Origin of the sequence: Clavibacter sp. A6099, assembly GCF_021919125.1 — a bacterium.
In the GTDB taxonomy this organism is placed as follows: domain Bacteria; phylum Actinomycetota; class Actinomycetes; order Actinomycetales; family Microbacteriaceae; genus Clavibacter; species Clavibacter seminis.
In genome coordinates, this window is sequence record NZ_CP083439.1 from 2,828,446 (window position 1) to 2,882,969 (window position 54,524).

The 54,524-nt window shown below is 70.6% G+C and carries 65 protein-coding genes (2 of these 65 only partly in view); 7 read left to right on the plus strand and 58 right to left on the minus strand.

What is annotated here, in order from left to right; all coding sequences use genetic code 11:
- Positions 1–967, minus strand: partial view of an IMP dehydrogenase gene (gene guaB, locus KYT88_RS13320; protein ID WP_043584288.1) — the 5' portion only. The gene continues 536 nt to the left of window position 1, outside the view; 967 of the gene's 1,503 nt are visible here — the first part of the coding sequence; it begins with the start codon at positions 965–967; its stop codon lies off the left edge, out of view.
- A gap of 298 nt (positions 968–1,265) precedes the next feature.
- On the opposite strand from guaB, the gene KYT88_RS13325 reads away from it, so the two are divergent.
- From KYT88_RS13325 to KYT88_RS13340, 4 genes are read left to right on the plus strand one after another with little or no spacing between them, the layout of a single operon-like run.
- Positions 1,266–2,666, plus strand: coding sequence for a branched-chain amino acid ABC transporter permease (locus tag KYT88_RS13325; protein ID WP_043584290.1), 1,401 nt, complete (start codon positions 1,266–1,268; stop codon positions 2,664–2,666).
- Positions 2,667–2,672: 6 nt separating this feature from the next.
- A complete protein-coding gene (locus KYT88_RS13330) occupies positions 2,673–3,644 on the plus strand; it encodes a branched-chain amino acid ABC transporter permease (protein WP_043584291.1) in 972 nt (323 codons plus the stop codon).
- Positions 3,637–4,560: an ABC transporter ATP-binding protein gene (locus tag KYT88_RS13335; protein ID WP_043584294.1), complete on the plus strand. Its 924-nt coding sequence runs from the start codon at positions 3,637–3,639 to the stop codon at positions 4,558–4,560. Before KYT88_RS13330 ends, KYT88_RS13335 begins: the two co-directional genes overlap by 8 nt.
- A complete protein-coding gene (locus KYT88_RS13340; protein ID WP_012039254.1) occupies positions 4,557–5,315 on the plus strand; it encodes an ABC transporter ATP-binding protein in 759 nt (252 codons plus the stop codon). The genes KYT88_RS13335 and KYT88_RS13340 overlap by 4 nt, the downstream gene beginning before the upstream one ends.
- Before the next feature lie 323 nt (positions 5,316–5,638).
- Here KYT88_RS13340 and KYT88_RS13345 read toward each other — a convergent pair whose 3' ends face one another.
- The 3 genes from KYT88_RS13345 to groES all read right to left on the minus strand — a co-directional run bounded on the left by KYT88_RS13345 (position 5,639) and on the right by groES (position 8,518).
- Positions 5,639–6,931, minus strand: a complete 1,293-nt coding sequence (locus KYT88_RS13345) for an ABC transporter substrate-binding protein (protein ID WP_043584295.1) — start codon at positions 6,929–6,931, stop codon at positions 5,639–5,641.
- 178 nt (positions 6,932–7,109) lie between these two features.
- Positions 7,110–8,063 (minus strand): EamA family transporter RarD, encoded by a 954-nt coding sequence (rarD, locus tag KYT88_RS13350; protein WP_043584296.1) that lies wholly within the window; start codon positions 8,061–8,063, stop codon positions 7,110–7,112.
- Between the two features lie 158 nt (positions 8,064–8,221).
- Complete coding sequence (gene groES, locus KYT88_RS13355; RefSeq protein WP_012039257.1) at positions 8,222–8,518, minus strand: co-chaperone GroES; 297 nt, start codon at positions 8,516–8,518, stop codon at positions 8,222–8,224.
- 144 nt (positions 8,519–8,662) lie between these two features.
- Here groES and KYT88_RS13360 point away from each other — a divergent pair, with 144 nt between their 5' ends.
- Complete coding sequence (locus tag KYT88_RS13360; RefSeq protein WP_043584297.1) at positions 8,663–9,865, plus strand: class I SAM-dependent methyltransferase; 1,203 nt, start codon at positions 8,663–8,665, stop codon at positions 9,863–9,865.
- Between the two features lie 84 nt (positions 9,866–9,949).
- Here the strand turns inward: KYT88_RS13360 and KYT88_RS13365 are convergent, their stop codons facing one another.
- The 7 genes from KYT88_RS13365 to glmS form a co-directional block, all read right to left on the minus strand.
- Positions 9,950–10,369 carry a hypothetical protein gene (locus KYT88_RS13365; protein ID WP_043584298.1) on the minus strand — a complete coding sequence of 140 codons (420 nt, stop codon included), beginning with the start codon at positions 10,367–10,369 and terminating at the stop codon, positions 9,950–9,952.
- A gap of 104 nt (positions 10,370–10,473) precedes the next feature.
- On the minus strand, positions 10,474–12,093 hold the full coding sequence (tsaD, locus tag KYT88_RS13370; RefSeq protein ID WP_043584299.1) for a tRNA (adenosine(37)-N6)-threonylcarbamoyltransferase complex transferase subunit TsaD: 1,620 nt from the start codon (positions 12,091–12,093) through the stop codon (positions 10,474–10,476).
- On the minus strand, positions 12,090–12,707 hold the full coding sequence (tsaB, locus tag KYT88_RS13375; protein ID WP_043584300.1) for a tRNA (adenosine(37)-N6)-threonylcarbamoyltransferase complex dimerization subunit type 1 TsaB: 618 nt from the start codon (positions 12,705–12,707) through the stop codon (positions 12,090–12,092). The genes tsaD and tsaB overlap by 4 nt, the downstream gene beginning before the upstream one ends.
- 9 nt (positions 12,708–12,716) lie before the next feature.
- Positions 12,717–14,444 (minus strand): bifunctional alanine racemase/tRNA (adenosine(37)-N6)-threonylcarbamoyltransferase complex ATPase subunit type 1 TsaE, encoded by a 1,728-nt coding sequence (locus KYT88_RS13380; protein ID WP_051629247.1) that lies wholly within the window; start codon positions 14,442–14,444, stop codon positions 12,717–12,719.
- A complete protein-coding gene (alr, locus tag KYT88_RS13385; RefSeq protein WP_051629248.1) occupies positions 14,441–15,598 on the minus strand; it encodes an alanine racemase in 1,158 nt (385 codons plus the stop codon). Before alr ends, KYT88_RS13380 begins: the two co-directional genes overlap by 4 nt.
- Entirely contained in the window at positions 15,595–15,954 is a 360-nt protein-coding gene (locus KYT88_RS13390; protein ID WP_043584301.1) for a holo-ACP synthase, read from the minus strand. The genes alr and KYT88_RS13390 overlap by 4 nt, the downstream gene beginning before the upstream one ends.
- A 10-nt stretch (positions 15,955–15,964) precedes the next feature.
- Positions 15,965–17,815 (minus strand): glutamine--fructose-6-phosphate transaminase (isomerizing), encoded by a 1,851-nt coding sequence (glmS, locus tag KYT88_RS13395; RefSeq protein WP_012039265.1) that lies wholly within the window; start codon positions 17,813–17,815, stop codon positions 15,965–15,967.
- A gap of 149 nt (positions 17,816–17,964) precedes the next feature.
- On the opposite strand from glmS, the gene coaA reads away from it, so the two are divergent.
- A complete protein-coding gene (coaA, locus tag KYT88_RS13400; RefSeq protein ID WP_043584302.1) occupies positions 17,965–18,924 on the plus strand; it encodes a type I pantothenate kinase in 960 nt (319 codons plus the stop codon).
- A 32-nt stretch (positions 18,925–18,956) separates the two neighbouring features.
- Here the strand turns inward: coaA and glmM are convergent, their stop codons facing one another.
- The 17 genes from glmM to KYT88_RS13485 all read right to left on the minus strand — a co-directional run bounded on the left by glmM (position 18,957) and on the right by KYT88_RS13485 (position 32,797).
- Positions 18,957–20,306 carry a phosphoglucosamine mutase gene (gene glmM / locus KYT88_RS13405; protein ID WP_119374111.1) on the minus strand — a complete coding sequence of 450 codons (1,350 nt, stop codon included), beginning with the start codon at positions 20,304–20,306 and terminating at the stop codon, positions 18,957–18,959.
- 23 nt (positions 20,307–20,329) lie between these two features.
- Positions 20,330–20,815, minus strand: a complete 486-nt coding sequence (rpsI, locus tag KYT88_RS13410; RefSeq protein WP_012039268.1) for a 30S ribosomal protein S9 — start codon at positions 20,813–20,815, stop codon at positions 20,330–20,332.
- 50 nt (positions 20,816–20,865) lie between these two features.
- Positions 20,866–21,312 (minus strand): 50S ribosomal protein L13, encoded by a 447-nt coding sequence (gene rplM, locus KYT88_RS13415; protein ID WP_012039269.1) that lies wholly within the window; start codon positions 21,310–21,312, stop codon positions 20,866–20,868.
- Between the two features lie 151 nt (positions 21,313–21,463).
- On the minus strand, positions 21,464–22,468 hold the full coding sequence (truA, locus tag KYT88_RS13420) for a tRNA pseudouridine(38-40) synthase TruA (protein WP_043584303.1): 1,005 nt from the start codon (positions 22,466–22,468) through the stop codon (positions 21,464–21,466).
- Positions 22,465–23,556 carry a GNAT family N-acetyltransferase gene (locus KYT88_RS13425; RefSeq protein ID WP_237583681.1) on the minus strand — a complete coding sequence of 364 codons (1,092 nt, stop codon included), beginning with the start codon at positions 23,554–23,556 and terminating at the stop codon, positions 22,465–22,467. The genes truA and KYT88_RS13425 overlap by 4 nt, the downstream gene beginning before the upstream one ends.
- Positions 23,557–23,660: 104 nt before the next feature.
- Positions 23,661–24,224: a 50S ribosomal protein L17 gene (rplQ, locus tag KYT88_RS13430; protein WP_043584305.1), complete on the minus strand. Its 564-nt coding sequence runs from the start codon at positions 24,222–24,224 to the stop codon at positions 23,661–23,663.
- 52 nt (positions 24,225–24,276) lie between these two features.
- The gene (locus tag KYT88_RS13435; RefSeq protein WP_012039273.1) at positions 24,277–25,272 is read right to left on the minus strand and encodes a DNA-directed RNA polymerase subunit alpha; all 996 of its coding nucleotides are present in this window, start codon (positions 25,270–25,272) and stop codon (positions 24,277–24,279) included.
- 161 nt (positions 25,273–25,433) lie between these two features.
- A complete protein-coding gene (gene rpsK, locus KYT88_RS13440; RefSeq protein ID WP_012039274.1) occupies positions 25,434–25,832 on the minus strand; it encodes a 30S ribosomal protein S11 in 399 nt (132 codons plus the stop codon).
- Between the two features lie 44 nt (positions 25,833–25,876).
- Positions 25,877–26,251, minus strand: a complete 375-nt coding sequence (gene rpsM / locus KYT88_RS13445) for a 30S ribosomal protein S13 (RefSeq protein ID WP_015491172.1) — start codon at positions 26,249–26,251, stop codon at positions 25,877–25,879.
- A 153-nt stretch (positions 26,252–26,404) separates the two neighbouring features.
- Complete coding sequence (rpmJ, locus tag KYT88_RS13450; RefSeq protein ID WP_012039276.1) at positions 26,405–26,518, minus strand: 50S ribosomal protein L36; 114 nt, start codon at positions 26,516–26,518, stop codon at positions 26,405–26,407.
- A 72-nt stretch (positions 26,519–26,590) separates the two neighbouring features.
- The gene (infA, locus tag KYT88_RS13455; protein ID WP_012039277.1) at positions 26,591–26,812 is read right to left on the minus strand and encodes a translation initiation factor IF-1; all 222 of its coding nucleotides are present in this window, start codon (positions 26,810–26,812) and stop codon (positions 26,591–26,593) included.
- Between the two features lie 241 nt (positions 26,813–27,053).
- Complete coding sequence (locus KYT88_RS13460; RefSeq protein ID WP_043584307.1) at positions 27,054–28,223, minus strand: mannitol-1-phosphate 5-dehydrogenase; 1,170 nt, start codon at positions 28,221–28,223, stop codon at positions 27,054–27,056.
- Positions 28,220–28,657, minus strand: a complete 438-nt coding sequence (locus tag KYT88_RS13465) for a PTS mannitol transporter subunit IIA (protein ID WP_043584308.1) — start codon at positions 28,655–28,657, stop codon at positions 28,220–28,222. Before KYT88_RS13465 ends, KYT88_RS13460 begins: the two co-directional genes overlap by 4 nt.
- 108 nt (positions 28,658–28,765) lie before the next feature.
- On the minus strand, positions 28,766–30,289 hold the full coding sequence (locus tag KYT88_RS13470) for a PTS mannitol transporter subunit IIBC (RefSeq protein ID WP_043584309.1): 1,524 nt from the start codon (positions 30,287–30,289) through the stop codon (positions 28,766–28,768).
- A gap of 94 nt (positions 30,290–30,383) precedes the next feature.
- Entirely contained in the window at positions 30,384–32,054 is a 1,671-nt protein-coding gene (gene ptsP / locus KYT88_RS13475; RefSeq protein WP_237583682.1) for a phosphoenolpyruvate--protein phosphotransferase, read from the minus strand.
- Positions 32,051–32,317: an HPr family phosphocarrier protein gene (locus KYT88_RS13480; RefSeq protein WP_012039282.1), complete on the minus strand. Its 267-nt coding sequence runs from the start codon at positions 32,315–32,317 to the stop codon at positions 32,051–32,053. The genes ptsP and KYT88_RS13480 overlap by 4 nt, the downstream gene beginning before the upstream one ends.
- A gap of 99 nt (positions 32,318–32,416) precedes the next feature.
- The gene (locus KYT88_RS13485) at positions 32,417–32,797 is read right to left on the minus strand and encodes a PTS sugar transporter subunit IIB (RefSeq protein ID WP_119374128.1); all 381 of its coding nucleotides are present in this window, start codon (positions 32,795–32,797) and stop codon (positions 32,417–32,419) included.
- A gap of 212 nt (positions 32,798–33,009) precedes the next feature.
- Here KYT88_RS13485 and KYT88_RS13490 point away from each other — a divergent pair, with 212 nt between their 5' ends.
- Entirely contained in the window at positions 33,010–34,998 is a 1,989-nt protein-coding gene (locus KYT88_RS13490) for a BglG family transcription antiterminator (RefSeq protein ID WP_043584310.1), read from the plus strand.
- A gap of 53 nt (positions 34,999–35,051) precedes the next feature.
- Here the strand turns inward: KYT88_RS13490 and map are convergent, their stop codons facing one another.
- From map to KYT88_RS13640, 30 genes are all read right to left on the minus strand, one after another.
- A complete protein-coding gene (gene map / locus KYT88_RS13495; protein ID WP_043584311.1) occupies positions 35,052–35,888 on the minus strand; it encodes a type I methionyl aminopeptidase in 837 nt (278 codons plus the stop codon).
- Between the two features lie 4 nt (positions 35,889–35,892).
- Entirely contained in the window at positions 35,893–36,495 is a 603-nt protein-coding gene (locus KYT88_RS13500; protein WP_043584312.1) for an adenylate kinase, read from the minus strand.
- Positions 36,492–37,814, minus strand: a complete 1,323-nt coding sequence (secY, locus tag KYT88_RS13505) for a preprotein translocase subunit SecY (protein WP_043584314.1) — start codon at positions 37,812–37,814, stop codon at positions 36,492–36,494. Before secY ends, KYT88_RS13500 begins: the two co-directional genes overlap by 4 nt.
- A gap of 125 nt (positions 37,815–37,939) precedes the next feature.
- A complete protein-coding gene (gene rplO, locus KYT88_RS13510) occupies positions 37,940–38,518 on the minus strand; it encodes a 50S ribosomal protein L15 (protein ID WP_012039288.1) in 579 nt (192 codons plus the stop codon).
- Positions 38,518–38,700, minus strand: coding sequence for a 50S ribosomal protein L30 (rpmD, locus tag KYT88_RS13515; RefSeq protein WP_012039289.1), 183 nt, complete (start codon positions 38,698–38,700; stop codon positions 38,518–38,520). Before rpmD ends, rplO begins: the two co-directional genes overlap by 1 nt.
- On the minus strand, positions 38,700–39,365 hold the full coding sequence (gene rpsE, locus KYT88_RS13520) for a 30S ribosomal protein S5 (RefSeq protein WP_012039290.1): 666 nt from the start codon (positions 39,363–39,365) through the stop codon (positions 38,700–38,702). The genes rpmD and rpsE overlap by 1 nt, the downstream gene beginning before the upstream one ends.
- A gap of 35 nt (positions 39,366–39,400) precedes the next feature.
- Positions 39,401–39,772 carry a 50S ribosomal protein L18 gene (rplR, locus tag KYT88_RS13525; protein ID WP_012039291.1) on the minus strand — a complete coding sequence of 124 codons (372 nt, stop codon included), beginning with the start codon at positions 39,770–39,772 and terminating at the stop codon, positions 39,401–39,403.
- A gap of 2 nt (positions 39,773–39,774) precedes the next feature.
- A complete protein-coding gene (gene rplF, locus KYT88_RS13530; RefSeq protein ID WP_043584315.1) occupies positions 39,775–40,311 on the minus strand; it encodes a 50S ribosomal protein L6 in 537 nt (178 codons plus the stop codon).
- 4 nt (positions 40,312–40,315) lie between these two features.
- Positions 40,316–40,714, minus strand: coding sequence for a 30S ribosomal protein S8 (rpsH, locus tag KYT88_RS13535; RefSeq protein WP_012039293.1), 399 nt, complete (start codon positions 40,712–40,714; stop codon positions 40,316–40,318).
- A gap of 158 nt (positions 40,715–40,872) precedes the next feature.
- Positions 40,873–41,469, minus strand: a complete 597-nt coding sequence (gene rplE, locus KYT88_RS13540) for a 50S ribosomal protein L5 (protein WP_043584316.1) — start codon at positions 41,467–41,469, stop codon at positions 40,873–40,875.
- Positions 41,470–41,471: 2 nt separating this feature from the next.
- On the minus strand, positions 41,472–41,831 hold the full coding sequence (gene rplX / locus KYT88_RS13545; RefSeq protein WP_043584317.1) for a 50S ribosomal protein L24: 360 nt from the start codon (positions 41,829–41,831) through the stop codon (positions 41,472–41,474).
- 2 nt (positions 41,832–41,833) lie between these two features.
- Positions 41,834–42,202 (minus strand): 50S ribosomal protein L14, encoded by a 369-nt coding sequence (rplN, locus tag KYT88_RS13550; protein WP_012039296.1) that lies wholly within the window; start codon positions 42,200–42,202, stop codon positions 41,834–41,836.
- 27 nt (positions 42,203–42,229) lie between these two features.
- On the minus strand, positions 42,230–42,526 hold the full coding sequence (rpsQ, locus tag KYT88_RS13555; protein WP_043584318.1) for a 30S ribosomal protein S17: 297 nt from the start codon (positions 42,524–42,526) through the stop codon (positions 42,230–42,232).
- Positions 42,527–42,528: 2 nt separating this feature from the next.
- A complete protein-coding gene (rpmC, locus tag KYT88_RS13560; protein WP_043584319.1) occupies positions 42,529–42,855 on the minus strand; it encodes a 50S ribosomal protein L29 in 327 nt (108 codons plus the stop codon).
- Positions 42,855–43,274, minus strand: coding sequence for a 50S ribosomal protein L16 (rplP, locus tag KYT88_RS13565; protein ID WP_043584321.1), 420 nt, complete (start codon positions 43,272–43,274; stop codon positions 42,855–42,857). The genes rpmC and rplP overlap by 1 nt, the downstream gene beginning before the upstream one ends.
- Before the next feature lie 2 nt (positions 43,275–43,276).
- The gene (rpsC, locus tag KYT88_RS13570) at positions 43,277–44,074 is read right to left on the minus strand and encodes a 30S ribosomal protein S3 (protein ID WP_012039300.1); all 798 of its coding nucleotides are present in this window, start codon (positions 44,072–44,074) and stop codon (positions 43,277–43,279) included.
- A complete protein-coding gene (rplV, locus tag KYT88_RS13575) occupies positions 44,074–44,466 on the minus strand; it encodes a 50S ribosomal protein L22 (RefSeq protein WP_012039301.1) in 393 nt (130 codons plus the stop codon). Before rplV ends, rpsC begins: the two co-directional genes overlap by 1 nt.
- 25 nt (positions 44,467–44,491) lie before the next feature.
- Positions 44,492–44,773 (minus strand): 30S ribosomal protein S19, encoded by a 282-nt coding sequence (gene rpsS / locus KYT88_RS13580; protein WP_012039302.1) that lies wholly within the window; start codon positions 44,771–44,773, stop codon positions 44,492–44,494.
- A 12-nt stretch (positions 44,774–44,785) separates the two neighbouring features.
- On the minus strand, positions 44,786–45,625 hold the full coding sequence (gene rplB, locus KYT88_RS13585; RefSeq protein ID WP_012297756.1) for a 50S ribosomal protein L2: 840 nt from the start codon (positions 45,623–45,625) through the stop codon (positions 44,786–44,788).
- Positions 45,626–45,647: 22 nt separating this feature from the next.
- A complete protein-coding gene (gene rplW, locus KYT88_RS13590) occupies positions 45,648–45,947 on the minus strand; it encodes a 50S ribosomal protein L23 (protein ID WP_012039304.1) in 300 nt (99 codons plus the stop codon).
- Positions 45,944–46,600, minus strand: coding sequence for a 50S ribosomal protein L4 (rplD, locus tag KYT88_RS13595; RefSeq protein WP_043584322.1), 657 nt, complete (start codon positions 46,598–46,600; stop codon positions 45,944–45,946). The genes rplW and rplD overlap by 4 nt, the downstream gene beginning before the upstream one ends.
- A gap of 2 nt (positions 46,601–46,602) precedes the next feature.
- Positions 46,603–47,256 (minus strand): 50S ribosomal protein L3, encoded by a 654-nt coding sequence (rplC, locus tag KYT88_RS13600; protein ID WP_015491191.1) that lies wholly within the window; start codon positions 47,254–47,256, stop codon positions 46,603–46,605.
- Between the two features lie 8 nt (positions 47,257–47,264).
- A complete protein-coding gene (rpsJ, locus tag KYT88_RS13605) occupies positions 47,265–47,573 on the minus strand; it encodes a 30S ribosomal protein S10 (RefSeq protein ID WP_012039307.1) in 309 nt (102 codons plus the stop codon).
- Between the two features lie 440 nt (positions 47,574–48,013).
- Positions 48,014–48,982, minus strand: coding sequence for a DNA topoisomerase IB (locus tag KYT88_RS13610; protein WP_043584324.1), 969 nt, complete (start codon positions 48,980–48,982; stop codon positions 48,014–48,016).
- A gap of 149 nt (positions 48,983–49,131) precedes the next feature.
- Positions 49,132–50,325 carry an elongation factor Tu gene (tuf, locus tag KYT88_RS13615; protein WP_043584326.1) on the minus strand — a complete coding sequence of 398 codons (1,194 nt, stop codon included), beginning with the start codon at positions 50,323–50,325 and terminating at the stop codon, positions 49,132–49,134.
- A 113-nt stretch (positions 50,326–50,438) separates the two neighbouring features.
- Positions 50,439–52,553 (minus strand): elongation factor G, encoded by a 2,115-nt coding sequence (fusA, locus tag KYT88_RS13620; protein ID WP_043584328.1) that lies wholly within the window; start codon positions 52,551–52,553, stop codon positions 50,439–50,441.
- Positions 52,554–52,600: 47 nt separating this feature from the next.
- A complete protein-coding gene (rpsG, locus tag KYT88_RS13625; protein ID WP_012039311.1) occupies positions 52,601–53,071 on the minus strand; it encodes a 30S ribosomal protein S7 in 471 nt (156 codons plus the stop codon).
- Complete coding sequence (gene rpsL, locus KYT88_RS13630; protein ID WP_012039312.1) at positions 53,071–53,445, minus strand: 30S ribosomal protein S12; 375 nt, start codon at positions 53,443–53,445, stop codon at positions 53,071–53,073. Before rpsL ends, rpsG begins: the two co-directional genes overlap by 1 nt.
- 264 nt (positions 53,446–53,709) lie before the next feature.
- A complete protein-coding gene (locus KYT88_RS13635) occupies positions 53,710–54,135 on the minus strand; it encodes a DUF6121 family protein (protein ID WP_237583683.1) in 426 nt (141 codons plus the stop codon).
- Positions 54,136–54,154: 19 nt separating this feature from the next.
- Positions 54,155–54,524, minus strand: the 3' end of a protein-coding gene (locus tag KYT88_RS13640) for a hypothetical protein (protein ID WP_043584330.1). It continues 629 nt past the right edge of the window; only the last 370 of its 999 coding nucleotides appear in the window; its start codon lies beyond the right edge, outside the window; the stop codon is at positions 54,155–54,157.

Genomic DNA, 54,524 nt, shown 5'->3' on the forward strand with positions numbered 1-54,524 from the left:
GCACGCCCACGCCCGCGACGACGCGCGTGGTGCAGATGGACCCGGGGCCCACGCCCACCTTGATCGCGTCCGCCCCCGCCTCGATGAGCGCCTGCGCGCCCGAGCGGGTGGCGACGTTGCCGCCGATCACGTCGACATGCGAGGTGGCCGGGTCGGACTTGAGACGGCGGATGATGTCGAGCACGCCCTTGCTGTCGCCGTTGGCGGTGTCGACGACGAGCACGTCCACGCCGGCCTCGACGAGCGCGAGGGCGCGCTGCCAGGCGTCCCCGAAGAAGCCGATGGCCGCGCCGACGCGGAGGCGCCCCTCGGCGTCCTTCGTCGCGTCCGGGTACTGCTCCGACTTGTCGAAGTCCTTGACGGTGATGAGGCCGCGCAGCTTCCCCTGGTCGTCCACCAGCGGCAGCTTCTCGATCTTGTGCTCCGCGAAGATCGCGATCGCGTGGTCCGGGTCGATGCCGACCTGACCCGTGATGAGCGGCGTGCGGGTCATGACGTCGCGCACGAGCGTGGTCGCGGCCTGGACGGGCGAGACGAAGCGCATGTCGCGATTCGTGATGATGCCGACGAGGGTGCCGTCCGACTCGACGACCGGGAGGCCGGAGACGCGGAACTGGCCGCACAGCGCGTCGACCTCGGCGACCGTCGCGTCGGGGCGCGTGGTGACGGGGTTGGTGATCATGCCCGACTCGCTGCGCTTCACCTTGTCGACGAACGCGGCCTGGTCCTCGATGGAGAGGTTGCGGTGGATCACGCCGAGCCCGCCCTGGCGCGCCATCGCGATGGCCATGCGCGCCTCGGTGACGGTGTCCATCGCCGAGGAGAGGAGAGGAGCGGCGACGCTGATGTTGCGGGTCAGGCGGGATGTGGTGTCCGCCTCGCTGGGGATGACGTCGGTGTGCCCCGGCAGGAGCATGACGTCGTCGTAGGTGAGGCCGATGACGCCGAACGGGTCGGACTGGTCCAAGTTCCCTCCAGGGGGGATGAGAGGCGGATGAGATACCCGGGGGACCGCGTCGGCAACCGGTGTCTCAATGTTAACGGGACGCGCCGACCGGCATTCCCGACATATCACGCCTCCACGCCGTACGCGCCCGAAACATCCAGGACATAATCAGCACGTACTGTCAACCAACGTCGTCCTGACGGTAGTCGCGGTGCCTGTGCGGATGTACCCGTCGCACGGCTCCCCCTATGGAGGTCTAGTGATAGCCACTGGTTCGGCCGGAGCACGCGCGCAGCGCGTCTGGGCCCTGATTCTCGCGGTGGCGTTCGCCTGCACCGCACTTCTCCTCTCGGCCCCATCGGCTGCCCACGCGGATCCACGCGCGGCGCCCCAGGCGGTCGACCCGGCGTCCGCCGAGCAGTCGCTGCTCGTCTGGGTCCGGGCGGACGCCGACAAGACCGGCATCGCCGGGGTCACCGTGAAGGTCTCGGGCGGTGGCGTCGAGGCCACCGGCACGACCGGCGCGGACGGCAAGGCCGAGGTCGGCCTGAGCGCGCCGGGCTCCTTCACTGTCGAGGTCGACGAGTCCACCATCCCCGAGGGCGCCGGCGTCCCCCGTTCGGGCTCCAGCCCCCGCGAGGTCGACGTGGCCGCGGGCAACAAGAACGTCCCCGCCTTCTTCTTCATCTCGCCCGACGGATCCGCCGCCGGAGCTGCGGGAGCGACGCCGGCACCGAGCGCGGGCACCGACACGGGCACATCCACCGGCGGCGAGACCGCAGCGCCTGACACCGAGACCGGCGCGGTCTCCGGCACCGCGGAGCCCGTGACCCAGAACAACTTCTGGAAGATCTTCTGGCCCAAGGTGGTGACGGGCCTCATCTTCGGCCTGCTGCTCGCCCTCGCGGCCATCGGCCTCTCCCTCATCTACGGCACCACGGGCCTCAACAACTTCGCGCACGGCGAGCTGGTGACCTTCGGGGCGCTCATGGCCTACCTCTTCAGCAACGTGCTCGGCCTCAACCCGGTGCTCGCCATCGTCATCACGGTCGTCCTCGGCGGGGCGTTCGGGTTCGCGCAGGACGCGGCGATCTGGAAGCCCCTGCGGAAGCGGCGCCTCGGACTGGTGCCGCTCATGATCGTCACCATCGGCCTGTCGCTCGCCCTGCGGTACACCTTCCAGTTCATCTTCGGCGCCGACCGGCTGACGCTGCCGAACAGCTCGGCGCCGTTCCTGGTCGTCGGGCCGGTGAGCCTCAAGTTCACGGACGTGGTCGGCGCGATCGTCTCCGTCGTGCTGCTCGTCGCCGTCGCGTACGTCCTGCTCTACACGAAGATCGGCAAGGCCACCCGCGCCGTCTCCGACAACCGCTCGCTCGCCGCGGCGTCGGGCATCGACGTGGAGGGCGTGATCCGCGTGGTCTGGATCGGCGGCGCCGCGCTGGCCGCCCTGTCCGGCGTCTTCATCGCCTACTACCAGTCGCTGCGCTGGGACACGGGCGCGTCCATCCTGCTGCTCGTCTTCTCGGCCGTCGTCCTCGGCGGCCTGGGCACGGCGTTCGGCGCGCTCATCGGCTCGATCATCATCGGCGTGTTCATCAACGTCAGCACGATGGTCCTGCCCGAGAACATGAAGTACGTGGCCGCTCTCGTGGTCATGATCGTCATCCTGCTCGTCAGGCCCCAGGGCATCCTGGGTCGGAAAGATCGGATCGGTTAGCCGCGCATGAACTCCAACTTCATCTTCCTGGCGATCGGCGAGATCTTCTCGCCCACCACCGCGGCGTACGCGCTCGCCACCGTCGGCCTCGTGATCCACTTCGGATTCACGGGCCTGCTCAACTTCGGCCAGGCCGGCTTCATGGCCATCGGCGGATACGCGTTCGCCATCACGGCGGTCATGTACGAGTGGCCGGTGTGGGCGTCGCTGCTCGCGGCGATAGTCGCCTCGACGGTCTTCGCGCTCATCCTCGGCATCCCGACGCTGCGGCTGAGGGCGGACTACCTGAGCATCGTGACCATCGCCGCGGCCGAGATCATCCGGCTGAGCGTCAAGACACCCGAGTTCTCGTCGGTCACCGGCGGCTCGGAGGGCATCAACGGCGCGGCGAACGGCTTCAACGAGCTGAACCCGCTGCCCGAGGGTCGCTTCGGCGCCGGCGTGCTCACGTACTCCTCCGACCAGTGGTGGATCCGCATCGTCGGCTGGGGCCTCGTGGGCATCGCCTGCCTGCTGGTCTTCCTGCTCATGCGCAGCCCCTGGGGCCGCGTGCTGAAGGGCGTGCGCGAGGACGAGGACGCGGTCCGCGCGCTCGGCAAGAACGTGTACTCCTACAAGATGCAGGCGCTCGTGCTCGGCGGCGTGTTCGGCGGGCTCGCGGGCGTGGTCTTCATCCTCCCGAGGTCGCTGCAGCCCGACAACTACGGCACGCAGCTCACGTTCTTCCTCTACACGATCATGCTGCTGGGCGGTGCGGCCACGATCTTCGGTCCGGTCATCGGCTCGATCATCTTCTGGGTCACGCTGTCGCTCTCCGACGGGCTGCTCAGCCTCGCCGTGACCAACGAGTGGCTGCCCATCTCGAGCACCCAGCAGGGCCCCATCCGCTTCATCATCGTGGGCGTCGCGCTCATGCTGCTCGTGATCTTCCGACCACAGGGCATCTTCGGGAAGAAGAAGGAGACGCACTTTGCCTGACAAGACCCCGGTCTCGGCCATCCTCGACGGCGACGCCGCTCCGGGCTGCGCCAAGAAGGACCCCATCATCGTCGCGCACGGCGTCAGCCGGCAGTTCGGCGGCCTGAAGGCGGTCGACGTCGACCACCTCGAGATCCCCCGCGGCTCCATCACGGCCCTCATCGGCCCGAACGGCGCCGGCAAGACCACGTTCTTCAACCTGCTGACCGGCTTCGACAAGCCGAACACCGGCACCTGGGAGTTCTCGGGCAAGGACCTCGCCGGGATGAGCGCGTTCCGCGTCGCCCGCCTCGGCATGGTGCGCACTTTCCAGCTCACCAAGGCCCTCGGCGGCATGACCGTCCTGGAGAACATGCGCCTCGGCGCCACCGGCCAGGGCGGCGAGAACTTCTTCTCCGCGCTGATCCGCCCCCTCTGGCGCAAGAAGGAGGACGAGATCACGGAGCGCGCCCGCGGGCTCCTGAAGAAGTTCAAGCTCGACGCCAAGGAGGAGGACTACGCGGACAGCCTCTCCGGCGGTCAGCGCAAGCTCCTCGAGATGGCGCGCGCGCTCATGACGAGGCCGGATCTCGTGATGCTCGACGAGCCCATGGCGGGCGTCAACCCGGCGCTGACGCAGTCGCTGCTCCACCACATCCTCGACCTCAAGACCGAGGGCATGAGCGTGCTGTTCGTCGAGCACGACATGCACATGGTCAACGAGATCGCCGACTGGGTGGTCGTGATGGCGGAGGGCCGCATCGTCGCCGAGGGCCCGCCCTCGACCGTGATGAGCGACCCGGCCGTCATCGACGCCTACCTCGGCGCTCACCACGACACCGACCTCGGCACCCTCACGGGCCAGCGCGAGGTGGCGAAGGACATGGACTCCGACCTCGTGAAGAGCGAGATCGAGAAGGAAGCGGCAGACAAGTGACGGCAGAGCGGGTCCTCCAGACCACCGACCTCCACGCGGGCTACCTGCCCGGGGTCAACATCCTCAACGGGTGCAACGTGCACGTCGACAAGGGCGAGCTCGTGGGCATCATCGGCCCGAACGGCGCAGGCAAGTCCACGCTGCTGAAGGCGATCTTCGGCCAGGTCAACGTGCGCGGCGGCAGCATCGAGCTGAACGGCCAGGACATCACGGGCCTCAAGGCCGACAAGCTCGTCTCGCGCGGCGTGGGCATGGTGCCGCAGAACAACAACGTCTTCCCCACGCTCACGATCGACGAGAACCTGCAGATGGGCGCGTACCAGAAGCCCAAGATGTACAAGGAGCGGCTGGCGTTCGTCACCGACCTGTTCCCGGAGCTCGGCAAGCGGCTGAAGCAGCGCGCCGGATCCCTCTCGGGCGGCGAGCGCCAGATGGTCGCCATGTCGCGCGCGCTCATGATGGACCCGACGGTGCTGCTCCTCGACGAGCCGTCGGCCGGGCTCTCCCCCGTCCGGCAGGACGAGACGTTCATCAACGTCGCGCAGATCAACCGCGCGGGCGTCTCCGTGATGATCGTGGAGCAGAACGCCCGGCGCGCGCTGCAGATCTGCGACCGCGGCTACGTGCTCGACCAGGGCAAGGACGCGTACGAGGGTCGTGGGCGCGAGCTGATGAACGACCCGAAGGTCATCGAGCTGTACCTCGGCACGCTCGCCGCCGACCAGGAGAAGGCGAAGGCGGCGCCCCAGCCCTGATCGTTCCCCGCACGACGCGACGCGGCATCCCCTCGGGGGTGCCGCGTCGTCGTGTGCGGGCCGTGCGCGCGTCGCGGTGCGCTCACGAGGATGCGGCCGGCGACGGCGCGCGCCCGATCGCGTCGCGCTGCGGTGGCGGTAGAGGTAGCGGTAGAGGTCGCCGCCTCTCGGACGATGACGACCCGCTGGATCCACGTGTCGGCTCCCGGATCCAGGAGCCGGCGCCACCGCGAGGCGGGAGCGCGAGGCGCGAGCCAGCACCCGCGCGCGCCGAAGGGCCCGGTCCATGCGGACCGGGCCCTCAGCCGTGCGTGGTGCGGGTGCTAGTCGAGCTTGCCGTAGACCTGCTCGGAGAAGGTCGCCTTGTTGCCCGTGCCGTACTTGTAGACGGAGACGTACGCCTCGGTCGGGTCGCCGTTCTCATCGAAGGTGATCGGCCCGGAGATGCCGTCGTAGTCGATGTCGGTGCCGGCCTCGATCAGCTTCGCGCAGTCCGCGAAGGTCGTGCACTTGGTGCCGCCCTCCGAGACCGACTGGAGGTTGTCCTTCAGCGTCGGGCCATCGGTCGCCTTGCCCTGGAGCGCGGCGAGCGCGAGGAGCACGGTGCCGTCGTACGACTCGGCGGCGTAGCTGAAGACCGTGAGAGCGGGGTCGCCGTCGGCCTTCACCATGTCCTGCAGGCCGGCCTGGAAGTCCTCCTTGGCCTCGACGCCGGGGTTCGTGAACTGCGCGCCCGCGATGTCGACGTTCGTGTCGGTCTCCTTGATGACGCCGTAGTTGCCGTCCGTGCCGTAGAAGCTCGCGAAGTCGAAGCCCTTCGACGCCAGCTGGTCGGCGATGGTCTTGATCTCGTCGAAGGAGATGACGACCAGCGCGTCCGGGTTCGGCGCGAGCACCGACGTGATGGCGCTGTTGAAGTCCGTGCTCGACGGCTCGAAGGTCGCCTCAGCGGCGATGGACGCGCCACCGGCCTCGAGGGTCTTCTTGATGTTCTCGCGGAGGCCCTTCCCGTACGCGTCGTTCATGTAGAGGATCGAGACGTTGGTCTTGCCGTCCTGCAGGATCTTGTTGCCGAGGATGCGGCCCTGGAGCACATCCGACGGCGCGGTGCGCCAGTAGTAGCCGTTGTCCTTGTACGTGCTGAACTCCGGAGCCGTGTTCGCCGGCGAGAGCTGGACGACGTTCGCCGAGACGACCTGGTCGATGAAGGTCTTCGAGACCCCCGAGGAGGCGGCGCCGATGATGGCACTGTTGCCGTCCGCGATGAGGGACGTGGCCGACTGGCTGGCGATGTCGGTCGTCGCGTCGCCCGAGTCCTTGTCGGTGACGGTCATCGTGATGCCGGCCTTGGCGTCGTTGATGTCCTGCTCCGCCTTGTGCACGCCCGCGAACTCGGGCGGGCCGAGCACCGCGAGGGAACCCGTCTGCGGCAGGATCGTGCCGATCTTCAGGTTCAGGCCGCCGTCGGCCGTGGTGCCCCCCTCGCCTCCGCCGCCGCCGGAGCAGCCGGCGAGGACGAGGGCGCCGGCCACCGCGATGGTGAGGGCGCTGAGCGCGGTGCGGGCGGTGCGGGCGGATCGTGAGCGGGAGGCCGAAGCCCTGCCGAATGCGCTCATGGTGCTCCTTATGGATGTGTGTGGTGATGCTCGGGAATGTGTTGCATGAGGCACGCGAATGCGCGCCTCGCCTGGTGCGACCCTATGGCGCGGATGAGACGGACACAATGCATCGGCATTTCCGTCGTGTAACGCGACCGGATCGTTACCATTCGCGGAATGCGCGACGGGATCCGAATCAGATGCCGTCGACGACCGCCGGAACCGTCTGCGCGGGCGCCGCGACGGAAATCGGACGGCGGGACGCGCGGATCATGTCGATCGTGAGCAGCGCGAGCGCCGCCCACACGATCGCGAATCCGGCCCACCGCTCGGGCGGCATGGCCTCGTGCATCACGAAGACGCCGAACGCGAATTGCAGCAGCGGCGCCAGGTACTGCGTGAGCCCGATCACCGAGAGCGGCAGGCGCCCGGCGGCGAATCCGAAGAGGAGGAGCGGGCCCGCGGTCACGACGCCCGTGCTGACCAGCAGCAGGGTGTGCCCGAGCGACACCGTACCGATGGTGAGGCCAGCGCCCGCGCCCGTGATCACGAGCATCGTCGTGGCGGCGGGCACCAGCCAGGCCGTCTCGAGCGCGAGGCCGGAGAGGGCGTCGGCTCCCCCGCTCACGCGCTTCTTCACCAGCCCGTAGAGCCCGAACGACCCGGCGAGCGCGAGCGACACCCACGGCAGCTGCCCGTAGCCGACGGCGATGACGGCCACCGCGACGGCGGACAGGCCCACGGCGGTCCACTGCAGCGGGCGCAGGCGCTCGCGCAGGAGGATCACGCCGAGCAGCACCGTGACGATCGGGTTGATGAAGTAGCCGAGCGCCGTCTCGACGACGTGGCCCGAGAGCGTGCCGTAGACGTACACGGTCCAGTTGACGAGGATCAGGTGGCCAGCCAGGCCGAGCCCGAGGAGGATCCGCGGGCGACGCACGATGGCGACCACGCGCGACCAGCGGCGCGCGGCCGTGATGACGACGGCGCAGACGACGAGCGAGAAGAGGATCCGCCAGCCGACGATCTCGAACGCCCCCGCCGGCACGAGCAGCAGGAAGAAGACGGGGAGGACGCCCCACAGGCCGTACGCGCCGACGGCGGCGAGGAGCCCGGTGCGGGTCGAGGACTCCGAGGCGGTGCGCGTCACCTCCCGAGGCTAGCGCCGCGGACGCCGGATGCCGCCCGCGGCGACGGGACGGCCGTCACGCGAGGGAACGCCCGGACGCACGAGAGCCCGGCCGAACGTGTCGGCCGGGCTCCCGGGTGAAGCGGTGGTGCGTGGTGCGGTGTCGCTGAGGCGGAGCGTCAGCGCTCGATGACGGCGAGCACGTCGCGCGCGGAGAGGACGAGGAGGTCCTGGCCGTCGTACTTGACCTCGGTTCCGCCGTACTTGGAGTAGATGACCTTGTCGCCCACGGCGACGTCGAGCGGGACGCGGTTGCCGTTGTCGTCGATGCGGCCGGGGCCCACGGCCACGACCTCGCCCTCCTGGGGCTTCTCCTTGGCGGTGTCGGGGATGACCAGACCAGACGCGGTGGTCTGCTCGGCTTCGACCTGCTGGATGACGATGCGATCCTCGAGCGGCTTGATGGAGACCGACACGGTTGACCTCTTCCTTCGTGACTAAGGGACAAGACTGATTGGCAATCTCCCGGGGAGAGTGCCAGGTGAGATTCTACGGGCCGCGCTTGCACTCGCGCAACGCGAGTGCCAATCGGTGCAGAGGCGCCCCGGTACGGTGGGCGGATGGATCAGACCGACCTCCGCGAGGTGCTCTCGCTCGAGGGGCTCCGCCTGCTCGACTCCCTTCCCGCGCCCGCGCCGGGGGACGACATGGTGCGGATGGTGAGCGCGTTGCGCGGCGAGGGGCACTCCCCGGCGCTCGTGTCCGCCGTCCTCACCCAGTCACGGCTGCGCGCGAAGGCCAGGGGCAAGTTCGGCGAGTTCGCCGCGCGCATGCTCTTCACGGAGGCCGGGCTCGAGCAGGCCACGCGGCTGCCCGTCGCCGCGCAGCACGCGGGGCGCTTCCAGCAGGCCGGCGTCGCGCACGTGGCCGACCTCGGCTGCGGGATCGGCGGGGACGCGATGGCGATGGCGGCCATCGGGATCCGCGTCACGGCCGTCGAGCGGGACGAGGTGACGGCGGCGGTCGCGGGCTGGAACCTCGCGCCGTTCCCCGAGGCCGAGGTCGTGCAGGGCACGGCCGAGGCGTTCGACGCCGGCCGCGTCGACGGCGTCTACCTCGATCCCGCACGGCGCACGGACGGGCACTCGTCGACCCGCCGCATCTCGGATCCGGACGCGTACTCCCCCACGCTCTCCGCCGCGTTCGAGCTCGCCGCGGGTCGCGCCGCGGGCATCAAGCTCGGACCGGGCCTCGACCGCGACCTCATCCCCGCGGAGGCGGAGGCGCAGTGGGTCTCCGTCGACGGGCAGGCCGTGGAGATGGGCCTCTGGTTCGGGCCGACGCGGCGCGACGGGATCCGGCGGGCGGCCCTCGTGATCAGCGGCGGATCCCAGGCGGAGCTGACCTCGGCGGCCGACAGCGAGGACGCCGAGCTCGGCGAGCTGGGAACGCACCTGTACGAGCCGGACGGCGCCGTGATCCGGGCCCGCCTCATCGGCGACCTGGCGCGCTCGCTCGACGGGCGCATGGTCGGCGAGGGCATCGCGTGGATCACGTCGGAGCGCGAGCAGGCGACGCCGTTCGCGCGCGGGTTCCGGGTGCGCGAGGTGCTGCCGCTCGACGAGCAGCGGCTGAAGCGGGAGCTGCGGGCGCGCGGCATCGGGACGCTGGAGATCAAGAAGCGCGGGGTCGACGTGGATCCGGCGCGGCTGCGCACGCGCCTGCAGCTGAAGGGCGACGGCTCGGCGACGCTCATCGCGACGCGGGTCGGCGGCCGGCGGGTGGCGATCCTGGCGGACCGGCACGGGGTCGACGCGGGCTGAGGCCCGACCGGCCGAGCCCACCTGGACGCGACGACGCGGCCGCCCCCTAGGGGACGGCCGCGTCGTGGTGGTGCGGGTGGCGCGTTACGGCGCCGTGGGCAGCGGCGTGCCGTTGATCTCGCCGTTCTGGACGACGGTGTTGACGAACGCGATGGCGATGACCACGAGGATGATGCTGAGGATGATGCCGATCACGCCCGTGATGATGCCCGTGAGCCAGAAGCCCTTGGCACCGGCGTTCCGCTTGCGGCCGAGGATGCCGGTCACGAGCGCGGCGATGCCCAGGGGCACCGAGAGGAACCAGAAGAGGACCGTCACGACGGACACGATGCCGAGGACCATGGACGTGATGCTGAGCCCCTTCGAGGCCGGCGCACCGCCCTGGCCGGGCTGGTAGGGCGCCGCGTAAGGCGAGCCGGCGGCGGGAGCGGCCGGGTAGGCGGGCTGGCTCGGCGCGGGCGGGAAGCCGTCGTTGGAGCGGTCCGGGTTCTGCGGATCGGTCATTGTCGTTCCTTTCGTCCCTGGGAACATACCGTGATGCATGCCCCGGGATTCTCCCGTTCGGGAAATAGCCGCGAAAGGTCCCCGTAATGGGGGCGTCAGGAAGGTCAGCCGACCTGGACGACGGTGACCGGCAGCGTCGAGTCGGCACCGAACGCGAGCCCGGACGGGGCGCGGCCGGACTCGATCAGGCGCGCGCCGAGCGCGGCGATCATGGCGCCGTTGTCGGTGCAGAGCGACAGGGGCGGGATCCGCAGCTCGATGCCCGCGGCCCGGCACCGCTCCGCCGCCAGCTCCCGCACGCGCGCGTTCGCGACCACGCCTCCGCCCAGCAGCAGGCGCGGGATCCCGTGGTCGACGCACGCGGCGACGGCCTTGGTGAGCAGCACGTCGACGACGGCCTCGCGGAAGCTCGCGGCGACGTCCGCGACGGGCACCGGCTCGCCGGCGTCCTGCCGCTTCTCGACCCAGCGGGCGACCGCGGTCTTGAGGCCCGAGAACGAGAAGTCGTAGCGGTGGCGCTCCATGTCCTTGGGCAGGGAGAGGCCGCGGGGGAAGCGGATCGCCCGCGGGTCGCCGTCGGCCGCGACCCGGTCGATGTGCGGGCCGCCGGGGTAGGGCAGGCCGAGCACGCGGGCGACCTTGTCGAAGGCCTCGCCCGCGGCGTCGTCGATGGTCTCGCCGAGGAGCTCGACGTCATCCACCAGGTCGCGCACGAGGAGGAGCGAGGTGTGGCCGCCGGAGACCAGCAGCGCGATGCTCGGGGTCTCGAGCGGGACGCCTGGCCCGCCGTCGGTGCTGAGGAGATCCGCGCCGACGTGTCCTACGAGGTGGTTGACGCCGTGCAGCGGGATGTCGAGGGCCACGGCGAGCGCCTTCGCCGCGCCGACGCCGACCATGAGCGCGCCGGAGAGGCCGGGACCCGCGGTGACGGCGATCGCGTCGAGCTCGCGGAGGGTGACGCCCGCCTCGGCGAGGGCCGCGTCGATGGCGGGGGTGAGCGCCTCGAGGTGCGCGCGGGCGGCGACCTCGGGCACGACGCCTCCGTACCGCGCGTGCTCGTCCATGGAGCTGGAGATGACGTTGGCGAGGAGCGTCTGGCCGCGGACGATGCCGATGCCCGTCTCGTCGCAGGAGGTCTCGATGCCGAGGACGAGGGGGCCGGCGTCGTCGGCCGCGGTCTCGTCGGCGTGCGCATCGGCGTCCGGGGCGGCGGATGCGGGGCGCTCGGCGGGTGCGTCCCGCGGCTCGGCGACCTCCGGCGGCGTCGCGGCGAGGGCTGCGCGCATCACGACGGCGTCGACGTCGTCCGGCTGGTAGTAGTGCGGGCGCACGGCGATGGCCTCGAAGCCGAGCGAGGAGTACAGGGCCTGCGCGACCGGGTTGTCGGCGCGCACCTCGAGCAGCACCTCTCGCGCGCCGCGGGCGTGCGCCTCGGCGACGAGACGGGTGAGGAGGGCGCGTCCGATCCCGCGGCCGCGGCTGCCGTCGGCGACGGCGATGGTCTGGACGTCGGCGGCGTGCGCGCCGCGCGGGCACGACAGGCCCGCGTAGCCGAGGATCCCGCCGTCGGAGTCGTCGACGGCCACGACGTACCACCCGTGGCGGGCGGTCAGCTCTCCGCGCATCGCGTCGGCCGACCAGGCGTCCGAGACGAACGTGCTGGTCTCGAGGCGCATCAGCGCGGGAAGGTCGGCGACCTCGGCGGCACGGAACAGGACGCTCACGACGTGACCCGCTTCGGGCCTGCGGAGAGGGTGACGTCGGGCGAGCGGAGGTAGAGCGCCTGGTCGGCCGCGAAGGGCAGGCCGAGCTCGTCCATCCGGCGGGCGACCTCCGCGAGGGACGCCGCGCGGACGCCAGCCGCGTCGATGCGGTGGTCGGCCGCGGGCACGTCGTCGGGCTTGCTGAGGCCGGGGCCGGCGGTGCGCTCGGCGACGCCTCCGGCGACGGGCTCGCGGTAGACCGACCAGTACAGCTCGCGGCGGCGCGCGTCGGTGACGACCACCAGGGATCCGGTGCCGCCCGCCGCATAGTGGTCGTGGGCGACGGCGTCGTGGCTGACCACGGGGATCACGCGCACGTCGAGGCCGGTCGCGAGCACGCGGGCCGCCGCGATGCCGACGCGGAGGCCGGTGAAGGGGCCGGGGCCCATGCCCGCGACCACGGCGCGGACGTCGCAGCGCTCGACGCCGGACGCGGAGAGGCACTCGTCGAGCAGCGTGCCGATGACCTCGGCGTGCCGCATGGTGTCGACCTCCTGGCGCTCGGCGAGCACACGACCGTCGGGGTCGATGACGGCGACGCCCGTGCCGGCGGAGGTGTCGATCGCGAGGAGCACTGGACGAGTCTAGGCGCGGGTCCGCGCGCGGAGCCGCCGGATGCGGACGGTGCGGGGCTCCTCGGGGGCGGCGTCCGGGTCCGCGTCGGCGGCGGCATCCGCGTCGGCGTCGGCGGCGGCGTGGCCGGCCGCGTCGGGATCCGCGACGCCCGCGCCCGTGGGCCGCGCGATCCGCAGGTCCCACCACTCCTCGGCGATGCCGTCGAGCTTGCCGTCGCCCCACTCGACCACCACGACGGAGCGCGCGAAGTCGATGTCGAGGTCGTCGAGCTCGCGGGCGTCGGCCAGGCGGTAGGCGTCCACGTGCACGAGCGGCGGGCCGTCGACGAGGCTCGGGTGCGTGCGCGCGAGCACGAAGGTGGGGCTCGTGACGGGACCGCGGACGCCGAGTCCCGCGCCGAGCCCGCGGGTGAGCGTGGTCTTGCCCGCGCCGAGCGGGCCGGACAGGACGACGAGATCGCCCGCGCCCAGCTCGCGCGCGAGGGCGCGGCCGAGCTCCTCCATGTCGTCGGTGCTGGCGACGGGCACGAGCTCGTCGGAGAGGACCTCGGCGGCGGCGTCCTCGGCGTCGACGTCCTCCGCGTCCGGGCGCTCGTGCAGGTGCACGCGGTCGACGCGCGGCCCCACCCGGGTCACGATCTCGTCGCCGATGGTCTCGGCCCAGCCGGCCCACTCCTCGGCCGTGGGCTCGCCGCGGTCGCCGGGGCCGAGGATCACGGCGGTGTCGCCGACCTCGACGGGCAGGTCGCCGACGTCGAGCACGAGCTGGTCCATGGCGATGCGGCCGGCGATCGGGAAGCGGCGGCCGTTCAGGAGCACGGAGGCGAGCGGGGCGGCGATGCGCGGGATCCCGTCGGCGTAGCCGAGCGGCACGAGCGCGAGCGTCGACGGCCCCGCGGTGCGGTGGTCCAGGCCGTAGGAGACGCCGTGTCCGGCCTCGACGCGCTTGACGGAGACGACGTCGGCTTCCAGCGTCATCGCGGGGATCAGGCCGAGGTCGCGGCCGGAGCGGTAGTCGAACGGCGAGATGCCGTAGACCGCGATGCCGAAGCGCACCATGTCGAAGCGGGCGGCGGGCAGGCGGATCCCCGCGGAGCTCGCGGCCAGGTGCTTCTCCACGGGTCGCGCGCCCAGCTCCTCGGCCACGCGCACCGCCTCGTGGAAGCGGGCGAGCGCGGCGTCGTCGTCCTCGGGCGAGGCGTCGGCCAGGTGCGACCACAGCGCGTGCAGCGTCAGCTCGCCCGCGGCGTCGGCGGCGACCGCGGCCCGCACGAGATCCGGCCACAGCTCCGGCGTGGCGCCGTTGCGGCTGAGTCCGGTGTCGGCCTTGAGGTGCACGCGGGCGCGCATCCCCGTGGCGCGCCCGGCGGCCGCGATGCGCTCCAGCTCCCAGAGGGCCGAGACGCCGAGGTCGATGCCGTTCTCCACCGCGACGCGGAAGTCGGTGTCGACGCTGTGCAGCCAGGCCAGGAGCCGGGCGGTGATGCCGGCCCGGCGGAGCTCGACGGCGGATGCGACGTCGAGCACGGCGAGGCTCTCGGCGCCGGCCTCGAGGGCGGCGCGCGCGACCTGGAGCGCGCCGTGGCCGTAGGCGTCGGCCTTCACGGCGACCATCGTGCGGGCGGGGGCGGCGAGCGCCGCGAGCGTGCGGACGTTGTGGCGGATCGCGTCGAGGTCGACGACGGCGCGGCGGCCGGGCGCGACGGGTCCGGCGGGCACGGGCACGGTCTCGCTCATGCGCCGAACCTCCGGGTCACGCGGCCGGCGACGCGCGCGACGATCTCGTAGCCGATGGTGCCGGTCGCCTCGGCCCACTCCTCCACCGAGGGCGCGCCCGTCGCGGGATCCCCGAACAGCACGGCGTCGTCGCCCACCGCCACCGGGATCCCGTCGACGACGCCGTCGCCCACGTCGACCACGAACTGGTCCATGGCGATCCGGCCGCTCACCCGGAAGCGCGCGCCGTGGATCGCGACGGGCGCGCGGTTGCTCGCGAGCCGCGGCACCCCGTCGGCGAACCCGAGCGAGACGAGCGCGAGGGTCGTGGCGCTGGTGGTGCGGTAGGTGTAGCCGTAGGAGACGCCCGTGTCGGCGGGCACGCGCTTGACCGCGACGACGCTGCCGACGAGGGTCATGGCGGGCACGAGGCCGAGGTCGGCGGACGTGACGCCGTCGAGCGGCGAGATGCCGTAGATCCCGATGCCGAGGCGCACCATGTCGAGGCGGGCCTCGGGCACGCGCAGGGCGCCAGCGGTCGCGGCGAGGTGGCGGATCCCCGGCTCGAGCCCCGCGGCCTTGACGACGTCGACCGCCCGGTGGAACGCGCGGACCTGCGCCCGGTCCTCCTCCTGCCCCGCGTTCGCCAGGTGGCTGAAGACCCCGCCGAGGTGGATCACGCCTTCCGCGACGAGCGCGGCGACCTCGGCGACGACGCCCGGCCACTCCGCCGGCGTCACGCCGTTGCGGCCGAGGCCGGTGTCGATCTTGAGGTGCACCTCGGCCGTGCGGCCGATGCGACGCGCGGCCTCCGCCACCTCGCGCACCTGGCGCAGGCTGTTGAGCCCGAGGTCGACGCCGGCCTCGATGGCGGTCGCGAAGTCGGCGCCGGGCGCGTGCATCCACGTGAGGACGGGCGCGTCGATCCCGGCCGCCCGCAGCGCGAGCGCCTCGCGGACGTCGACGACGCCGAGCCGGTCGGCCCCGCCCGCGAGCGCGGCGCGCGCCGATGCGACGGCGCCGTGCCCGTAGCCGTCGGCCTTGACCACGGCCATCACGAGCGGCGCGCCCGTGGCGGCCCGCAGCGTGCGCACGTTGGCCGAGATCGCGCCAGTGTCGATGCGCGCCTCCCGCCGCAGGGCGGCCGGCGCCTGGAGGGTCGCCTCGTCGGTCACAGGTCGTCCCCCTCGGTGACCACGAACGCGGTGGCGAGGCCGGCGTCGTGGCTCATGCTCAGGTGGATCCGCGTCACACCCCGTGCGGCCGCCACCTCGGCGACGACGCCCGCCACCCGGAAGGAGGGGTCGCCGTGGTCGTCCTGGACGACCTCCATGTCCTGCCAGCTGATCCCGCCGGGACCGCCGAGCGCCTTGATGAGCGCCTCCTTCGCGGCGAACCGGGCCGCGAGCGAGCGCGCGGGCAGGGACCGCTCGGCGGGCGCGAACAGGCGCGGCACGAGCCCCGGAGTGCGCTCTGCGCTCCGGGCGAACCGCGCCACGTCGACCACGTCGACGCCGATGCCCCTGATCACGCCGCCGCGGTCACTCGACGGTGACGGACTTCGCGAGGTTGCGCGGCTGGTCGACGTCGAGGCCCTTCGCTGCGGCGAGCTCCATCGCGAAGATCTGCAGCGGCGTCACGGCGAGCAGCGGCTCGAACAGCGGCGCGGCGAGCGGGATCGGGATGACCTCGTCGGCGTGCGGCAGGACGAACGCGTCGCCCTGCTCGGCGATCGCGATGACGCGGGCGCCGCGCGCGCGGATCTCCTCGATGTTGGAGATGACCTTCTTGTGCAGCGCGAGCTGGTGCACGGGGCTCGGCACGATGACGAACACGGGCTGCCCCGGCTCGATCAGCGCGATGGGCCCGTGCTTGAGCTCGCCGGCAGCGAAGCCCTCGGCGTGGATGTAGGCGAGCTCCTTGAGCTTCAACGCGCCCTCGAGCGCCACCGGGAAGCCGACGTTGCGGCCGAGGAACAGCACCGCGCGGGTGTCGGCCATCCACTTCGCGAGCTGGCTGATCTTCTCGCCCTGCTCCACGACGGTGGCGAGCTTCTCCGGCACGGCCAGCAGCTCCTCCGTGTTGGCGACGATCTCGTCGGCCGACAGCGTGCCGCGGATGCGCGCGAGGTGCAGGCCGAAGAGGTACAGCGCGGCGACCTGCGCGACGAACGCCTTCGTGGACGCGACCGCGACCTCCGGGCCCGCGTGCGTGTAGACGACCGCCTCGGACTCGCGCGGGATGGTGGCGCCCTGCGTGTTGCAGATGGAGAGCACGCGCGCCCCGGCCTCGCGGGCGTAGCGGACGGCCAGCAGCGTGTCCATGGTCTCGCCGGACTGGCTGATGGAGATCACGAGCGTGGTGGCGTCGAGCACCGGGTCGCGGTAGCGGAACTCGTGCGCGAGCTCGACCTCCACGGGGACGCGGGCCCACTTCTCGATGGCGTACTTGCCGAGGATCCCCGAGTAGGCGGCGGTGCCGCACGCGACGATGACGATGCGCGAGATCTCGGCGAGGTCGACCTCGCCGATCGCGTCGAGGTCGGGCAGCACGACGACGCCGTCGACGATGCGGCCGCGGAGCGTGTTGGCCACCGCGTCCGGGCCCTCGCTGATCTCCTTCGCCATGAAGCTCGACCAGCCGCCCTTCTCGCTGGCCGACGCGTCCCAGGCGATCTCGAACTCGTGCGTCTCGACGGGCGCGCCGTGGAAGTCGGTGACGGTGACGGAGTCGGGGCGGATGGCGACCATCTGGTCCTGGCCGATCGCGACCGCGCGGCGCGTGAACTCCACGAACGCGGCGACGTCGGATCCGAGGAAGTTCTCGCCGTCGCCCAGCCCGATGACGAGCGGCGAGTTGCGGCGTGCGCCGACCACGAGCCCGGGCTGGTCGCGGTGCACGGCGAGGAGCGTGAACGCGCCCTCGAGCCGGCTCACCGTGTTGCGGAACGCCTGCTCGAGGTCGTGCGTGATGCCGTACTCGCGGCCGAGGAGACGGGCGGCGACCTCGGTGTCCGTGTCGCTCTCGAACGTGTAGCCGTCCGCGAGGAGGTCGTCCTTGAGCTCCGCGAAGTTCTCGATGATCCCGTTGTGGATGAGCGCGAGCTTGCCGTCGTCGCCCAGGTGCGGGTGCGCGTTGCGGTCGGTGGGGCCGCCGTGCGTGGCCCAGCGCGTGTGGCCGATGCCGGTGGATCCGTTCGGCAGCGGCGACGCCTCGAGGTCCTCCAGCAGACGGTCGAGCTTGCCCGCCCGCTTGCGGACGCCGAGCGTGCCGTCCTCGTCGAGCACCGCGACGCCCGCGGAGTCGTAACCCCGGTACTCGAGCCTCCGCAGCCCCCCGAGGAGCACCTCGAGGCTCTTGGACTCACCGACGTATCCCACGATTCCGCACATGGGGCACCACTTTAGCCGTCCGCGTCGGGGTTCCCCTGCGCGGCCGGGCATCGCGGCGCGCCCCAGGCCGGGAGCCTGCTGGGGAGGGACGGCGGGTGGCCGCGGCGCGCTCCGGCCGCCCGCCGACCCCGCCGTAGGATGGGCACGCCATGCCAGACACCGCGACGGGACACCCGACGAGCCACGGCAACGTCTCCCCGTTCGTGGAGATCGCCCGTGCCGACTGGGCGGCCCTCGCGCCCGCCACGCACCTCCCGCTGCGGGAGACGGAGCTGGTGCAGCTGCGCGGCATCGGCGACCGGCTCGACATGCACGAGGTCGAGGACGTGTACCTCCCGCTGAGCCGCCTGCTCAACCTCTACGTCACGGGCACGAAGAAGCTGCACCGGGACACGAGCGCCTTCCTGGGCGAGCGCGCCAAGAGCACGCCGTTCGTCATCGGCGTGGCGGGATCCGTGGCCGTCGGCAAGTCGACCGTCGCCCGCCTCCTGCGCGAGATGCTGGCGCGCTGGGACGACACCCCCCGCGTCGAGCTCGTGACCACCGACGGATTCCTGCACCCGAACGCCGAGCTCGAGCGCCGCGGCCTCATGGAGCGGAAGGGCTTCCCCGAGTCCTACGACCGGCGGGCGCTGCTGCGGTTCGTCACGCAGGTCAAGAGCGGCGTACCCGAGGTCCGCGCGCCGTTCTACTCGCACCTCGCCTACGACATCGTCCCGGGCGCCGAGGTGGTCGTCCGCCAGCCGGACGTCCTCATCATCGAGGGCCTCAACGTGCTCCAGCCGGCGGCGTCCGGCGCGAAGCTCGCCGTCAGCGACCTCTTCGACTTCTCGATCTACGTCGACGCCCGCACCCACGACATCGCGCAGTGGTACGAGGAGCGGTTCCTGAGCCTCCAGCGCGGCGCGTTCAGCAACCCGCGCTCCTACTTCCACCGGTACGCGGAGCTCAGCCCGGCCGAGGCCGTGGCGCGTGCGCGCGGGATCTGGTCGGCCATCAACGAGCCGAACCTCGAGCAGAACATCCGCCCCACCCGCTCGCGCGCGACGCTCGTGCTGCGGAAGGACGCCGACCACTCGGTCGCGAACGTCCTCCTCCGCAAGCTCTGACCCCGACCCGGTCCCGCTGGACGGCGGGAGGGCTAGATGGCCAGGCGCTCCGTCACGAGGGCGGCCAGCTCCTGCGCGTGCCGCTCGGCGGTGGTCTGGTCTGCGGCCTCCACCATCACGCGGATCATCGGCTCGGTGCCCGAGGCGCGCATGAGGATCCGGCCGGTGTCGCCGAGCTCGGCCTCCGCGCGCGCGACGGCCGCGTTCAGCTCGGCGTCGTCGCCCACGCGATCGCGGTCGACGCCGCGCACGTTGATCATCACCTGCGGGTAGACGGTCATCACCGAGGCGAGCTCGTGCAGGCTCTTCCCCGTGGCCGCCATCTCCCCGAGCAGCTGGATCCCCGTGAGGATCCCGTCGCCGGTCGTCGCGTGCTCCGCGATGACGAGGTGGCCCGACTGCTCGCCGCCGAGGGAGTAGCCGCCCTCGTTCATGGCCTCGAGCACGTAGCGGTCGCCGACGCGGGTCTGCATCACGGCGATGTCGTTCTCGGCCATCGCGATGCGGAGGCCGAGGTTGCTCATGACGGTCGCGACGAGCGTCCGCTCCGCCAGCAGGCCGCGGCGGGCCATCGAGAGCGCGAGGACGGCCATGATCTGGTCGCCGTCGATGATGGCGCCCGTGTGGTCGACCGCGAGGCAGCGGTCGGCGTCGCCGTCGTGCGCGATGCCCACGTCCGCGCCGTGCGCGAGGACCGCCTCGGCCAGGAGGTCGAGGTGCGTCGACCCGACCCGGTCGTTGATGTTCATGCCGTCGGGATCGTTGCCGATGACCGTGACGCGCGCGCCCGCGTCCGTGAAGACCTCGGGGCTGATCCCGGCTGCGGCGCCGTGCGCGCAGTCGAGGACCACGTGGATCCCGTCGAGCCGGTGCTGCAGCGTGCCGAGAAGGTGGAGGACGTAGCGGTCCTCGGCGTCCGCGAAGCGGCGGATGCGGCCGACGTCGGCTCCCGTGGGGAGCAGGACGGGCTGGCTCAGCTGCGCCTCGATGCGGTCCTCGAGCTCGTCGGCGAGCTTCCGTCCGCCTGCGGCGAAGAACTTGATCCCGTTGTCGGGAGCGGGGTTGTGCGACGCGGAGATCATCACGCCGAAGTCGGCGTCGAAGTCCGCGATGAGGTACGCCGTGGCCGGCGTCGGGATGACCCCGGCGTCGAACACGTCGACGCCGGAGCTCGCGAGGCCGGCGGCCACGGCCGCCGCGATGAACTCGCCGGACACCCGGGGATCCCGGGCGACGACCGCGATGGGTCGTCGCCCGGCATCCCGGGCGTCCTGGCCGAGCACGTGCGCGGCGGCCTGGGCCAGGCGAAGGGCGAGGTCCGCGGTGATGGTCTCGCCGTTGGCGAGTCCGCGGACGCCGTCCGTGCCGAAGAGCCGGGGCATGAGTGCCGGAGTACCCGAGCGCCTTAGCGCTTCGAGAACTGGGGCGCCTTGCGGGCCTTCTTGAGTCCGGCCTTCTTGCGCTCCTTGACGCGCGCGTCACGGCTGAGGAAGCCGTTCTTCTTCAGCACGGCGCGGTTGTTCTCCTCGTCGATCTCGTTGAGGGCGCGGGCGATGCCGAGGCGCAGGGCGCCGGCCTGGCCGGAGGGGCCGCCGCCGGAGATGCGCGCGACCACGTCGTAGCTGCCGAGGAGGTCGAGCACCTTGAAGGGGTCGTTCACGAGCTGCTGGTGCAGCTTGTTGGGGAAGTAGTCCGCGAACTCACGGCCGTTGACCGTGATCGAGCCGGAGCCGGGGACGAGGCGCACGCGGGCGATGGCCTGCTTGCGTCGTCCGACGGCGCCGCCGGACACGTTGAGGACCGCGCGGGGGGCCTTGGGGGCCTCCTCGTTCGGGGTCTCGGTCGAGAAGCTCTCGGGAGCCACGTCGAGGGAGTCTGAGATCTGAGCCACTGGGTTCGATTCCTTCTGAGGTCTTTGGTCGTCGCTGTCGGCAGCCGGAGCTACTGAGCGACCTGGCCGAGGGTGTACGGGGTGGGCTGCTGAGCAGCGTGGGGGTGCTCGGGGCCCGCGTAGACCTTGAGCTTCTTCAGCTGCGCCGCACCCAGCGAGTTCTTCGGCAGCATGCCGCGGATGGCCTTCTCGACCGCGCGCGTGGGGTGCTTCTCGAGCATCTCGACGTAGGTGGTGGCCGTGAGGCCGCCCGGGTAGCCGGAGTGGCGGTAGGCCAGCTTCTTCTCGAGCTTCTGGCCCGTGAGCGCCACCTTCTCGGCGTTGACGATGATCACGAAGTCGCCCATGTCCATGTGGGGGGCGAACGTGGCCTTGTGCTTGCCGCGCAGGAGCGCGGCGGCGTGGCTGGCGAGACGGCCGAGGACGATGTCCGTGGCGTCGATGACGACCCAGTCGTGCTGGACCTCACTGGCCTTGGGGGAATAGGTGCGCGTCATTGATCTGACTGCCTTCTTTTCGAGGTGAGATGGTCGTGGATCCCGCTCCGTGGGCGTTCTGACGAGAACGCATCCGGTGGAGGGCTCAACCTTGTACGTCGCCGCGCGCATGCGTGCAGACAACCGGTTCAGAGTACGCGATCCGGGACGATCAGGCAATCCCGGGCGTGTCGGCCAGCCGGGCGAGGTCGCGGGCGGCCGTCGCGGCGCCCTCCGAGATCGTGTCCACCTCGTGCGCGCCGCGCCTGGCGCGCGTGATCTCGTTCCGCGCTCGGAGCTCGGCGTCCGGCGGGTAGCCCACCCGCTCGAGCACCAGGCCGCGCGCGGGCATCACGGTGAACTCGCTCGTGCGCTCGCGCAGCTCCAGCAGCTCGCGGAGCCGGGCGACCCCGACGCGGCCGGACGCCGCGGCGACGCACGCGCCGACGAGCGCGCGCACCATGCTGTGGCAGAACGCGTCCGCGCGGACCGCCGCCTCGAGCGCGCCGTCGGCCGCGCGGGTCCAGGTCAGCTCCTGGAGCGTGCGGATGGTCGAGGCCCCCTCGCGCGGCTTGCAGTACGCGGCGAAGTCGTGCAGGCCGAGGAGCGCGTCGGCCGCCTGCTGCAGCACGGCGGCGTCGAGCGCCACCGGCAGCTCCACCGTGCGATGCCGCTGGAGGGGGTCGCGGGGGCCGTCGACGTCGGAGATCCGGTAGCGGTACGCCCGCCAGGTCGCGGAGAAGCGCGCGTCGAACCCGTCGGGGGCGGGGGCGCAGGCGAGCACCACGACGTCGGACCTGGCGCCGAGCACGCCGTTCAGCCGGCGCGCGAGGGCCGCGGCGGCGCGCTCGACGGAGGGGACGTGCGCCCCCTCCCCCGCGTCGGCCTCGGCCGCGCGACCCCGCGGCGGCCGGTCGAGGGACGCGATCTGCGCATCCGTGAGGTCGAGGTGCGCGACCTGCCCGGTCGCGTGGACGCCCGCGTCGGTCCGTCCGGCGACCACGAGCGTCGGCGCCGGCGGCGTGCGCGCGAGCAGCTGCGCGAGCGCGTCCTCGAGCGCGCCCTGCACGGTGCGGAGCCCCGGCTGCTTCGCCCAGCCGGCGAAGCCCGTGCCGTCGTACGCGATGTCGAGGCGGAGGCGCGCGCAGGCGTCCCCCGCCTCGGCATCCGCGCTCATCGGGCGGCGGATCCCCGCGGCGGCGTCATGCCGACCTCGCGCTCGTACACGGCCGAGCGGCTCGCCTGCGTGAAGCCGAGGTGCTCGTACAGGTCGAGCGCGCCGGTGGGGCTGTCGGAGTCGACGTCGAGGACGGCGCGCTGGACGCCCTCCGCGGCGGACCCCGCGAGCGCGGTGGACAGGAGCGCCTGCGCGAGGCGGCGGCCGCGGAACTCGCGCCGCACGCCGACGAGGGCGATGTAGGTGGACGTGTAGCCCGCGGCCTCCCAGTTGTCCGGGTAGGCCTCCGCCATCGCGAACCCGGCGACCACGGCGTCCTCGCCGTCGCCCGTCACCGCGATGACCGAGAGGTCGTGGCGCGCGGTCGGCAGCGACAGGTACGCGTCCCAGCGCTCGACGCTGACGGGCTCGGATCCCCAGTGGTCGCGGAACGCCTCGTTCTTCGCGAGCCGCGTGCGCTCCCACCACTCGCGCGTGACGGGGATGAGGCGGAGGCCCTCGGGCGCCGGCACGTCGGGCAGCTCCGTCCCGAGGTCGCGGTGCATCTCGATGAAGTAGCGGCTCGGGGTGAACCCGCGCGACTCGAGGAGGGCGACGTGGCCCGCGGAGTCGACCTGCACGTCCGCCCCCATGAGCGTCGGGACCGGCTCCTCGATGTGCGGGGCGGGCTGGGCCACGGCGAGGGACTGCGTGGCGCGCGCGATCTGCCAGTCGAGCAGCCGTCCGCCGATGCCGCGTCGCCGGGCGTCGGGGCGGACCGAGCCGGACACGTTCGCGCGGACGGCGGTCTCGTCATCCGGCTTGACGACGGCGACGCCCTCGGCCACGAGGCGCCCGTCGGCGTCGACGGCCACGATCGTGTCGCGCGCGAGGTCGACGAAGGAGAAGCCCTGCGCCATCACGATCTCGTCGCGGGTGGCGCGGTATTCCGGGTGGTCGGCGTCGGCCACGAGGCCCGAGAGCTCGACGAGCGCGTCGACGTCGCCAGGGGAGATCGGTCGCCACGTGATCCCCTCCGGCCCCTCGGGGAGCGGGATCGGCGCGGTGGAGGAGGGATCGTCCGGCATGGTCGTGCTGCTGTCGGTCATCCGTCCAGGGTACCGGGACCGCGTGAGCCGCCGCCGGGCCGTCCGGACGCACGAGAGCCCCCGTCGCGCAGGGCGGCGGGGGCTCTCGGGATGGTGCGGTGCTGCTACTTGTCGGACTTCTCCGCGGCGTCGGCCTCGACCTCGGCGGCGGCCTCGTCGGTCGCCTCCGCGGGGGTCTCGTCGGTGTGCTCGACGGCGTCGGTCTCCTCGACCGGCACGTCGGACTCCTCCGTGGGTGCCTCGGCGACCGGGGCCGCGGCGGCCGGAGCCGTCGCGGTGGAGGTGCGCGAGGAGCGGACCTTCGGGGTCACGGGCTCGAGCACGAGCTCGATCTGCACCATGGGGGCGTTGTCGCCCTTGCGGAAGCCGAGCTTCGTGATGCGGGTGTAGCCGCCGTCGCGCTCGGCGACGAGGGGCGCGATCTCCGTGAAGAGCTCGTGCACGACGCTCTTCGAGGGGATGATGCCCATGACGCGGCGGCGGGCGTGCAGGTCGCCGCGCTTGGCGAACGTCACGAGGCGCTCGGCGACGGGACGCAGGCGCTTGGCCTTCGTCTCGGTCGTCTTGATGGACTTGTGCTCGAAGAGGCTCTGGGCCAGGTTCGCGAGCATGAGGCGCTCGTGCGCCGGGCCGCCTCCGAGGCGGGGACCCTTGGTGGGCTTGGGCATGGTCTTGTCTCCGTAAGTGTCGAAAGAAGGCGTACGGCCGAGGCCGGACGGATCAGTTGGTGGTGGTCTCGTCCTCGTCGTAGCTGTAGTAGTGCGCGCCGTCGAAGCCGGGGACGGCGTCCTTCAGCGACAGACCGAGCTCGACCAGCTTGTCCTTGACCTCATCCACCGACTTCTGTCCGAAGTTGCGGATGTTCATGAGCTGCGTCTCCGAGAGGGCGACGAGCTCGCTGACGTTGTTGATGCCCTCGCGCTTGAGGCAGTTGTACGACCGCACCGAGAGGTCGAGGTCCTCGATGGGCATCGACAGCTCGGAGCTGAGGACGGCGTCGACCGGCGCGGGGCCGATCTCGATGCCCTCTGCGGCCGAGTTGAGCTCGCGCGCCAGGCCGAACAGCTCGGTGAGCGTGCGGCCGGCGGACGCGATGGCGTCGCGCGGCGTGATGGCCGACTTCGTCTCGACGTCGACCACGAGGCGGTCGAAGTCGGTGCGCTCGCCGGCACGGGTGGCCTCGACGCGGTAGGTGACCTTGAGCACGGGCGAGTAGATCGAGTCGACCGGGATCTGGCCCGCCTCGCTGAACTCGCTGCGGTTCTGGGTCGCCGAGACGTAGCCGCGGCCGCGCTCGATCGTGAGCTCCAGCTCGAACTTCGCCTTCTCGTTGAGCGTGGCGATGACTAGCTCGGGGTTGTGGATCTCGACGCCGGCCGGAGCCGAGATGTCGGCGGCCGTGACCTGGCCAGCACCCTGCTTGCGCAGGTACGCGGTGATCGGCTCGTCGTGCTCGCTCGAGACGACGAGGCCCTTGATGTTGAGGATGATCTCGGTCACGTCCTCCTTCACGCCGGGGACGGTGCTGAACTCGTGCAGCACGCCGTCGATCCGGATGCTGGTGACGGCCGCGCCGGGGATGGACGAGAGGAGCGTGCGGCGGAGCGAGTTGCCGAGCGTGTAGCCGAAGCCGGGCTCGAGCGGCTCGATGACGAACCGCGAGCGGAACTCCGAGATGGACTCCTCGGTGAGGGTGGGGCGCTGCGCAATGAGCACTGTGTTGTTTCCTTTCGGCGAGGCGTCCGCTATATGACGCCTGCGATGCCCCCCGGGTGGCGGCCCGGGCGGGTAGTGAATTGGTCGATCGGACACACGGCGGATCGGCCGACGCCGTCCCCTCCTGGTGGAGCGGGACGGCAGCGGCCGATCAGCGCGAGCTAGACGCGGCGGCGCTTGGGCGGGCGGCAGCCGTTGTGCGCCTGCGGGGTGACGTCGTTGATCGAGCCCACCTCGAGGCCGGCGGCCTGGAGCGAGCGGATCGCGGTCTCGCGGCCGGAGCCGGGTCCCTTGACGAACACGTCGACCTTCTTCATGCCGTGCTCCTGCGCCTGGCGGGCGGCCGACTCGGCGGCGAGCTGTGCGGCGAACGGCGTCGACTTGCGCGAGCCGTTGTAGCCGACGACGCCCGAGGACGCCCAGCTGATGACGGCACCGGTGGGGTCCGTGATCGAGACGATGGTGTTGTTGAAGGTGCTCTTGATGTGGGCCTGGCCCACGGCGATGTTCTTCTTGTCCTTGCGGCGCGGCTTGCGAACAGCCGACTTGGGTGCTGCCATGGAATTCTCCTGTGTCTACGGGTGGCGAGGCGCGGGCCGAAGGCCTAGCGCGCCTTCTTCTTGCCGGCTACGGTGCGCTTCGGGCCCTTGCGGGTGCGAGCGTTGGTCTTCGTGCGCTGCCCGTGGACAGGGAGGCCGCGGCGGTGGCGGATGCCCTCGTAGCTGCCGATCTCGACCTTGCGTCGGATGTCGGCGGCCACCTCGCGGCGGAGGTCGCCCTCCACCTTGAAGTTCCCGTCGATGTAGTCGCGGAGGGCGATGAGCTGGTCGTCGCTCAGGTCCTTGACGCGGATGTTCTTGTCGATGCCGGTGTCCTCGAGGGTCTTGACGCTCGAGGTGCGGCCGACGCCGTAGATGTACGTGAGTGCGATCTCGACGCGCTTGTCGCGCGGGAGGTCGACGCCTGCTAGACGTGCCATTGAGGCTTCTCCTGGTGATGGATGGAGGTCTGCAGCAGAGCCTGTGCATCGGCCTCCGACCGATGGTGTCCCCCGGATCCCTCAGGACCCCGGCTTCCGGCGCTGCTGTCGTTCTTCTTCAGGTGGTGCGGTGGTGCCGTGCGGTCGTGCTGACTAGCCCTGGACCTGCTTGTGGCGGGGGTTGTCGCAGATGACGCGCACGCGGCCGTTGCGTCGGATGACCTTGCACTTCTCGCAGATCCTCTTGACGCTGGGGTTGACCTTCATGATGCTTCCTTGCTTTCGTTCTCGCTGGCCTCGTGCCGCCGCGGATGCGGGGCCGTTCCTTGTGCAGCAGGCCTACTTGTAGCGGTAGACGATCCGGCCGCGGGTGAGGTCGTACGGGCTCAGCTCCACGATCACGCGGTCCTCGGGGAGGATGCGGATGTAGTGCTGACGCATCTTGCCCGAGATGTGGGCGAGGACCTTGTGCCCGTTGCTCAGCTCAACGCGGAACATCGCGTTCGGCAGAGCTTCGACAACTCCGCCTTCGATCTCGATGACGCCGTCTTTCTTGGCCATATACTCACTGTCGCTAGAGGTGGTGTCTGCTGTTCGTGCGGATGCGCATCATGGTGAGACGCAGATGCCGGGCACGCCGGGAGGCGGCCGAGCACCAAGGGTCGAGAGTACGGCATCCCCGGGCGTGTCGCAATTCTCCCCGCGTGTCGCGGGCGGATCCGCGGATCCTGCGCTAGCGGACGCACGACGGGCCGGACGGTCGCCCGTCCGGCCCGTGCCCGTGGTGCTCTCGCTGCGACGGCTACGCGCGGTGGCGCGGGGCGCTGCGGCGGTCGGCCTGCGCGGCGTCGACGACGGCGACGAGGTCGGCCGTCAGCGGGTGCTGGTCGTCCAGGCCCGTCACGCGGCGCACGAGGTCGGCGGCCGTGTCGGTCGCGAGCAGCCCCTGCAGCTCGAGCGCCTGCGGGTCCCCCGCCGGGTCGAAGCGGAGCGCCTGCCCCATCGCGCGCACCAGGGCCTCGTGCGGGAGCCCGCGCTCGGCGAGCTGCGACGCGGGACCCACGAAGCGCTCCTCGCGGGAGAGCTTGCGAAGGGGCTGGCGGCCGACGCGCTCGACGGTGTCCGCGAGGGCCGCGTTGGCGAAGCGCGCGAGGTTCTTCGCGCGGTACGCCGCCTGCTCCCCCTCGTCGAGCCCGTGCTTCGCGACGAGCAGCGCGCTCGTCTCCTCGAGCACCTGGCGGACCTCGTCGGCGACCTCGGGGATCGCCATCGCGTCCGACTGGCTCACGGCGCCGCGCGCGTAGCCGTGGTAGGCGACGGTCGCGTGGCCCGTGTTCACGGTGAAGAGCTTCCGCTCGATGTAGGGCGCGAGGTCGTCGACGAACGTGGCGCCGGCGATCTCGGGCACGGCGTCGCCGAACGGCGTGCGCTCCACGACCCACTCCGAGAAGTCCTCGACGGTCACGTCCAGGCCCGCGGCGGGATCCTGGTTCGGCACGATGCGGTCGACGGCCGTGTTCGCGAAGACCGCGCGTCCGAGGGCGACGGTCTCGTCGCCGAGCGCCTTCGCGATCTCGTCGCGGAGGGTGTCGGTCGCGTTGATCGCGTTCTCGCACGCCATGACGGCGACGGGGCCGAGGTCGGCCGAGCGCGCGCGGAGGCCGGCGGCGATCGCGGGGGCGACGAAGCGGAGGATGTTGGGGCCCACGGCCGTCGTCACGACATCGGCCGTCGCGATCTCGGCGATGAGCGCCTCGCCGTCGGCGGCGCTGTCGATCGCCCGGAACCCGGTGACCGTCCAGTCGCGCGCGTGCGGGCCGACCTCGGTCACGCGGTAGGAGTCGGCGGACGCGAGGTGCCCGATGAGCTCGGCGTTGACGTCGGCGAAGACGACCTCGTAGCCGGCCTCGTGCAGGATCAGCCCGACGAAGCCGCGGCCGATGTTGCCGGCGCCGAAGTGGACGGCCTTCACGCCTCGTTCACCTCGGCCAGGAGGGCGTAGAGCGCCTCGGCGTCGGGGGCGTCGACGAGCTTCTGCACCTCGTCGTCGTCGCTGAAGATGATCGCGATCTTGCTGAGGATGTCGAGGTGGCCGTTGTCCTTGCCGGCGATGCCGACGACGAAGCGCACCTCGTTGCCCGCCCAGTCGATGGGGGCGTCGTAGCGGACGAAGGAGAGGGCGGAGTCGAGGATCGTGTCCTTGCCCTCGTTGGTGCCGTGCGGGATCGCGAGGAGGTTGCCCATGTAGGTCGACACGCTCTTCTCGCGCTCGAGCATGAACCCCTGGTACTCGGGGGTGACGGCGCCCGCGGCGACGAGGATGCCCGCCGCCTCGGCGATGGCCTCCTCCACGCTCGACGCGGTGCCGCTGACGCGGATCTGGGCGGGTTCGAGGACGTTCGACATGGTGCTCCTGACGTGTGTGCGTGGTGCGGGGGCCGGGTGCCTTCCAGCATGGCCCGGCCCCCGCGGTGCGGTGGTGCGGGGTCCGCCGCGAGGGCGGACCCCGGATGATCAGCTCTCCGAGCGCTGCTTCTGGACCAGCTCCACGATCTCGTCGTAGCGCGGCGAGTTCATGAAGTTGTCGACGGAGACGTGCTCGGAGGACGGGCTCTTCTCGCGGGCGCGGTCGGTGAGCTCGCGCTGCGTGATCACGAGGTCGGCCGTGCCGTCGAGGGCCGCGATCGCCTTGTTGACGACCGTGACGTCGGTGACGCCCGCCTTCTTCATCTTGTTGCGGAGCACCGAGGCGCCCATGGCGGACGAGCCCATGCCGGCGTCGCAGGCGAACACGATGTCGGTGATCCGCGTCGTCGTGGCGGTGCCCGTGCCGGTCGCGCTCGCGCCGTCGGCGAGGCCGCCGACCGTACCCGCGGTGCCGGTCTCGGCGCCGAGGCCGGAGAGGATCGAGGACTCCTTGCCCTTGTTGGCCTGCGTCGCCTGGACCGCGGCGCCGAAGTCGCCGTCGGTCTTCTTGCCGGTGCGGAGGATGACCGCCGCGATGACGAAGGTGACGGCCGCGGAGATGATGACCGAGAGGATCACGCCGGGGAAGCTGTTGCGCTCGGTCTGGCCGAGCACGGCGATGATGCTGCCGGGCGATGCCGGGCCGCGGAGGCCGGAGCCGAACGCGACGTTGGTCGCGACGCCCGAGGCGCCACCCGCGATGACCGCGAGGAACAGGAGCGGCTTGGAGAGCACGTACGGGAAGTAGATCTCGTGGATGCCGCCGACGAACTGGATGAGGATCGCGCCGGGGGCCGTGCTGCGGGCGACGCCCGCGCCGAAGATCGTGAACGCGAGGAGCACGCCGAGGCCGGGGCCGGGGTTCGCCTCGAGCAGGAACAGGATGCTCTTGCCCGTGCGGGTCGCCTCCTCGGTCCCGAGCGGCGTGAGGATGCCCTGGTTGATGGCGTTGTTGAGGAACAGGACCTTGGCCGGCTCGATCACGATGCTCGTGAGAGGCAGCAGGCCGTTGTCGACGAGGAAGCCGACGCCGCCGCCGAGGACCGACGTGATGCCGCGGATCACCGGGGTGAGGCCGAAGAAGGCGCCGATCGCGAAGATCGCGCCGAGGATGCCGGCGGAGAAGTTGTTGACCAGCATCTCGAAGCCGGGGCGGATCCGGTCGATCCAGAGCCGCTCGATGACCTTGAGCAGGTACGCCGCGAGCGGGCCCGTGATCATGGCGCCGAGGAACATCGGGCTGCCGCCCTCGAAGTAGGGCTCGCCGATGGTGCCGACGATGACGCCCATGGTCGCGATGCTCGCGACGACGCCGCCGCGCGCGTCGTAGACCATGCGGCCTCCGGTGTTCGCGATCAGCAGCGGGAGGAGGAAGTACAGCACGGGCGCGACGAGGCCGGCGAGCTGCTCGTTGGGCAGGTAGCCGTCCGGGATGAACAGGGCCGTGAGGAGGCCCCAGGCGATGAACGCCGCGATGTTCGGCATGATCATGCCGCTGAGGAACGTGCCGAACTTCTGCACGCCGAGCCGCACGGACTGTCCCGTGCTGCGGGTGGGTGACGTCGTCGTCATGGGGTGGTGCTCCTGTCGTGGTGGTGGCGGGCCTGCTGCGGCCCGCCGTGCTGCGGGTGAGGGATGTGCGGTGCGGCTGGGCCGGTGGTGCGGGTCAGACGGTGGCGGGCGCCGATGCCGCGGTGACCGCGGCGCGCGCCTCGACGGCGCTGTCGGCGGCGAGGGCGACGGCGGCCAGGGCCTCCGCCTCCTCGCGCGTGTGGAGGGCGAGCTCGGCGCGCACGTCGGCGAGGGCCGCGGGCGACATCGAGAGGCTGGTGGCGCCGAGGCCGACGAGCACGACGGCGAGCAGCGGGTCCGCCGCGGCCTCGCCGCAGATGCCCACGGGCTTGCCGAGCGCGCGGCCGGCGGTGCCGACCTCCTGCACGAGGCGGAGGACGGCGGGGTGCCACGGGTCCTGGAACGCGGCCACGGATCCCAGCAGCCGGTCGGCCGCGAGCGTGTACTGCGTGAGGTCGTTGGTGCCGATGCTCGCGAAGTCGGCGTTGGCGAGGATCCGGTCGGCGAGGAGCGCCGAGGACGGGACCTCGACCATCACGCCGACCGTCTTCAGGCCGAGCTCGCGGCCGAGGGCCGTGAAGTAGCGCGCCTCCTCGACGGTCGAGACCATGGGCGCCATGACCCACAGGTCGGAGTCAGTGGCGGCGTCGGCCTGCGCCAGCGCGGTGAGCTGGTCGCGGAGGATCTGCTCGTTCGCCCGCAGCGCGCGGAGGCCGCGGAGGCCGAGGGCCGGGTTCTCCTCGTCGGCGTCGTTGAGGAAGCTCAGCGGCTTGTCGGCGCCGGCGTCGAGCGCGCGGACGACGACCTTCTGCCCCGGGAACGCCTCGAGCAGGCGCGTGTAGTGCGCGCGCTGCTCGTCGACGGTCGGCGCGCTCGTGGCGTCGAGGAAGAGGAACTCGGTGCGGAAGAGACCGACGCCCTCTGCACCCTTCTCGACCGCGTCTGCCGCGCCGTCGGCGGATCCGAGGTTGGCGAGCAGCGGGATCGCGGTGCCGTCGGCGAGCGCGCCGGGGCCGGTGGGCACGTCGACCCGGGCCTTCCGTGCCGCGATGGCGTCGCGCGCGGCGGACTCCTCGTCGGCGCTCGGGTCGACGGTGACGGCGCCCGTGAGCGCGTCGACCACGACGGTCTCGCCGTCGGCGAGGTCCTTCGCGGCCGCGACGCCGACGACCGCGACGATGGCCTTCTCGCGGGCGAGGATCGCGGTGTGCGAGGTCGGGCCGCCGTCGGTCGTGATGAGGGCGAGGACCTTGTCGAGGTCGAGGAGCGCGGTGTCGGCGGGGGCGAGGTCGCGGGCGACGAGCACGAAGGCGTGGTCGGGATCCGGCACGCCGGGGGCGGCGACGCCCTGCAGGTGCGCGACGACGCGCTGCGAGACGTCGTCGAGGTCGGTGGCGCGCTCCCCCATGTAGCCGCCCATGCTGAGCAGCAGGTCGCGGAAGCCGGCGAACGCCTCGTGCACGGCGCGCTCGGCGGTGCGGCCCGTCGCGAGGCGCGCGGTGATGTCGTCGACGAGCGTGGGGTCCTCGGCCATGAAGGCCTGCGCCTCGAGCACGTCCTTGGCGGCGCCGCCGGCCTTCTCCCCGCGGATGCGGATGTCGGCGGCCGTCGCGGCGAGCGACGCGCTCACGCGGATCCGCTCCTCGTCGGCGGTCAGGGTGCTCGCGGTGTCGGCGGGCTCGGGCAGCGGGTCGGGCATGCGGACGACGGGTCCGACGGCGGATCCCCGGCCGATGCCGATGCCGTTCAGGGTGCGGGAGCTCATGCGGCGTCCAGGTCGGACTCGAGGAGCGTCGCGAGGTCGGTGACGACCTGCTCGGCGTTCTCGCCCTCGGCGGAGACGACGACCTCGTCGCCCGTGTCGACGCCCAGGGAGATCACGCCGAGGATGCTGGCCGCGTTGACGCTGCGGTCGCCCTTGGCGAGCTGCACGGGGATCCCGGCCTTCGCGGCGGCCTGCGTGAACAGCGAGGCGGGGCGGGCGTGCAGCCCGTGCGACGAGGCGATGGTGACGGTGCGTTCTGCCATGGTGGCTCCTTCGGTCGGCCCCGGCGGGGGCCCTGGTGGGCGGTCGTCATGCGGTCGTGCGGGTAGTGCGGGTCGTCCGGTCTCGGCGCGGGCCGGTGGTCAGGCGACGGGCGGGGATCCCCCGAGCGGGCGGCCGTGCAGCCCCGGCGCGAGGCGGAGCGATCGGGCGCCCTGGCGCATGGCCGCGAGCGCCCGGTCGAGCGCGGCGCGCGCGCCCTCGGGCCGCGCGGCGTCGGCGTCGAGGAGGACGGCGGTCGCGCCCTCGTCGGCGGCTGCCTCGCGCACGGCGTCGAGGCGGTCGGCGAGGTGGGCGCCGAGCAGGACGACGTCCATGCCGGCGGCGTCGAGGCGCACCTGGGCGATGGATCCGGCGACGGCCTCGATCTCGAGCCCGTCGGCCTCGGCGAGCGCGCGGAGGCGCTGGGCGAGGAAGGTGCTGGATGCGCCGGAGCCGCAGACGACGAGGATCCTCCCGGTCATGCTGTGCCTCCTCGCGTCGTCGCTGGTCGTCCCATCGTGCTCCCCGGGACGCGCCGCGTGCCAGCAGATCCGCTTCCGCGGGGTAGGAAGACGAGGCCGGCGCGCGTCCCGGCGGGCATCGGGGGCGGGAGCGGATGGTTGACTCGTCTCCGAGAGCGGCGCTCTCCGTCCGCCGCCCGAGGGGACGCGAGCCGCCGCGCAGGGAGACGGACATGCTGAGCGAGAACCACGAGAGGCTGCTGGACTACCTGTCCGCGGCCGACCGCTGGGTCGAGGCCGGCGAGCTCGCGGACCGCCTCGGGGTCACCACGCGCAGCGTCCGCACCTACGTCCAGGCGGTGCGGGAGCGCTCGACCGTCGCCATCGCCTCCTCCCCCGACGGCTACCGGATCGACGCGGGCAGCTACGCCCGCCACCTCGGGACGCGCCCGACCGGCGACCAGCAGGGCACCCCGCGCGACCGCCTGCACGCGCTCGTCCGCCGCCTCGGCGACGCGCCCGACGGCCTCGACGTCTTCGCGCTCGCGGGCGAGCTGCACGTGAGCGACTCCACCGTCGAGGCGGACCTCCGCAAGGTGCGCGCGCTCGTCGAGGACGCCGGTCTCGCCCTCCGCCGCACGGGATCCACCGTCGTGCTCGAGGGCTCGGAGCGCGACTTCCGCCGGCTGCTGTCGCGCATGTTCCGCGACGAGAGCGCGCAGGGCTTCCTGCCGCTCGAGACCGTGCAGCGGGAGTTCGCGTCCGACTCGCTGCGCGCCTTCAAGACGGATCTCGTCCGCGAGCTCACGGAGGGCGGCTTCTTCGTGAACGAGTACGGCGTCGACAACGTGCTGCTGCACGTGGCGATCGCGGTCGACCGGCTGGCCCGGGCACCGCGGCGGACGGACGCGGACGCGGACCTGGACCCCGCGGACGACGGCGCGCCGGGTGCCGCGCACCCGACGGCCGATGACGCGTCGACGGCGGCCCCCTCCGCCGACCCGACGGCCCTCGCGATCCGCGCCGTGCTCGCCCGCCTCCTCGCCGCCCACTTCGACGTGCCGGTGCCGGCGGGCGACGTCGCCTACCTCGCGCTCCTCGTCCGCACGCGCGTCGTGACCCCAGGCAACGAGCAGTCGCTCGCCACCGTGATGCGCGAGCACGTCGTCGAGAGCGACCTGGACGTGGTGCGCGCCATCGTCCGCCGCGTGAAGCAGGAGTACCTGGTGGACCTCGAGGACGAGGACTTCACGGTCCGCTTCTCGCTGCACCTCGGGAACCTGGTGGCGCGCGCCGCCGACCGCTCCTTCTCCCGCAACCCGCTCGCCCGATCCATCAAGACCTCCTACCCGATGACCTACGAGATCGCGGTGTTCATCGCGAGCGAGGTGCAGCGGCGGCGCGGGATCGCGATCAACGACGACGAGATCGCGTACATCGCCCTGCACGTCGGATCCCACCGGGAGCGCGTGGCCCGACGCGACGACCGGGTCGCGTGCGCGCTCGTCTGCCCGAACTACTACGACCTGCACCAGATCATGCGCCAGCGCATCGAGCAGGCCCTCGGCGCGGACATCAGCGTGGACGCCGTCGTGACGCGCACCGACGTCGACGCAGATGCCCTGGGGGTCCAGCTCGTGATCGACGCCACCGGCACGCGTCCGCCCGCCGACGACGTCGTGGTGGTCCAGCCGCTGCCGACGCCCGACGACATCGAGTCGATCCGCCGGGCCGTCGCGCGGGTCCGCCGCCACGCGCGCCGCAGCTCCATGAAGCACGACCTGCTGCGCTTCCTCGACGAGTCGCTCTTCTTCCGCGACCTGCACGCGCCCGACGAGGAGGCGATGATCCGGCTGCTCGGCGGCAGGATGGTCGAGCAGGGCATCATCGAGCCCGAGTACATCGACGGGGCCATCGAGCGCGAGCGCCTGTCGTCGACGGCGTTCACCGACACGCTCGCCGTGCCCCACTCGCTCGCCATGACGGCGCACCGCACGGCCATCGCCATCGTGGTCAACGACGAGGCGATGCAGTGGGGCGGCAACCGCGTGCACGTGGTCGCGCTCGTCGCCTTCAGCGCGAGCGGCCGCACGAGCTTCCAGCACGTGTTCGACCAGTTCGTCGAGGTCTTCTCCGACCACCGCGACGTGCAGGCGATCATGCGGGCGTCGGGATCGCACGGCTCCTTCATCGAGGAGCTCGTCCACGTCATGGACACCTGACCGGCCGCCCCCGAGCCGCCCCGCCTACGGAGCGGGTCAGGCGGCCGCGGCGATCAGGGCGCGACGGGCGTGACGCCGAGCGGCACGAGGCGCGACGCCCCGCCGTCGGCGAGCGTGAGCACCCAGATGCCGCGCGCGTGCACGGCGACCGAGTGCTCCCAGTGGGAGGCCATGCTGCCGTCGACCGTGGCGACGGTCCAGTCGTCGTCGAGGACGCGCGTCTCCGCCTCGCCGTCGGTGATCATCGGCTCGATCGCGACGACCAGCCCGGGCTTCACCGCGGGGCCCCTGCCGCGCACGCGGTAGTTGAACACCGGCGGATCCTCGTGCATGCTCCGGCCGATGCCGTGGCCCGTGTAGTCCATGACGATGCCGAAGGCGCCCGCCGCCTCGACGCTCTCCTCGACGGCCTCGCCCACCTCGTTGAGGTGCGACGCGGTCGCGAGCCGGGCGATGCCCGCCCAGAGCGAGTCCTCGGTGACGCGGGACAGCCGCTCGCGGGCCTCGACGACGTCGGGGCGCGCGGGATCCGGCACCACGACCGTCATGGCCGAGTCCCCGTTCCAGCCGTCGATCTCCGCGCCGCTGTCCACCGAGACGATGTCGCCCGGCTGCAGCACGCGGTCGCCGGGGATGCCGTGCACGACCTCGTCGTTGACCGAGACGCACACCGTGTGGCGGTAGCCCGGCACGAGCTGGAAGTTGGAGTGGCCGCCGAGCGCGCGGATGGCGGCGTCGGCTGCGGCGTCGAGCTCGCCCGTCGTGACGCCGGGGGCGATGAGCCCGCGGACGGCGTCGAGCGACGCGGCGGTCGCGAGGCCGGGCGCGACCATGCGGCGGATCTCGTCCGGGGTCTTGTAGATCCCCGGCGTGCGGCGGAGCGCGCCCACGCCGCTACGCGCGGCCGGCGTCGGAGGAGGGACGCACGCCGCGACCCGCGAGGGCCGCGCGGATGCGCTCGGCGACCTCGTCGACCTCGCCCAGCCCGTCGACCTCGAGGAGCAGGCCGCGCTCGCGGTACACGTCGATGAGGGGGCTCGTCTCGCGGACGTAGACCTCCTGGCGGTGGCGGATCTCCTCCTCGCCGTCGTCGGCGCGGCCCTGCTCGGCAGCGCGGCGGGTGAGCCGGGCCACGACCTCCTCCTCGTCGGCGACGAGCTGGATGACGGCGTCGAGGCGCTGTCCCCACCCTTCGAGCAGCTCCTCGAGGTACGCGACCTGGGCCAGCGTGCGCGGGTAGCCGTCGAGCAGGAAGCCCTCGCGGGCGTCCTCCTCCTCGAGCCGCGCGGTGATGAGGCTGTTGGTGAGCTCGTCCGGCACGTAGTTGCCGGCGTCGACGAGCGCCTGGACCTGCTGGCCGAGCTCGGTGCGGTCCTTGATGTTCTGGCGGAAGATGTCGCCGGTGGAGACGTCGGGGATCCCGTAGTCGCCCGCGATGCGCTTCGCCTGCGTGCCCTTGCCCGCACCGGGAGGGCCGACGATCAGGAGCCGGGTCACTTGAGCAGCCCCTCGTAGTGCCGCTGCTGCAGCTGCGAGTCGATCTGCTTCACCGTCTCGAGGCCGACGCCGACCACGATCAGGATGCTCGCGCCGCCGAACGGGAAGTTCTGGTTGGCGCCGACGAGCGACAGGGCGATGAGCGGCAGGAGCGCGATGAGCCCGAGGTACAGCGAGCCCGGCAGCGTGATTCGCGTGAGCACGTAGTCGAGGTACTCGGCCGTCGGGCGTCCCGCGCGGATGCCGGGGATGAAGCCGCCGTACTTCTTCATGTTGTCGGCGACCTCCTCCGGGTTGAAGGTGATGGCGACGTAGAAGTACGTGAAGCCGACGATGAGCAGGAAGTACATCGCCATGTAGAGCGGGTGGTCGCCCGTGGTGAGGTTGTCGGTGATCCACTGCACCCACGGCGCCGGCGGCTGGCCGACGGGCGGCTGGTTGAACTGCGCGACGAGCGCGGGCAGGTACAGCAGCGACGACGCGAAGATGACGGGCACGACGCCGGCCATGTTCACCTTGATCGGGATGTAGGTGTTGTTGCCGCCGTAGGTGCGGCGGCCGACCATGCGCTTGGCGTACTGCACCGGGATGCGCCGCTGCGACTGCTCGACGTAGACGACGGCGGCGACGACGAGGAGGCCGACGAGGATCACCAGGAGGAAGACCTCCCAGCCGCGGCTCTGCTGGATGGCGATGAGCGAGGTCGGGAACGCGGCCGCGACCGACGTGAAGATGAGGAGCGACATGCCGTTGCCGATGCCGCGCTCGGTGATGAGCTCGCCCATCCACATGATGAGGCCGGTGCCGGCGGTCATCGTGATGACCATGAGCATGATCGCGTACCAGGCGTCGTTCGTGACGAGCTGCGTGCAGGCGCTGACGTTGGTCTGGCCGAAGAGCGCACCGCTGCGCGCGACCGTGATGAGCGTCGTGGACTGGAGGACCGCGAGGGCGATCGTGAGGTAGCGCGTGTACTGCGTGAGCTTGGCCTGGCCGGACTGGCCCTCCTTGTAGAGGGTGTCGAAGTGCGGGATGACCACGCGGAGCAGCTGGACGATGATCGAGGCCGTGATGTACGGCATGATGCCCAGCGCGAAGATGGAGAGCTTCAGCAGCGCACCGCCGCTGAACAGGTTGACGAGCTCGTAGAGGCCCGAGGTGCCCTGGTTGGCCGCGAGGCACGACTGCACGTTGGCGAAGTCGACGAACGGCGCCGGGATGAAGGATCCGAGGCGGAAGAGGGCGATGATGCCCAGCGTGAACCCGATCTTGCGGCGCAGATCGGGGGTGCGGAAGATCCTGACGACGGCGCTCAACACGGAGGGTGTCCTGCTTTCTGTGGGAGGTCCGCCGGGAGGCGGGGGTCGGGCCGACCCGATGCGGCCCCAGGTGCCGGTAGGGGCGGTCGGTTGCCCGACCGCCCCTGCCGTTGCGTCCTGTAGTGCTACTTGACGGAGCCGCCTGCTGCGACGATCTTCTCCGCTGCGGAGCCGGAGACCTTGTCGACCGCAACCGTCAGCTTAACCGAGATGTCGCCGTCCCCGAGGACCTTGACCTTCTCGTTCTTGCGCACGGCACCCTTGGCGACCAGGTCGCTCGTGGTGACGTCGCCGCCGTCGGGGTAGAGCGCGGCGAGCTTCTCCAGGTTCACGACCTGGTACTCGACGCGGAACGGGTTCTTGAACCCGCGGAGCTTCGGGGTGCGCATGTGCAGCGGCATCTGCCCACCCTCGAAGCCGACGCGGACCGTGTAGCGGGCCTTCGTGCCCTTGGTGCCACGACCCGCGGTCTTGCCCTTCGAGCCCTCACCGCGGCCGACACGCTGGCGTGCCTTCTTGGCCCCGGCGGCGGGACGGAGGTGGTGGACCTTGAGGACCTGCTCGCGCTTGACCGTCTCCGTCGAGCCGACCGTGGTCGTCTCGGCGGAAGCGGCCGCAGCGGCGGCGGGCGCCTTCGCGGTCTTCTTGGGTGCGGCCTTGGGCGCCTTCACGGGCGCCTCGGCCGACTCGTTCTTCTCAGCCATCAGTCGATCTCCTCCACCTTCACCAGGTGCGCCACGGTGTTCACGTACCCGCGGTTCTGGGCGTTGTCCTCACGGACCACCACGGCACCGATGCGACGGAGCCCGAGGCTCCGCAGGGTGTCGCGCTGGTTCTGCTTCTCGCTGATCTTGGACTTGATCTGCGTCACTCGGAGCTGAGCCATCAGACACCTGCCTTCGCGTCGGCCTCGGCGCGCTGGGCGCGGAGGATGCGGGCCGGGACGACCTGCTCGAGCTCGAGCCCACGACGAGCTGCGACGGCGCGCGGCTCCTCGAGCTGCTTGAGCGCCTCGACCGTGGCGTGCACGATGTTGATCGTGTTCGACGATCCGAGCGACTTGCTCAGCACGTCGTGGATGCCGGCGCACTCGAGCACCGCGCGGACGGGGCCACCGGCGATGACGCCGGTACCCGCGGACGCGGGGCGCAGGAGGACGACTCCGGCGGATGCCTCACCCTGCACGGCGTGCGGGATGGTCAGGCCGATGCGCGGGACGCGGAAGAAGTTCTTCTTCGCCTCCTCGACGCCCTTGGAGATGGCGGTCGGGACCTCGCGGGCCTTGCCGTAGCCGACGCCGACCAGTCCGTTGCCGTCTCCGACGATCACGAGCGCGGTGAAGCTGAAGCGACGACCGCCCTTGACGACCTTGGACACGCGGTTGATGGTGACGACGCGCTCCAGGAACTGGCTCTTGTCGGCATCACGGCCACCGCGGCTGTCGCGGCCGCCCTGGTTGCGATCGCGTCCGCCACGACGGCCCTCACGGCCCTCGTTCTGCGCGGGTGCGGTGGACGCCGCGGTCTCGACGGGCGTCTCCGCCACTGCCACGACCTCGGGCTCCTTGTTGTTGTTCTCGGCTGCGCTCACAGGCTCAGACCACCCTCTCGAGCTCCTTCGGCGATGGCCGCGACGCGTCCTGCGTAGCGGTTGCCACCACGATCGAATACGACGCTCTCCACGCCGGCCGCCTTGGCGCGCTCGGCGACGAGCTCGCCGACCTTGCGCGACTTGGCGGTCTTGTCGCCGTCGAACGTGCGCATGTCGGCCTCGAGGGTCGACGCGGACGCGACGGTGTGACCACGGCTGTCATCGACGACCTGCACGAAGACGTGACGGGCCGAACGGGTGACGACCAGGCGCGGACGCAGCTCGGTACCCTCGACCTTCTTGCGCAGGCGTGCGTGCCTGCGGCCGCGGGCGGCGGACTTGCTTTTTCCTCTAACTCCGAGAGCCATGATCACTTACCACTCTTTCCGGCCTTGCGGCGAACGTTCTCGCCGGCGTAGCGGACGCCCTTGCCCTTGTAGGGCTCGGGCTTGCGAATCTTGCGGATGTTGGCGGCCGTCTCGCCGACGAGCTGCTTGTCGATGCCGACGACGGTCATCTTGTTGACGCCCTCGACGGTGAAGCTGATGCCCGCGGGCGCCTCGACGTACACCGGGTGGGAGAAGCCGAGCGCGAACTCGACGCCCTTGTCCTTGAGCGCGACGCGGTAACCCGTGCCGACGATCTCGAGGCCCTTGGTGTAGCCGGTGGTGACGCCGACGATGTTGTTCGCGATGAGGCTGCGCGTGAGGCCGTGGAGCGAACGCGACTCGCGCTCGTCGTCGGGACGGGTGACGAGCACCTGTCCGTCCTGGACCTCGGCGCGGATGGGCTGCGCGATGGTGAGGCTCAGCTCGCCCTTCGGGCCCTTGACCGTGACGTGCTGGCCGTCCACGGCGACGTCGACCCCTGCGGGGACGTCGATGGGGAGTCTTCCGATGCGTGACATGGCGTTACCACACGTAGGCGAGGACTTCCCCACCCACGCCCTTCTTCGCAGCCTGGCGGTCCGTGAGGAGCCCCGAGGAGGTGGACAGGATGGCGACCCCGAGGCCACCGAGGACCTGGGGGATCTCCGCGGACTTCGCGTACACGCGCAGTCCGGGCTTCGACACGCGCTTGATGCCCCGGATGGAGCGCTCGCGGTCGGGGCCGAACTTGAGGCTGAGCGTCAGCGTCTGGCCGACGCGGGCGTCCGCGACGTCCCAGCCGGCGATGAAGCCCTCGGACTTGAGGATGTCGGCGATGTGCGACTTGAGCTTGGAGTGCGGCATGGAGACCGTGTCGTGGTGCGCGGAGTTCGCGTTCCGGAGTCGGGTCAGCATGTCAGCGACCGGGTCGGTCATTGTCATATCTGGTGGTGCCTCTCTCGCCTGGTTTCGTTCATCCGGACACGGATGACGACCTGTGGTGGTGGCGGCGCCGGGCGGAGGTGCCCGGCGCCGATCGTGCGGTGATGCGGTCGTGCTGGTCGTGCGGGTGGAGCTGGTGCTGCGTCTGACGCAGCTGGTTACGGCGTGTTCTCGGGCGTCTGGAACGGGAAGCCGAGCGCCTTGAGCAGCGCGCGTCCCTCGTCGTCCGTCCGAGCGGTCGTGACGACCGTGATGTCCATGCCGCGGACCCGGTCGATGCGGTCCTGGTCGATCTCGTGGAACATGGACTGCTCGTTGAGACCGAACGTGTAGTTGCCGTTGCCGTCGAACTGCTTCGGGCTGAGCCCGCGGAAGTCGCGGATGCGGGGCAGGGCGAGGGACAGCAGGCGGTCGAGGAACTCCCACATGCGGTCGCCGCGCAGCGTCACGTGGGTGCCGATGGCCTGGCCCTCACGCAGCTTGAACTGGGCGATCGACTTGCGGGCCTTCGTGACCTGCGGCTTCTGGCCCGTGATCTTGGTGAGGTCGGCGACCGCGCCGTCGATGATCTTGCCGTCACGTGCGGCGTCGCCGACGCCCATGTTCACGACGATCTTCGTGAGCCCGGGCACCTGGTGCACGTTCGTGAAGCCGAGATCAGCGGTCAGCTGGCTGACGATCTCGGTGCGGTACTTCTGCTTCAGGCGCGGGAGCTGCGTGCCCTCGGCCGTGTCAGCGGTTGCGGTGTCGGTCATTGCTAGAGGTCCTTACCTGACTTCTTGGCGTAGCGGACGCGGACGGTCTTGGAGACCCCGTCCTTCTCGACCTGCTCGGTCCGGAAGCCGACTCGCGTGGGCTTCTTGGACTCGGGGTCGACGAGCGCGACGTTGGAGATGTGGATGGGCGCCTCGATGGTCTCGATGCCGCCGGTCTTGGAGCCGCGCTGCGTCTGGCCGACGCGGACGTGCTTCGTGACGAAGTTCACGCCCTCGACGACGACGCGGTTGCGCTCGACCAGGACGGACAGGACGCGGCCCTGCTTGCCCCGGTCGCCGCCCTTGGCCTGCGTGCGACCCGTGATGACCTGCACGAGGTCACCCTTCTTGATGTTCGCCATGACTAAATGACCTCCGGTGCCAGCGAGATGATCTTCATGAACTTCTTGTCCCGGAGCTCGCGGCCCACCGGTCCGAAGATGCGGGTGCCGCGGGGCTCCCCGTTGCTGTTCAGGATGACGGCGGCGTTCTCGTCGAACTTGATGTACGAGCCGTCGGGACGGCGCGTCTCCTTCTTGGTGCGGACGATGACGGCCTTGACGACCTCGCCCTTCTTGACGTTTCCGCCGGGGATCGCGTCCTTGACGGTCGCGACGATGACGTCACCGAGACCGGCGTAGCGGCGACCCGAGCCACCGAGCACGCGGATGGTCAAGATCTCCTTGGCACCCGTGTTGTCCGCGATCTTGAGGCGGGATTCCTGCTGAATCACTGTTGCTCCTTATCCAAGCAGCCGGGGCTACTTGGCCTTCTCGAGGATCTCGACCAGGCGCCAGCGCTTGGAGGCGCTGAGGGGACGGGTCTCGTTGATCAGGACCAGGTCGCCGATGCCGGCGGTGTTCGCCTCGTCGTGCGCCTTGACCTTGGAGGTGCGGCGGATGACCTTGCCGTACAGCGGGTGCTTCACGCGGTCCTCGACCTCGACGACGATGGTCTTGTCCATCTTGTCGCTGGTGACGTAGCCACGACGGGACTTGCGGTAGCCGCGCTCGGCCGTCGCGGTGTCAGCCGTGTTCTTCTCTTCGGCGTTCGCCATGATCAAGCCTCCTCAGCCTTCTCGGTGACGGCGGTGTCGTCGGCCTTCGCGGCCTTCTTCGTCGCCTTCTTCTTCTCGGGCTTCTCGGGGACCTCGACGGGGGCGGGCGTGGCACGGATGCCCAGCTCGCGCTCGCGGATGACCGTGTAGATCCGAGCGATGTCGCGCTTGACCGCGCGGAGGCGGCCGTGGCTGTCGAGCTGACCGGTGGCCGACTGGAAGCGCAGGTTGAACAGCTCCTCCTTGGCCTTCTTCAGCTCTTCGACGAGTCGCTCGTCCTCGAAAGTGTCCAGCTCGACGGGGGCGAGCTCCTTGGAACCGATCGCCATTATGCGTCGCCTTCCTCGCGCTTGATGATGCGTGCCTTGAGGGGCAGCTTGTGGATGGCCCGGGTGAGCGCCGCACGCGCGGTCTCCTCGTCGACGCCGGAGAGCTCGAAGAGCACACGACCCGGCTTGACGTTCGCGACCCACCACTCGACCGAGCCCTTGCCGGAACCCATGCGGGTCTCGGCGGGCTTCTTGGTGAGCGGACGGTCCGGGAAGATGTTGATGTAGACGTTGCCGCCGCGCTTGACGTATCGCGTCATGGCGATTCGAGCGGACTCGATCTGGCGGTTGGTCACGTAGGCGGGCGTGAGGGCCTGGATGCCGTACTCGCCGAACGAGACGACGGTGCCGCCGGTCGCGTGGCCGGTACGACCCGGGTGGTGCTGCTTGCGGTGCTTGACCTTGCGGGGGATCAACATGATTACGCCTCAACTCCTGCTGCGGCGACCGGCGCTGCCTCGGCGGCCGGCGCGGTGCGCGGCGCGTTGGTGCGGCGATCTCCGGTTCGACCGTCGGAACGGTCGTTACGACGCTCCGGGCGCGACGACTTCTGGTTCGCCTGCTCCCGAGCGAGATCCTTGTTGGTGATGTCGCCCTTGTAGACCCAGACCTTCACGCCGATGCGGCCGAAGGACGTGCGGGCCTCGTAGAAGCCGTAGTCGATGTTCGCGCGGAGGGTGTGCAGGGGCACGCGGCCCTCGCGGTAGAACTCCGAGCGGCTCATCTCGGCGCCGCCGAGGCGGCCCGACACCTGGATGCGGACGCCCTTGGCGCCGGCGCGCTGCGCGCCCTGCAGGCCCTTGCGCATCGCACGGCGGAACGCCACACGACCCGCGAGCTGCTCGGCGATGCCCTGGGCGACCAGCTGCGCCTCGGCCTCGGGGTTCTTCACCTCGAGGATGTTCAGCTGGATCTGCTTGCCCGTGAGCTTCTCGAGGTCGGCGCGGATGCGCTCGGCCTCGACGCCGCGGCGGCCGATGACGATGCCCGGGCGGGCCGTGTAGATGTCCACGCGGACACGGTCACGGGTGCGCTCGATCTCGATGCGCGCCACACCGGCGCGGTCGAGGCTCGTCTTGAGCATGGTGCGGATGCGCACGTCCTCGGCGACGTAGTCGCTGTAACGCTGCCCCTTCTTCGTGCTGTCCGAGAACCAACGCGACACGTGGTCGGTCGTGATCCCGAGACGGAACCCGTACGGGTTGACCTTCTGTCCCATTACTTGCTCGCCTTCTTCGTGGTCGTCGCCACGTCCGCCTCATCCGGCGTCGCGAGGACGACCGTGATGTGGCTGGTGCGCTTGTTGATACGGAATGCGCGACCCTGTGCGCGCGGCTGGAACCGCTTGAGGGTGGTGCCCTCGTCCACGAACGCCTTGGCGATGTAGAGGTCCTGCTCCGCGAGGAAGCTGTTGGACGCGTCGGCCTTGACCCGCGCGTTCGCCATGGCCGAGGCCACCAGCTTGTAGATCGGCTCGCTCGCGCCCTGCGGCGCGAACTTCAGGATGGCCAGGGCCTCCTCGGCCTGCTTGCCACGGATCATGTCCACGACGCGACGGGCCTTCTGGGGGGTGACGCGGATGTGACGCACGCGTGCGATCGACTCCACCATTTCTCTCCTCCTTCTCGTCGCCGCGTTAGCGGCGACGACCCTTCTTGTCGTCCTTCACGTGGCCGCGGAAGGTGCGCGTGAGCGCGAACTCGCCGAGCTTGTGTCCGACCATGGACTCCGTGACGAACACGGGGACGTGCTTGCGACCGTCGTGCACCGCGATGGTGTGACCCAGCATCGCCGGGATGATCATCGAGCGGCGCGACCAGGTCTTGATCACGTTCTTGCTGCTGGCCTCGTTCGCCGAGATCACCTTGCGGAGCAGGTGGTCGTCGACGAAGGGGCCCTTCTTCAGACTGCGTGGCATCTTCTACAACTCCTACTTGCGCTTCTTGCCGGCGTTGCGGCGGCGAACGATGAGCTTGTCGCTGGGCTTGTTGATGTGGCGCGTGCGGCCTTCCTTCTGGCCCCACGGGCTGACCGGGTGGCGACCACCGGAGGTCTTGCCCTCACCACCACCGTGCGGGTGGTCGACCGGGTTCATGGCGACACCGCGGACGGTCGGGCGGACGCCCTTCCAGCGCATGCGGCCGGCCTTGCCCCAGTTGATGTTCGACTGCTCGGCGTTGCCGACCTCGCCGATGGTCGCGCGGCAGCGCGCATCGACGTTGCGGATCTCGCCGGAGGGCAGGCGCAGCTGGGCGTAGGGGCCGTCCTTCGCCACGAGGCGCACGGAGGCGCCGGCGGAGCGGCCCATCTTCGCGCCGCCGCCGGGGCGGAGCTCGATGGCGTGGATGACGGTACCCGTGGGGATGTTGCGCAGCGGCAGGTTGTTGCCGGGCTTGATGTCGGCCTGGGCGCCCGACTCGATCTTGTCGCCCTGCTTCAGCTTGTTCGGCGCGATGATGTAGCGCTTCGTGCCGTCGATGAAGTGCAGGAGCGCGATGCGCGCCGTGCGGTTGGGGTCGTACTCGATGTGCGCGACGGTGGCGAGGACGCCGTCCTTGTCGTTGCGCTTGAAGTCGATGACGCGGTACTGGCGCTTGTGCCCACCACCGATGTGGCGGGTGGTGATGCGACCGGCGTTGTTGCGACCACCGTGCTTGGGGAGGGGGCGCAGCAGGGACTTCTCGGGCGTCGAACGCGTGATCTCCGCGAAGTCGGCGACGGACGAACCGCGACGACCCGGGGTCGTGGGCTTGTACTTGCGAATGGCCATTGGTGTTTTCCTAGTCCCGGTCTCAGCCGACAGTCGTGAAGATGTCGATGGAGCCCGACTTGAGGGAGACGATGGCGCGCTTGGTGTCCTTGCGCTTGCCCATCCCGAACTTGGTCCGGCGGGTCTTGCCCTGCTTGTTGAGCGTGTTGACCGACGCGACCTGCACGCCGAAGATCTTCTCGATCGCGAGCTTGATCTCGGTCTTGTTCGAGCGGGGGTCCACGATGAACGTGTACTTGCCCTGGTCGATCAGGCCGTAGCTCTTCTCGGAGACGACCGGCGCGATGATGATGTCGCGGGGATCCTTCTGGGTGGCGCTCATGCGGCAACCTCTTCCTTGGCCGTCTTCGACTCGACGAACGCGTCGAACGCGCCCTTCGTGAAGACGATGTCGTCGCTCACGAGCACGTCGTACGCGTTGAGCTGGTCGTAGGACAGCACGTGGACCGTCGGGATGTTGCGCACGCTGCGGAGGCTGACCTCGTCGGTGCGCTCCAGGACGATGAGGACGTGCTTGCTCGTGGCGATGCCCTCGAGCAGCGCGACCACGGTCTTCGTCGAGGGGACGTCTCCAGCGGAGAGGCTCTCGATGACGTGGAGGCGGGCGCCGCGCGCGCGGTCGGAGAGGGCGCCGAGCAGAGCCGCGGCGATCATCTTCTTGGGGGTGCGCTGCGAGTAGTTGCGGGGCGTGGGTCCGTGGACGATGCCACCGCCGGTCATCTGGGGGGCGCGGATCGAGCCCTGACGAGCGCGACCGGTTCCCTTCTGCTTGAACGGCTTGCGGCCGGCGCCGGAGACCTCGCCGCGGCCCTTGGTCTTGTGCGTCCCCTGGCGCGCCGCGGCGAGCTGGGCGACGACGACCTGGTGGATGAGCGGGACGTTGGTCTGCACGTCGAAGAGCGACGCGGGCAGGTCGACGGAGCCGGTGACTGCACCGGTCGCGTCGAGGACGTCGAGCTGGGTGTCGGTAGCCATGACTACTTCCCCTTCACTGCGTTGCGGACGAAGACGATGCGGCCACGCGCGCCGGGCACTGCGCCCTTGACGAGCAGGAGGCCCTTCTCGGCGTCCACGCTGTGGACGACGAGGTTCAGCACGGTGACGCGCTCGCCGCCCATGCGACCGGCCATGCGCATGCCCTTGAAGACACGGCTGGGGGTCGAGGAGGCGCCGATGGAGCCGGGCTTGCGGTGGTTGCGGTGCGAACCGTGCGAAGCGGAGACGCCCTTGAAGTTGTGGCGCTTCATGACGCCGGCGAAGCCCTTGCCCTTGCTGGTGCCGACGACGTCGACCTTGGAGCCGGGCTCGAAGGCGCCCACGGTGATCTCCTGGCCGAGCGTGTACTCGGCGAAGTCGGCCGTGCGGACCTCGGTGAGGTGGCGGCGCGGCGTGACGCCGGCCTTCTCGAAGTGGCCGGTGCTCGGCTTGTCGGCCTTGCGGGGGTCGATCTGCCCGTAGGCGATCTGGATGGCGCCGTAGCCGTCGACCTCGGGCGTGCGCACCTGGGTGACGACGTTCGGGGTGATCTGCACGACGGTCACGGGGATGAGCTTGTTGTTCTCGTCCCACACCTGCGTCATGCCCAGCTTCGTGCCGAGCAGACCGGTGAAAGTCCTGTTAGCGGTAGACATGGGTTCCCTTAGAGCTTGATCTCGATGTTGACGTCGGCCGGGAGGTCGAGTCGCATGAGCGAGTCGACCGCCTTCGGCGTCGGGTCGACGATGTCGATCAGACGCTTGTGCGTGCGCATCTCGAAGTGCTCGCGGCTGTCCTTGTACTTGTGGGGGGAACGGATCACGCAGATCACGTTCTTCTCCGTGGGCAGCGGCACCGGGCCGACGACCGTGGCGCCCGCGCGGGTCACCGTGTCGACGATCTTCCGGGCCGAGGAGTCGATGACCGAGTGGTCGTACGACTTAAGTCGGATGCGGATCTTCTGTCCCGCCATGTGTGACTCTCTCTCTTTCGTGCGTCATGCGGCCTCGGACCGTATTGGACGCGTGTGTCCCTCGCTCGGATGGCCCGGCCTCGTGGCGCGCCCCATCCGTGGTGCACCCGGGCGCGCATCGTGGGACGCGGCCTCGGGCAGCTCGTGCACCCGCCCGCATGCGGGCGCGGACGAGCGGTGCTCATCCGGTGGGTGTCGTGTGCTTCTGCTCTGCTGCCCGCGGCCTAACCTGCTCCGGGAGCGACGAGCGCTCCGAGCGGCTATGCACTGCCTGGCAGTGATCCGATGTCTCGCGCGCAGGGCGGCGTGCACCGGAATGTTGAACTAGACGAGTTTGTCATAGTCCGGCCATGCGTGCAACCCGGGCGTGTCGCGCCCACTCCCCCGTGTTTCCGGGGCTCTCGGTGCCTCGCGCGGATGGCGAGGAGCTGCCGCTCCGGTCACCGGAACAGCAGGTTCCGCAACTCCGTCTCACCCGAGGCCAGGCGCTGCGGGTCGATCGTGCGGCCGTGGGCGTACTCGTCGACGAGCCGCGGATCCACGTAGCTGTTCTTCGCGATCGTCGGGGTGTTGCTGAGCACCTCGGCGGCGTCGCGGTACGCCTGCGCGAGCGCGCGCTGCCGCTTGCCCTTGGTCGCCTCGGGACCGTGCTTCGCCAGGCTGATCGCCGCGGCGACAGTGCCGTGCAGCGTCCGGAAGTCCTTGGCGGTGAACTCGCCGCCCGTGCGCTCGCGCACGTAGTCGTTGATGTCGGCCGCGCCGAGCGGGTGCCACTCGCCGCCGTCCTCGTAGGCCAGCAGCCGCGCGTTCGGACCGCGCTCCTGCAGGCCACCGACGACCTGCACGAGGTCGTGGTCCCGGATGTCGCTCGACCACTCCTGCCCGCTCTTCGCCGGGAACTCGAGGTGCACGGTGTCCTCGTGCACAGTGACGTGCGAGCACAGCAGCGTCGACAGGCCGTGGCTGCCGTTCGACTCGGTGTAGCGCTCGCTGCCGACGCGGAGGCTGCCCGTGTCGAGCATCCGGAAGCCGGCGGCCAACGCGCGCTCGCGGGTGAAGCCGTCCTGGCGGAGGTGGATGGTGACCTGGCGCCGCGCGGCGGGGAGCGACTCGGCCAGCTGCAGCGCGCGGTCGAACTTGATCCGGTCCTTCTGCTCGCGCCAGGTCGGGTGGTAGATGTACTGCCGCCGTCCGGCGCTGTCCATGCCCGTGGCCTGCACGTGGCCGTTCTCGTAGGGCGCGATCCAGACGTCGGTCCAAGCCGGCGGGATGCCGAGGTGGTCCATGCGCGCGCGCAGCTCCTTGTCGGTGACGCGGTTCCCGTCGGAGTCGAGGTAGGTCCAGCCCTTGCCCGAGCGCCTGCGCGTGTAGCCCTTGCCGGTGGCGTCGCTGCGCCGGAGTCTGACCATTGGTCGAACCTACGCGCAGCGCGGCCATCGATTAGGGCACGATGCGACAGCTCCCGGCCAGCCGTGACACATCGCCACGCCTCAACGGCCGACAGGGCCGGGCCATGACGGCCCGACCCTGTCGGAGGTGGTGCTGGTGGAGCTGGGTGCTACTTGACGATCTTCGTGACCGTGCCGGCGCCGACGGTGCGGCCACCCTCGCGGATGGCGAAGCCGAGGCCCTCCTCCATGGCGATCGGCTGGATCAGCGCGACGTTCATGTCGGTGGTGTCGCCGGGCATGACCATCTCGGTGCCCTCGGGCAGCGTGATGACGCCGGTGACGTCGGTGGTGCGGAAGTAGAACTGGGGACGGTAGTTCGCGTAGAACGGGTTGTGACGCCCGCCCTCCTCCTTGGAGAGGATGTACGCGGTGCCCTCGAAGTCCGTGTGCGGCGTGACCGAACCCGGCTTGACGATGACCTGGCCGCGCTCGACGTCCTCGCGCTTGGTGCCGCGGAGCAGGAGCCCGCAGTTCTCGCCGGCCCAGGCCTCGTCGAGCTGCTTGTGGAACATCTCGATGCCCGTGACGGTGGTCTTGACGGTGGGACGGATGCCCACGATCTCGACGTCCGAGTTGATGGCGAGGGTGCCGCGCTCGGCGCGACCCGTGACGACGGTTCCACGACCGGTGATCGTGAAGACGTCCTCGACGGGCATGAGGAACGGCTTGTCCTTGTCGCGGACGGGCTCGGGGATGGACTCGTCGACGGCCTCCATGAGCTTGACGATCTGCTCGACCCACTTCTCGTCGCCCTCGAGCGCCTTGAGGCCGGAGACCTGGACGACGGGGGCGTTGTCGCCGTCGAAGTCCTGGCTGGAGAGCAGCTCGCGGACCTCGAGCTCGACGAGCTCGAGGATCTCCTCGTCGTCGACCATGTCCGACTTGTTGAGCGCGACGAGCAGGTACGGCACGCCGACCTGCTTCGCGAGCAGCACGTGCTCGCGCGTCTGCGCCATGGGGCCGTCGGTGGCGGCGACCACGAGGATCGCGCCGTCCATCTGGGCGGCGCCCGTGATCATGTTCTTGATGTAGTCAGCGTGACCCGGGGCGTCGACGTGAGCGTAGTGACGCTTGGGCGTCTCGTACTCGACGTGCGAGATGTTGATCGTGATGCCGCGCTGGCGCTCCTCGGGAGCGGAGTCGATGGACGCGAAGTCGCGCTGCACGTTGGTCGCCGACGGGTACTTGTCCGCCAGGACCTTGGAGATCGCTGCCGTCAGCGTCGTCTTGCCGTGGTCGACGTGACCGATCGTTCCGATGTTGACGTGCGGCTTGGTCCGCTCGAACTTGGCCTTACCCACTGTGGGTCCTCCTCAGGACTCGGTTGCGGGGCGTCCGGGTGTTCCCGGACGCCCTGCGTGTTGGAGATCTTGCTTATGGTACTGAAACGGCGGATGCCGCTCGAACTGGAGGGCTACTCGCCCTTGTTCTTCTGGACGATCTCGTCGGCGACAGCCTTCGGGACCTCGGCGTAGCTGCCGAAGCTCATCGAGTACACCGCGCGGCCCGAGGTCTTGCTCCTCAGGTCGCCGACGTAGCCGAACATCTCCGACAGGGGGACGTTCGCGGTGATGACCTTCACGCCGCTCGCGTCCTCCATGGCCTGGATCTGGCCGCGACGGGAGTTCAGGTCGCCGATGACGTCGCCCATGTACTCCTCGGGCGTGCGGACCTCGACGGCCATGAGCGGCTCGAGCAGCACGGGCTTCGCCTTGCGCGCGGCCTCCTTGAAGGCCATCGAGCCGGCGATCTTGAACGCCATCTCCGAGGAGTCGACGTCGTGCGCGGCGCCGTCGAGCAGCGTCGCCTTCACGCCGACCATCGGGTAGCCGGCGAGGATGCCGACCTGGAGCGCGTCCTGGATGCCCGCGTCCACCGACGGGATGTACTCCCGGGGGACGCGACCGCCGGTGACCTTGTTGTCGAACTCGTAGGTCTTCTCCGCGGTCACCTCCATGGGCTCGATCTTGATCTGGATCTTGGCGAACTGCCCGGATCCACCCGTCTGCTTCTTGTGCGTGAAGTCGTGCTTGTCGACCGTGCCGCGGATGGTCTCGCGGTACGCGACCTGCGGCTTGCCGACGTTCGCCTCGACGTTGAACTCGCGCTTCATGCGGTCGACCAGGATGTCGAGGTGGAGCTCGCCCATGCCCTTGATGACCGTCTGACCGGTCTCCTGGTTCTGCTCGGTGCGGAAGGTCGGGTCCTCCTCGGCGAGCTTCTGGATGGCGACACCCAGCTTCTCCTGGTCGGCCTTCGTCTTCGGCTCGATCGCGACCTCGATGACGGGCTCGGGGAACGTCATCGACTCGAGGACGATCTGGTCCTGCGGGTCGCAGAGCGTGTCGCCCGTGGTCGTGTCCTTGAGGCCGATGACCGCGTAGATGTGACCGGCGGTGACCGAGTCGACCGGGTTCTCCTTGTTGGAGTGCATCTGGAAGATCTTCCCGATGCGCTCCTTCTTGCCCTTGGTCGAGTTGATGACCTGCGAGCCGCTCGCGATGGTGCCCGAGTAGACGCGGACGTACGTGAGGCGACCGAAGAACGGGTGCACCGCGACCTTGAACGCGAGCGCCGAGAAGGGCTCGGTCGAGTCGGGCTTGCGGATGATGATCTTCTCCTCGTCGCGCACGTCGTGGCCCTCCATGGGGGGCACGTCGAGCGGGCTGGGGAGGTAGTCGATGACCGCGTCGAGCATCGGCTGGACGCCGCGGTTCTTGAACGCGGAACCGCAGAGCACGGGGTAGATCTCGCTGTTGACGGTGAGCTTGCGGATGGCGGCCTTGATCTCCGCCACCGTCAGCTCCTCGCCGCCGAAGTACTTCTCGAGCAGCGCGTCGTCGGTCTCGGCGACGGTCTCGAGCAGCTTGGCCCGGTACTCGTCCGCCTTGTCCTGCAGATCCGCGGGGATCTCCTCGATGTCGTACTTCGCACCGAGCTCGACGTCTCCCTTGGAGTCGCCGCGCCACGTCAGCGCGCGCATCTCGACGAGGTCGATGACGCCCTCGAAGCCGCTCTCGGAGCCGATGGGCAGCTGGATGACCAGCGGCTTCGCGCCGAGGCGGTTGATGATCGTGTCGACCGTGAAGTAGAAGTCGGCGCCGAGCTTGTCCATCTTGTTGACGAAGCAGATGCGCGGCACGTCGTACTTGTCGGCCTGGCGCCACACCGTCTCGGACTGGGGCTCGACGCCCTCCTTGCCGTCGAACACGGCGACCGCACCGTCGAGGACGCGGAGCGAACGCTCCACCTCGACGGTGAAGTCGACGTGCCCGGGGGTGTCGATGATGTTGATCTGGTTCTTGTTCCAGAAGCACGTCGTCGCGGCGGACGTGATCGTGATGCCGCGCTCCTGCTCCTGGGCCATCCAGTCCATCGTGGCGGCGCCGTCGTGGACCTCGCCGATCTTGTGAGTGATGCCCGTGTAGTACAGGATGCGCTCGGTGGTGGTGGTCTTGCCGGCATCGATGTGAGCCATGATGCCGATGTTGCGGACCTTGTTCAGGTCGGTGAGCACGTCCTGTGCCACAGGTTCCTCCGAAAGGGGTTGGTGGTGCTGTCGAACGAGGTGGACGACTACCAGCGGTAGTGCGCGAAGGCCTTGTTCGACTCGGCCATCTTGTGGGTGTCCTCGCGGCGCTTGACCGCGGCACCGAGGCCGTTCGACGCGTCGAGGATCTCGTTGGTGAGACGCTCGGTCATCGTCTTCTCGCGACGCGACTTGGCGTACGTCGTGAGCCAGCGGAGCGCGAGGGTGTTCGCGCGGTGCGGCTTGACCTCGATCGGCACCTGGTAGGTGGAGCCACCCACGCGGCGCGAGCGGACCTCCAGGGCCGGGCGGACGTTGTCGAGCGCCTTCTTCAGCGTGACGACGGCGTCCTGGCCGTTCTTCGCGGCGACGCCGGCGAGGGCGTCGTAGACGATCTTCTCGGCGAGGCCCTTCTTGCCGTCGAGCAGGATCTTGTTGACGAGCTGGCTGACGATCGGCGCACCGTAGACGGGATCTGCGACGACAGGGCGCTTGGGGGCGGGACCCTTGCGAGGCATTACTTCTTCTCCATCTTCGCGCCGTACCGGCTGCGAGCCTGCTTGCGGTTCTTCACGGCCTGGGTGTCGAGCGCGCCGCGGACGATCTTGTAGCGCACGCCGGGGAGGTCCTTCACGCGACCGCCGCGGACGAGGACCATGGAGTGCTCCTGCAGGTTGTGGCCCTCACCGGGGATGTAGGCCGTCACCTCCTGGCCGTTGCTGAGCTTGACGCGGGCGACCTTGCGCAGGGCCGAGTTCGGCTTCTTGGGCGTGGTCGTGTAGACGCGGGTGCAGACGCCGCGCTGCTGGGGGTTCGCCTTCAGGGCGGGCGCCTTGGTCTTGACGACCTTGGGCGTGCGGCCCTTGCGGACCAGCTGCTGGATGGTGGGCACTACGGGACTCCTCGATGCTGCACGGTGACAGCGGGTTGATGGTCAGCATTCGACGCCCGCGAGCGGGGATCGAGTTCAACTGGACCCGCGCGTCCGTCGCCCACGGGAGTGGGAGGCGCCGGCGGGTATGCCGTGGGGGCCGGCCGAATGGACGAACCCTGGTCGGTGCGCTCCTGGCCCGCTCGGCGCACCGACTTCACGGCACGACACGAGCGCACGCCTGAGCGCACACCCCCGCAACGATACAGTTCCGCGACTCGCCGGTCAAACGGTGGACGAGGGGCCGCGGGTGGCCAGCGCGACGGCGCCGAGGCCCAGCAGCGCCGAGATCCCCAGCACGGCGACGCCGAACGGATCCACGAGGTGGCGGACGGCGAACGCGAGGCTCGCGAACACGTCCGTCCCGCCCAGGAGGCGGAGCACGGCGCCGACGATCCCGTACGCGAGCCAGGCGCCGACGCCCCAGCCGATCACGGGCAGGACGGGAATTCGCCGTTCGCGGTCGGCCTCGCGCGTGGTGCGGATCAGGCCGACGGCGAAGACCAGCGTGGCGCTCACGACCATCACGGGTCCGAGGAGGACCCCGGCGTCGCGCTCGGGGATCACCTCGTCACCGCCGAGCAGGGCCACGAAGCCGAAGACGCACACGACGAGCGCGACGTGCATGACGGCGGCCAGGAGGGGGATCACTCCCCCAGCCTGACACGCGTCAGCGGTGGTCCGGCTGCTCCGCCAGCTTGCGGTCGTACTCGGCGCGGGCTTCGGCGTTCTTCGCCTTGACGCGGCGGCCACGCGCGCTGATGCCGGCGCCGAGCCACGTGACGAGCTCGCGGGCGAGGAAGCCCGCGAGGATCCCGTCGGGGAAGGTCACGGTGCGCTGGAGCAGGAGCGCCTGCTCCGACGGGGCGAGGTCCATGACGCCGCCCTGGAGGAGGCGCGTGCCGACGTACGCGGCGTAGACGAGGATCGCGACCGGCAGGCCCCCGAGGACGAACGCCCACCACTTGCCCCGGTTGACCAGGAGCGCGAGCAGGACGAAGAACACGAGGAACGCGATCGTGGGCACGTAGAAGACGGGC

Bases quoted from the DNA above. Each gene is read 5' to 3' on its own strand.
- KYT88_RS13330 (WP_043584291.1), top strand. From the start codon at position 2,673: ATGAACTCCAACTTCATCTTCCTGGCGATCGGCGAGATCTTCTCGCCC.
- KYT88_RS13345 (WP_043584295.1), bottom strand. From the start codon at position 6,931: ATGAGCGCATTCGGCAGGGCTTCGGCCTCCCGCTCACGATCCGCCCGC.
- KYT88_RS13360 (WP_043584297.1), top strand. From the start codon at position 8,663: ATGGATCAGACCGACCTCCGCGAGGTGCTCTCGCTCGAGGGGCTCCGC.
- KYT88_RS13365 (WP_043584298.1), bottom strand. From the start codon at position 10,369: ATGACCGATCCGCAGAACCCGGACCGCTCCAACGACGGCTTCCCGCCC.
- KYT88_RS13380 (WP_051629247.1), bottom strand. From the start codon at position 14,444: ATGAGCGAGACCGTGCCCGTGCCCGCCGGACCCGTCGCGCCCGGCCGC.
- glmS (WP_012039265.1), bottom strand. From the start codon at position 17,815: ATGTGCGGAATCGTGGGATACGTCGGTGAGTCCAAGAGCCTCGAGGTG.
- coaA (WP_043584302.1), top strand. From the start codon at position 17,965: ATGCCAGACACCGCGACGGGACACCCGACGAGCCACGGCAACGTCTCC.
- glmM (WP_119374111.1), bottom strand. From the start codon at position 20,306: ATGCCCCGGCTCTTCGGCACGGACGGCGTCCGCGGACTCGCCAACGGC.
- rplM (WP_012039269.1), bottom strand. From the start codon at position 21,312: ATGACGCGCACCTATTCCCCCAAGGCCAGTGAGGTCCAGCACGACTGG.
- truA (WP_043584303.1), bottom strand. From the start codon at position 22,468: ATGAGCGCGGATGCCGAGGCGGGGGACGCCTGCGCGCGCCTCCGCCTC.
- KYT88_RS13425 (WP_237583681.1), bottom strand. From the start codon at position 23,556: ATGACCGACAGCAGCACGACCATGCCGGACGATCCCTCCTCCACCGCG.
- rplQ (WP_043584305.1), bottom strand. From the start codon at position 24,224: ATGCCCAAGCCCACCAAGGGTCCCCGCCTCGGAGGCGGCCCGGCGCAC.
- rpsK (WP_012039274.1), bottom strand. From the start codon at position 25,832: ATGGCAGCACCCAAGTCGGCTGTTCGCAAGCCGCGCCGCAAGGACAAG.
- rpsM (WP_015491172.1), bottom strand. From the start codon at position 26,251: ATGGCACGTCTAGCAGGCGTCGACCTCCCGCGCGACAAGCGCGTCGAG.
- rpmJ (WP_012039276.1), bottom strand. From the start codon at position 26,518: ATGAAGGTCAACCCCAGCGTCAAGAGGATCTGCGAGAAGTGCAAGGTC.
- infA (WP_012039277.1), bottom strand. From the start codon at position 26,812: ATGGCCAAGAAAGACGGCGTCATCGAGATCGAAGGCGGAGTTGTCGAA.
- KYT88_RS13465 (WP_043584308.1), bottom strand. From the start codon at position 28,657: ATGTCGAACGTCCTCGAACCCGCCCAGATCCGCGTCAGCGGCACCGCG.
- KYT88_RS13470 (WP_043584309.1), bottom strand. From the start codon at position 30,289: ATGACGACGACGTCACCCACCCGCAGCACGGGACAGTCCGTGCGGCTC.
- ptsP (WP_237583682.1), bottom strand. From the start codon at position 32,054: ATGAGCTCCCGCACCCTGAACGGCATCGGCATCGGCCGGGGATCCGCC.
- KYT88_RS13480 (WP_012039282.1), bottom strand. From the start codon at position 32,317: ATGGCAGAACGCACCGTCACCATCGCCTCGTCGCACGGGCTGCACGCC.
- KYT88_RS13485 (WP_119374128.1), bottom strand. From the start codon at position 32,797: ATGACCGGGAGGATCCTCGTCGTCTGCGGCTCCGGCGCATCCAGCACC.
- KYT88_RS13490 (WP_043584310.1), top strand. From the start codon at position 33,010: ATGCTGAGCGAGAACCACGAGAGGCTGCTGGACTACCTGTCCGCGGCC.
- rplO (WP_012039288.1), bottom strand. From the start codon at position 38,518: ATGGCTGAGAAGAACGAGTCGGCCGAGGCGCCCGTGAAGGCGCCCAAG.
- rpmD (WP_012039289.1), bottom strand. From the start codon at position 38,700: ATGGCTCAGCTCCGAGTGACGCAGATCAAGTCCAAGATCAGCGAGAAG.
- rplR (WP_012039291.1), bottom strand. From the start codon at position 39,772: ATGGCTCTCGGAGTTAGAGGAAAAAGCAAGTCCGCCGCCCGCGGCCGC.
- rplF (WP_043584315.1), bottom strand. From the start codon at position 40,311: ATGTCACGCATCGGAAGACTCCCCATCGACGTCCCCGCAGGGGTCGAC.
- rpsH (WP_012039293.1), bottom strand. From the start codon at position 40,714: ATGACAATGACCGACCCGGTCGCTGACATGCTGACCCGACTCCGGAAC.
- rplE (WP_043584316.1), bottom strand. From the start codon at position 41,469: ATGACCGACACCGCAACCGCTGACACGGCCGAGGGCACGCAGCTCCCG.
- rplX (WP_043584317.1), bottom strand. From the start codon at position 41,831: ATGGCGAACATCAAGAAGGGTGACCTCGTGCAGGTCATCACGGGTCGC.
- rpsQ (WP_043584318.1), bottom strand. From the start codon at position 42,526: ATGGCGAACGCCGAAGAGAAGAACACGGCTGACACCGCGACGGCCGAG.
- rpmC (WP_043584319.1), bottom strand. From the start codon at position 42,855: ATGGCGATCGGTTCCAAGGAGCTCGCCCCCGTCGAGCTGGACACTTTC.
- rplP (WP_043584321.1), bottom strand. From the start codon at position 43,274: ATGTTGATCCCCCGCAAGGTCAAGCACCGCAAGCAGCACCACCCGGGT.
- rpsC (WP_012039300.1), bottom strand. From the start codon at position 44,074: ATGGGACAGAAGGTCAACCCGTACGGGTTCCGTCTCGGGATCACGACC.
- rplV (WP_012039301.1), bottom strand. From the start codon at position 44,466: ATGGTGGAGTCGATCGCACGCGTGCGTCACATCCGCGTCACCCCCCAG.
- rpsS (WP_012039302.1), bottom strand. From the start codon at position 44,773: ATGCCACGCAGTCTGAAGAAGGGCCCCTTCGTCGACGACCACCTGCTC.
- rplB (WP_012297756.1), bottom strand. From the start codon at position 45,625: ATGGCCATTCGCAAGTACAAGCCCACGACCCCGGGTCGTCGCGGTTCG.
- rplW (WP_012039304.1), bottom strand. From the start codon at position 45,947: ATGAGCGCCACCCAGAAGGATCCCCGCGACATCATCATCGCGCCGGTC.
- rplD (WP_043584322.1), bottom strand. From the start codon at position 46,600: ATGGCTACCGACACCCAGCTCGACGTCCTCGACGCGACCGGTGCAGTC.
- rplC (WP_015491191.1), bottom strand. From the start codon at position 47,256: ATGTCTACCGCTAACAGGACTTTCACCGGTCTGCTCGGCACGAAGCTG.
- rpsJ (WP_012039307.1), bottom strand. From the start codon at position 47,573: ATGGCGGGACAGAAGATCCGCATCCGACTTAAGTCGTACGACCACTCG.
- KYT88_RS13610 (WP_043584324.1), bottom strand. From the start codon at position 48,982: ATGGTCAGACTCCGGCGCAGCGACGCCACCGGCAAGGGCTACACGCGC.
- rpsG (WP_012039311.1), bottom strand. From the start codon at position 53,071: ATGCCTCGCAAGGGTCCCGCCCCCAAGCGCCCTGTCGTCGCAGATCCC.